The organism is Cellulomonas sp. P4_H4, from assembly GCF_056400865.1.
This window is the reverse complement of record NZ_JBFUKL010000006.1, coordinates 115,343-171,177: the sequence shown is the minus strand read 5'-3', so window position 1 is coordinate 171,177 and position 55,835 is coordinate 115,343. Positions and strand designations below refer to the sequence as shown.

Below are 55,835 nucleotides of genomic sequence, written 5' to 3'. Positions count from 1 at the left end.
GGTCCCCGCCGAGGTCGACGTCCCCTTCGCCGGGCCGCCGCGCCCCGGAGTCGCCCAGGGCGGTGAGCGCGGCACGGTCCGGCCCGACGACCTGCGGTGGACGTCGTTGCGCCGTCCCGCCGGCGAGTTCGCGGTGGCGCGCGGGGACGGGTGGGACCTGACTGTGCGACCGAGCACCCTCAGCGACGCTGCGACGCCGACGTTCCTCGGTGTCCGTCAGCAGCACCGGGACGTCGACGTGCGGGCCGTCGTCCGCGCCGCCCTGCAACCGGGGGAGGACGTCGGCGTCACGGTTCGCCAGTCGGAGAGCGACCACGTGCGCCTGTTCGTCACCCGCGCGGGCGACGGGCCCGAGCGGACGGTGGTCGCCGTGCACCGGCGGGGAGGCGTCGAGTCCGTCCTGGGTCGGCACTCGCTGGCGTCGACCGACGGTCCGGTGGCCCTGACGGTGCGCGCGCGTGGCCAGGAGTACTCCTTGCTCGCCGCGGACGGTGACCAGGCGCCTGTCACGGTCGCGGTGGCCGATGGCCGCTTGCTGGACTCCGTCGCGACCGGAGGGTTCCTGGGCCTGTGGATCGGCGTGTACGCCACCAGCAACGGGCGCCCGTCTGCGACGATCGTGCAGGTGGAGCGGCTGGAGTACCTTCCGGCGCTCTGACCGCGGAGGTACGCGGAGGGGCACTGCAGACGGTTTTGCCGACGCCACCGCCCGATCTCGGCTCCTGAAGCCCAGAACCGCGCGTGTCAAACGTTATCGATAACGTTTTAGTTGCAGTACGCTCGCCGCATGGGTCAACGGGTGACGATCACAGATGTCGCACGAAGGGCGGGGGTCTCGACCGCGACCGTCTCGAAGGTGATCAACGAGCGCTACGGGGTGGCGAGCGGCACGACGTCGCACGTGCAGGCCGTGATCGAGGAGCTCGGGTACGAGTCGAGTCTCGTCGCGCGCAGCCTGCGATCGCACAAGACCAACGTGATCGGCATCCTCGTCGCCGAGTTCGAGCCGTTCAGCGCCGAGATCCTCAAGGGTGCGTCGATCGGGCTGGGTGACTCCGGGTACGCACTCCTCGCCTACACCGGCGGCCAGCTGACCGGTGGCGTCGGCTGGGAGCGGCGCTATCTCTCCCGGCTCAGCGGAACCCTGATCGACGGTGCCGTTCTCGTCACCCCGACCGTCCTGGAGACCGACGCCAGCATCCCCGTCGTCGCGATCGACCCGCACGCAGGGCCGTCCGGGCTCCCGACCGTGGACTCCGACAACTTCACCGGCGCGGTCCAGGCCGTCGAGCACCTCCTGGGTCTCGGCCACCGCCGGATCGGCTTCATCGGCGGCCGCTCCGACCTCGAGTCCTCGCGTCTGCGCGAGGCCGGGTACTGCAAGGCGCTCACCGACGCCGGGATCGCGGTGGACCCGGGCCTCATGCGAGAGGGCGACTACCGCAAGGACTCGACCCACGAGCCGGCGCGCGAGCTCTTGACGCTGCCGGAACGGCCGACCGCGGTGTTCGCCGCCAACGACCTCTCGGCCATCGGCACGCTCGAGATCGCGCAGGAGCTGGGTCTGGACGTCCCGTCCGAGCTGTCGATCATCGGGTTCGACGACATCCCCGAGTCCGCACTGACCACCCCAGCGCTCAGCACCGTGCACCAGCCGATCCAGCAGATGGGTGCCGCAGCGATCGCTCTGCTCATCCGGCTCATGGCCGGGCAGCCTGTCGAGCAGACCCACATCCAGCTCGTGACGTCCCTCGTCGAGCGAGGATCGACCGCTCCTCCTCGCTGACGTGTCCTCGGTGCGTGGCCCGGTCGTCCGCAGGGTGACCCTCGAGCGGCGCGTTCGAAGGGCAGTCATACACTCGCGTGCATGACCGTGACGTCGGACAACGCTCCCTCCTCAGCTGCACCTCCAGTCGACATCAAGCCCCGCTCGCGCACCGTCACCGACGGTCTCGAGGCGACGGCCGCACGCGGCATGCTCCGCGCGGTCGGGCTCGGTGACGACGACTTCGCGAAGCCGCAGATCGGCGTCGCGAGCTCGTGGAACGAGATCACGCCCTGCAACCTGTCGCTCCAGCGGCTCGCGCAGGCCGTCAAGAGCGGCGTGCACGCGGGTGGCGGCTACCCGCTGGAGTTCGGCACGATCTCGGTCTCGGACGGCATCTCGATGGGCCACGAGGGCATGCACTTCTCCCTGGTGAGCCGCGACATCATCGCCGACTCCGTGGAGACGGTCATGATGGCCGAGCGCCTCGACGGCTCCGTCCTGCTGGCCGGGTGCGACAAGTCGCTGCCGGGCATGCTCATGGCGGCCGCGCGCCTCGACCTCTCGAGCGTGTTCCTCTACGCCGGGTCGATCGCGCCGGGCTGGGTCAAGCTCTCGGACGGCACCGAGAAGGACGTCACGATCATCGACGCCTTCGAGGCCGTCGGCGCCTGCGCGCGTGGGCTCATGAGCCGCGAGGACGTGGACCGCATCGAGCGTGCCATCTGTCCCGGCGAGGGTGCCTGTGGCGGCATGTACACCGCCAACACCATGGCGTCGGTGGCCGAGGCCATGGGCATGTCGCTGCCCGGCTCGGCCGCTCCGCCGAGCGCCGACCGTCGCCGTGACGCGTACGCGCACAAGTCCGGCGAGGCCGTCGTCGAGCTGCTGCGGCGGGGGATCACGGCCCGGCAGATCATGACCAAGGAGGCGTTCGAGAACGCGATCGCCGTGGTCATGGCGTTCGGCGGCTCGACCAACGCGGTCCTGCACCTGCTCGCGATCGCGCACGAGGCCGAGGTCGACCTCACGCTCGCGGACTTCTCGCGCGTCGCCGCCAAGGTGCCGCACCTGGGCGACCTCAAGCCGTTCGGCCGTTACGTCATGAACGACATCGACCGCATCGGCGGCGTCCCCGTCGTCATGAAGGCGCTGCTCGACGCGGGCCTGCTGCACGGTGACTGCCTGACCGTGACCGGCAAGACCGTCGCCGAGAACCTGGCCGACGTGAACCCGCCGGACCCGGACGGCAAGATCCTGCGCGCGCTGAGCAACCCGATCCACAAGACCGGTGGCATCACGATCCTGCACGGCTCGCTGGCGCCCGAGGGTGCTGTCGTGAAGTCGGCCGGCTTCGACTCGGACGTGTTCGAGGGCACCGCCCGCGTGTTCGAGCGCGAGCGCGCAGCGCTGGATGCGCTCGAGGACGGCACGATCGTCGCCGGTGACGTCGTCGTGATCCGCTACGAGGGCCCCAAGGGCGGCCCGGGCATGCGCGAGATGCTCGCCATCACGGGCGCGATCAAGGGCGCGGGCCTGGGCAAGGACGTGCTCCTGCTGACCGACGGCCGCTTCTCGGGCGGCACCACCGGCCTGTGCGTCGGCCACGTGGCCCCCGAGGCTGTCGACGGTGGCCCCATCGCGTTCGTCAAGGACGGCGACCGCATCCGTCTCGACATGTCCAACGAGCTGCTCGAGGTGCTCGTCTCCGACGAGGAGCTCGAGGCGCGCAAGGTCGGCTGGGCCCCGCTGCCCGCCAAGTACACGCGTGGGGTCCTGGCCAAGTACGCCAAGCTCGTGCAGTCCGCGTCGACGGGCGCAGTCCTGATCTGAGTCGTTCTGCGAGCGGCCCGTACCTCGACAGGGGTGCGGGCCGTTCGCGTCGACACCACCAAGAGCAGTTGCGCACGACGTCCACATGCGCTGCCACCTGCACCGGTAGCGTCGCTCCCGGCCGGTGCACCACCGGCGGACCGATCCGCCTGGGAGTGCCGTGACCACCGACACCGCGCCGCCGACCGCGATCTCGACCCGCGGGCTGCGCAAGACCTACCGCCGGCTCAACGGCCAGCGCGCTGTCGCCGTGGGAGGACTCGACCTCGACGTCCCGATCGGCGGCGTGCACGGGTTCCTCGGCCCGAACGGCGCCGGCAAGACGACGACGATCCGGATGCTGCTCGGGCTGATCCGCCCGGACGCGGGCACCATGACGCTGTTCGGTGAGCCGGTCCCCGAGCGCCTGCCGCACGTCGTGGGACGTGTCGGTGCGATCGTCGAGCAGCCCAAGTTCTTCCCCAGCTTCTCCGGCCGCAAGAACCTCACGCTGCTCGCCCGTGCGATCGACGCGCCCGTGAGCCTGGTCGACGGCGTGCTCGAGGAGGTCGGGCTCTCCGACCGCGCGAAGGACCGGTACAAGGGCTACTCGCTCGGCATGAAGCAGCGGCTCGCCATCGCGGCGACCCTGCTGAAGGATCCCGACCTGCTGATCTTCGACGAGCCGACCAACGGCCTCGACCCGGCGGGCATCCGCGAGATCCGCGGCACGATGCGCGGGCTCGCCGACCGCGGCAAGACCGTGCTCGTCTCGAGCCACATCCTGGCCGAGGTCGAGCAGGTGGCCGACACCGTCTCGATCATCGCGCGCGGTGAGCTGATCGCGAGCGGGCGGGTCGCCGACCTGATCGGGGCCGGCGCGGCAGCGACGACCGTCCGCGTGGGCATCGCCGACCCGGACCGCGCCACGCACGTCCTCCAGGCACAGGGCTGGCAGGTCGCGCGCGACGGCGCCCACCTCGTCGTGAGCGGCTCCGTCCCGCCCGCGCACATCACGCAGGCGCTCGCCGCGCACGGCCAGTACCTCGACGAGCTGGTGCCGGTGCGTGCCGACCTCGAGTCGGTGTTCCTCGAGCTCACCGCCGGCCGAGGTCCCGGCACGCACGCCGCCGAGGAGGTGGTGGCCCCGTGACCCGGCTGCTCGGCATCGAGATCGACCGGTTCTCGTCGCGGCTGCTCATCCGCCTCGGAGTCGTCGGACTGCTGATCCTGACCTCGCTGACGCTGATCGGCGCCTACCAGACCGCACAACCGCCGTCCGCGGCCCAGCTGGCCGAGGCACAGCAGTGGTACGACGACGCGGCCGCCGAGTGGGAGCGCAGCGGTGCGGACCAGGTCGCCTCCTGCAAGGCCCAGGAGCAGAGCGAGCGCGAGAGCGTTGAGGCGAACGGCGGCGATCCCGACTCGGTCTCGTACATGTGCGACGAGATGGAGCCCAAGCTCGAGAACTACCTCGGCAGCACCCCGTCGTTCGCGCCGGACACGACGAGCCTGCTGAGCACCCTGTCCTCCCTCTACGTGCTGGTCCCGGTGCTGCTCGCCGTGAGCTTCGTCGCGGCGGAGTTCTCGACGGGGGCGATCGGCAACTGGCTCACGTTCGCGCCGCGTCGGACCCGGGTCCTGGTCAGCAAGCTGCTCGCCGCAGGAGTGGCGACGATCCCGTACGCGGCCGTCGGGCTGGCGATCGTGATCGGCGGCTCCTGGCTGGTCTACGACCACTTCGGCGAGACCGACGGCGGGTTCGGCGACACCTGGGTCGTGGCCGGGCGGGTTCTGGCGCTCGCTGTGACGGTCTCGCTCCTCGGTGCCGCGCTCGGCACGCTGTCGCGGCACACCGCGGGCGCGCTCGGGATCATGCTCGGTTGGGTCGTGCTCGTCGAGGCCATCCTGGTCAACATCGTCGGCTCGCTGAAGCCCTGGTCGGTGATCAACAACATCACCGCGTGGGTCAACGGGGGGACGGAGTACTACGTCGACTCGTGCACCGGCTCGGCGTCCGGGCAGGTGTGCACCTCGATCGCCAAGGAGATCTCGCAGACGCACGGCGCGCTCGTCGTCGGCGGACTGACGGCCCTTCTGGTCGTCGCAGCCCTGCTCGTGTTCCGGCGACGCGACATCGGCTGACGATGCGACGGCGCGACGGGCTGCGGGGACCTGACCGCGCGGTCCGCGGCGGTCCGGGCCACGATGGGCGTGTGGGCTGGAGTGTGGAGGATGCGCCGTGGTGGACCCGTGCCGTCGTCTATCAGGTGTACCCGCGGTCGTTCTCGGACTCGGACGGCGACGGCATCGGGGACATCAGAGGGATCCTGCAGAGGCTGGACCACCTGGTCGAGCTGGGTGTCGACGTCGTCTGGCTCTCGCCGATCTACGCCTCCCCGCAGGACGACAACGGCTACGACATCAGCGACTACCAGGCCGTCGACCCCGTGTTCGGGACGCTCGACGACTTCGACGAGCTGGTGGCCGCCCTGCACGAGCGCGGCATGAAGCTGCTGATGGACCTCGTCGTCAACCACACGTCGGACGAGCACCCCTGGTTCGTCGAGTCGCGTGACCCGACGAGCCCCAAGCGCGACTGGTACTGGTGGCGGCCGCCGCGCCCCGGGTTTGCCGCTGGTGCGCGCGGTGCGGAGCCGACCAACTGGGGCTCGTTCTTCTCCGGCCCGGTCTGGGAGCTCGACGAGGTCAGCGGTGAGTACTACCTGCACCTCTTCAGCCGCAAGCAGCCGGACCTCAACTGGGAGAACGAGGACGTCCGGCAGGCGATCTACTCGATGATGCGCTGGTGGCTGGACCGCGGCGTCGACGGCTTCCGGATGGACGTCATCAACGCGATCTCGAAGGACGCCGCGCTGCCCGACGGCCCGGTGCACGACGGTCTCTGGGCGGACGGCTCGGCCTCCTACCTGTGCGGGCCGCGCATCCACGAGTTCATGGCCGAGATGCACGCTGCGGTGTTCGCCGGCCGTGCCGAGCAGCTGCTGGTGGTAGGGGAGATGCCGGGCGTGACCGTCGACCAGGCCCGGGACTTCACCGACCCCGCACGCGCGGAGGTGGACATGGTGTTCCAGTTCGAGCACGTCGGCCTCGACCACGGCCCGGGCGGCAAGTTCGACGCCCGCCCGTTGCGGCTCACCGACCTCAAGACGTCGCTCGGACGCTGGCAGACTGGTCTCGCCGAGGTCGGCTGGAACAGCCTGTACTGGGACAACCACGACCAGCCACGGATCGTCTCCCGGTTCGGCGACGACGGACACTTCCGTCGCGAGTCGGCGACCATGCTGGCGACCGTCCTGCACCTGCACCGGGGAACGCCGTACGTCTACCAGGGCGAGGAGCTCGGGATGACGAACGCGCACTTCACGCGGCTCGAGCAGTACCGGGACATCGAGACGCTGCGCCACGTGGCGGACTCCGGCAGCCTGGCGGGCGTCGCCGAGATGGGCCGCGACAACGCGCGCACCCCGATGCAGTGGGACTCCTCGCCGAACGCGGGCTTCACGACGGGCGTCCCGTGGATCGACGTCAACGAGAACTTCCGCATGATCAACGCGGCCGCCGAGCGCGCCGAGCCCGAGTCCGTGTTCCACCACTACCGCCGCCTGATCGCGCTGCGGCACGACGACCCCGTGGTGGCGCTCGGCGATTTCACGATGCTGCTGCCGGACGACGAGCACGTGTACGCGTTCACACGCACGCTCGGCGACGTGACGCTCACGGTCCTGGGCAACTTCTCGGGCTCGCTGCAGGAGATCGAGCTGGCCGACGACCCGGGCGAGCTGATCCTGTCGAACTACGCCGCGCCGGCCGCGGGCCTGCGTCCGTGGGAGGCCAGGGTCCACCGACGCGTGGGTCTGCCACCCCACTGACCCGTGGGCGCGCTCCAGAGACCCGGACCGAGCGGCTCCCTAGCGTCGGAGCATGCCCTCGACGCCGCGCCGCAACCGCATCGGCTGGACCTGGATCCTGCTCTCGTCGCTCGCGATCGCCGTCTACGCGGTCACCCCGTACGTCACGACACCGCTGCACGAGCTCGCGGGTGACAAGGTCGGGCTGGCCGCCGCCTACGAGGGGCAGCCGTCGTGGGTGCACGTGGTCTTCTCTACGCACATCGTGGCCGGCGGGACCGCGCTGGTGCTCGCCCCGTTCCAGTTCTGGGCGGCGCTGCGCAACCGGGCGCGCGCCGTGCACCGGACGCTCGGGCGGACCTACCTGACCGCAGTCCTGGTCGCGGGCGTCGCGGCGCTCGCGCTGGCACCCGTGAACTCGGCCGGCATGGTCGGCTTCTTCGGGTTCGGCATGCTGGCCGTCCTGTGGCTGTGGACCGGCTGGCGTGGGTATCGCGCGATCCGCGGCGGCGACGTCCCATCGCACCAGGCGTGGATGATCCGCAACGTCGCGCTCACGTACGCGGCCGTGATGCTGCGGCTCTGGGTCGGTGTGCTGATGGGCGTCCAGGTGCCCTGGATCACCTCGGACGCGTCCGCGGACGCCGCCTTCGCCAACGCCTACGCAGCCGTGCCCTTCCTGTGCTGGCTGCCCAACCTCGTCGTCGCGGAGTGGCTGGTCCGGCGTCGCAACCTGCCGACGCTCCGCGTGACGTCACCGACGCCCTCCGGCGCGGTCCGCGCCGACGACCGGTCCCGCGACGCCGTGCGGCTCTGACCGTCAGGCGAACACTCGAAGAAGCCGCCTCAGCCGATCGATAGGCTCGACGCGAGCGGGAGGAGCTGTCGTGGGCAAGGTGCACGAGAAGATCGACGGCCGGCTGCGCGCGTTCATCGAGGCGCAGCCGATGTTCTTCGTCGCGACCGCCCCGAGCGGCCCCGACGGGCACGTCAACGTCTCGCCCAAGGGCATCGGCGGGACGTTCGTCGTGCTGGACGAGCACCGTGTCGCCTACCTCGACATCACCGCCAGCGGCTCGGAGACGATCGCGCACCTGCGCGAGAACGGCCGGATCACGATCATGTTCTGCGCGTTCCAGGGCCCGCCCAACATCGTCCGGCTGCACGGGCGCGGCACCTTCGTGACGATCTACGACGAGGGCTTCGACGAGCTGTCGGCGCTGTTCCCCCCGACGGCCGGGGCTCGCGCCGTCATCCTCGTCGACGTCGAGCGCGTCTCCGACTCCTGCGGCTACGGCGTCCCGCTGATGAGCAACGAGGGGGAGCGGGACCTGCTGCCGCCGTACATGGAGCGCAAGGGACCCGACGGCCAGGCCGAGTACCGACGGCTCAAGAACCGCACGAGCATCGACGGCCTGCCCGCGTTCGACATGGACCCGGAGCCGGCACCCGATGCGTCGACGCCGGAGTTCGTCCGCCCACTGGTCACGTGAACCACGATGTGAGACAGGAAGGGCGCGGCGTGACACGGACGAAACGTGGGCGTAGGGTCGTCCCCGTGCAGATGATCCTCGTAGTACTTCCTGAGCGCGCCGGCTGAAGCCACCCCGCACAGGCCTCGTCAGCGCGCTCGCCCCTCGTCCAGCCCGTTCCGTGGCTCGAGGGGCTTTTCTGTGTCCGGCACCAAGCACCACTCACGTAGCACCGCCTCCAGGGAGACATCGATGGTCCAGGGTCCACACCCGGCACCGCCGCGAACGCCCACGCCCGCACCGACCGCGAGCGTGACGACCCCCGTGTCCAGCCCGCGCGTACCGGTCGCCACGGCGATCGGCCCGGAGCAGGTCACCGGCGCGCAGTCGATCGTCCGCTCCCTCGAGGAGGCCGGCGCCGAGGTCGTGTTCGGCATCCCGGGCGGCGCGATCCTGCCGACGTACGACCCTCTGATGGACTCGACGCGCCTGCGGCACATCCTGGTGCGGCACGAGCAGGGCGGTGGCCACGCGGCCGCCGGCTACGCGGCCGCGACCGGTCGCGTGGGCGTCTGCATGGCGACCTCGGGCCCGGGCGCGACGAACCTCGTGACGCCCATCGCCGACGCGCACATGGACTCCGTGCCGCTCGTCGCGATCACCGGGCAGGTCGGCGCGGCGCTGATCGGCACCGATGCGTTCCAGGAGGCCGACATCGTCGGCATCACGCTGCCGGTGACCAAGCACAACTACCTGGTCACCGACCCGGACGACATCCCGCGCGTGATCGCCGAGGCGTTCCACATCGCGAGCACCGGTCGCCCCGGCCCGGTGCTCGTCGACATCGCGAAGTCCGCGATGCAGGCGCGCACCACGTTCTCGTGGCCGCAGGAGCTGAACCTTCCCGGCTACCACCCGGTGACCAAGCCGCACGCCAAGCAGATCCGCGAGGCCGCACGGCTCATCGCCACCGCGCGCAGGCCCGTCTTCTACGTGGGTGGCGGCGTGATCCGGGCGCGGGCCTCGGCCGAGCTCAAGGCGCTGACCGAGGCCGCCGGTGCTCCCGTCGTCACCACGCTCATGGCCCGCGGGGCGCTGCCCGACTCGCACCCGCAGCACCTGGGGATGCCCGGCATGCACGGCACGGTCGCCGCCGTCGCCTCGCTGCAGAAGGCCGACCTGATCGTCGCTCTCGGCGCCCGGTTCGACGACCGGGTGACGGGGCTGCTGTCGAGCTTCGCGCCCGGCGCCACGATCGTGCACGCAGACATCGACCCGGCGGAGATCGGCAAGAACCGACACGCGGACGTCCCGATCGTCGGGGACCTCAAGGAGGTCATGGCGGACCTGCTGCCCGAGCTCGCCCGCGAGCACGTCCAGCACGGCAAGCCGGACCTCGAGGGGTGGTGGCGTCAGCTCGACGAGTGGCGCTCGACGTTCCCGCTCGGGTACGACGAGCCGCAGGACGGCCACCTGTCGCCGCAGTACGTCATCTCGCGCATCGGCGAGCTGTCGGGACCCGAGTCGATCTTCGCGGCGGGCGTCGGCCAGCACCAGATGTGGGCTGCGCAGTTCATCAAGTACCAGCGTCCGAACTCGTGGCTGAACTCCGGTGGCCTGGGCACCATGGGCTACTCGGTGCCGGCCGCCATGGGCGCGAAGGTGGGGGACCCGTCGCGGACCGTCTGGGCGATCGACGGTGACGGCTGCTTCCAGATGACCAACCAGGAGCTCGCCACCTGCACGATCAACGACATCCCGATCAAGGTCGCGATCATCAACAACTCGTCGCTCGGCATGGTGCGGCAGTGGCAGACGCTCTTCTACGAGTCCCGCTACTCCCACACCGACCTGAACACCGGGCACGGCACCGTGCGGATCCCCGACTTCGTCAAGATGGCCGACGCCTACGGGTGCGCCGGCCTGCGCTGCGAGACGGCCGCCGACGTGGACGCGACCATCAAGCGTGCACTCGAGATCAACGACCAGCCCGTGGTCATCGACTTCACCGTGTCGCGCGACGCGATGGTGTGGCCGATGGTCGCGGCCGGCGTGAGCAACGACATGATCCAGTACGCGCGTGGGATCAGCCCCGCGTGGGACCGAGAGGACTGAGCCATGAGCCGCCACACGCTGTCGGTCCTCGTCGAGAACAAGCCTGGCGTGCTCACGCGCGTCGCCGGCCTGTTCGCGCGACGGTCCTTCAACATCCACTCGCTCGCGGTGGGCCCCACCGAGCACGACGAGATCTCGCGCATCACGGTCGTCGTCGACGTCGACGCCCTCCCGCTCGAGCAGGTGACCAAGCAGCTGAACAAGCTGATCAACGTGATCAAGATCGTCGAGCTCGAGGACGCGGCGTCCGTGCAGCGCGAGCTGCTGCTGGTCAAGGTCAAGGCCGACACCGCGCAGCGCACGAGCGTGCTCGAGGTCGTGCAGCTCTTCCGCGCACACGTCGTCGACGTCGTGCCGGACACCGTCGTCATCGAGGCGACCGGTGGGCCGGGCAAGCTCGACGCCCTGCTCGCAGCCCTGGAGCCCTTCGGGATCCGCGAGATCGTGCAGTCCGGCACCGTCGCGATCGGGCGCGGGTCGCGCTCCATCACCGACCGTGCCCTGGAGCGGGTCAACCGCTCCGCCTGAGCATTCCCCAGTCCGTCCGAAGATCCACACACCAAGGAGATTTCACCGTGGCCGAGCTGTTCTACGACGACGATGCCGACCTGTCGATCATCGCCAACAAGAAGGTCGCCGTCATCGGCTACGGCAGCCAGGGGCACGCGCACAGCCTCAACCTGCGCGACTCCGGCGTCGACGTGACCGTCGGCCTGCGCGAGGGCTCAGCGTCCCGCGCCAAGGCCGAGAACCAGGGCCTCAAGGTGGCCTCCGTCGCCGACGCGGTCCGCGAGGCCGACGTCGTAGTCATCCTGGCGCCCGACCAGGTCCAGCGGATCGTCTACCGCGACGAGATCGAGCCCAACCTGAAGGACGGCGCCGCGCTCGTCTTCGGCCACGGGTTCAACATCCGCTTCGGCTACATCAAGCCGTCCGCGGGCCACGACGTCCTCATGGTCGCGCCCAAGGGCCCGGGTCACCTGGTCCGCCGCGAGTACGTCGACGGTCGCGGCGTGCCCGTCATCGTCGCCGTCGAGCAGGACGCGTCCGGTGCCGCCTGGCCGCTGGCCCTGTCCTACGCCAAGGCGATCGGTGGCCTGCGCGCCGCCGGCATCAAGACGACCTTCACCGAGGAGACCGAGACCGACCTGTTCGGTGAGCAGGCCGTCCTGTGCGGTGGCGTCTCGCAGCTCATCCAGTACGGCTTCGAGACCCTGACCGAGGCGGGCTACCAGCCCGAGGTCGCGTACTTCGAGGTCCTGCACGAGCTGAAGCTGATCGTCGACCTCATCTTCGAGGGTGGCATCACCAAGCAGCGCTGGTCGGTGTCCGACACGGCCGAGTACGGCGACTACGTCTCCGGCCCCCGCGTCATCACGCCCGACGTGAAGGCCAACATGCAGGCCGTCCTGGCCGACATCCAGTCCGGCGCCTTCGCCGAGCGCTTCATCAACGACCAGGACGCCGGCGCCCCCGAGTTCAAGGCCCTGCGCGAGAAGGGCCAGAACCACCCGATCGAGCCGGTGGGCCGCGAGCTGCGCAAGCTGTTCGCCTGGGTCAAGCCGTCGGAGACCGACTACGTCGAGGGCAGCGCGGCGCGCTGACCGAAGGTAGGGGCCGCCCGAAGGGTGGCACCTGACCTTCCTCACCTCGAACGGCACCGCAGGCACCCGTCTGCGGTGCCGTTCGGCGTTGGACGCCGGAGGTGTGCGCGGGCTGCGGCCGGGGCCGTTAGGGTCGGCACAGACGTGCGCGACGATGAGCGCAGGGCCGACGGAGGGACGACGATGACCGACGAGCAGGAACTGATGCAGCCCACGGCGGGAGAGGTCGAGGACCTGCGGATCACGGCGTTCTGGCAGGCGGCTCGCGGTCACGTCGGTCTCGGCAAGATGGACTCCGTGATGGGTGGCACCCCGGACGACGTCGTCCCGCCGCCCTCCTGGTCGTACGGCGAGGGACCTGAGGCCGAGTCGCTCCTGAGCCGGGTGCTCGACGGCAGCCGGACCGGGACCGCGACGCTGCTGGCCCAGCTCGTCGCCGCGAACCTCGACGTGCCCCGGGTCGGCGACCTGTCGATCGTCACCGACGCGACCGGTGAGCCCAAGGCCGTCCTGCGGACCGCCGAGGTCGAGGTCGTCGCGTTCGACCAGGTGACCGCCGAGCACGCGGTGGCCGAGGACGGCTCCGACGCGACGCTCGACGCCTGGGTCGCCGAGCACGAGGTGTCCTTCGCCGAGGTCCTCGGGGACGCGTTCACGCCGGAGTCCGAGGTCGTGCTCGAGCGGTTCGAGATCATCTACCCGACGAGCGGTCCGACGCCCGCGGTCGACTGAGCCGCCGCCCCAACCGGATCACAGTCTGAGACAGCCGTCCCGACCGGTGGGACGGGGGTTAGGCTCGTCACATGGTCGACACCACCGCTGCCCAGCACATCAACCTCGCCGTCGTCGCCGGTGACGGCATCGGTACCGAGGTGGTCGAGCAGGGTCTCCTGGCGCTCGACACGGTGCTGAACACCGGGCCGAACGCCGGTCAGGTCACGGTGTCGACGACGGACTTCGACCTGGGTGCGCGCCGCTGGCACGCGACCGGCGAGACGCTGACCGACACGGACCTCGAGGCGATCCGCGCGCACGACGCGATCCTGCTGGGGGCGATCGGTGACCCGAGCGTCCCGTCGGGTGTGCTGGAGCGCGGGCTGCTGCTCAGGCTGCGCTTCGCGCTGGACCACTACGTCAACCTGCGCCCGAGCCGGCTGTACCCGGGCGTGGCCTCGCCGCTGGGCAACCCGGGCGAGATCGACTTCGCCGTGGTCCGCGAGGGCACCGAGGGCCCGTACGTCGGCAACGGCGGCGCGATCCGCGTCGGCACACCGCACGAGGTGGCCAACGAGGTCAGCGTGAACACGGCGTTCGGCGTGGAGCGCGTGGTGCGTGACGCGTTCGCCCGTGCCGCGGCCCGCCCGCGCAAGAAGCTGACGCTCGTTCACAAGCACAACGTGCTCGTGCACGCCGGCCACCTGTGGCGCCGCACGGTCGAGGCCGTGAACGCCGAGTTCCCGGACGTGACGGTGGACTACCTGCACGTGGACGCGGCCACGATCTTCCTGGTCACCAACCCGTCGCGGTTCGACGTCATCGTGACCGACAACCTGTTCGGCGACATCCTCACCGACCTCGCCGCGGCCATCACCGGTGGCATCGGCCTGGCGGCGTCGGCGAACATCAACCCGGACCGCACCGCCCCGAGCATGTTCGAGCCCGTGCACGGCTCGGCCCCGGACATCGCCGGCCAGGGCAAGGCGGACCCGACGGCCACGGTGCTGTCGGTCGCCCTGCTGCTCGAGCACCTCGGTCTGACCGACGCCGCCGCCTCCGTCGAGAAGGCCGTCGCCGACGACATCGAGTCGCGCGGGAACGCCGAGCGAGTACGGTCGACGGCCGAGGTGGGCAAGGACCTAGCTGCGCGCATCGCGGGCTGAGCTGTCCCCGTCTGTCCCCCGGCCGTCCTCACCGGTACCGTCGTTTCCGACTCTGGTGAAAGGCCCCCGATCATGAGCACCCTCGCGACATCCACCTCCGCAGACCTCTTCGAGATCACGCGGACAGACACACCCGTCCCCGACGCCCGGCGCGAGGCTGCGCTCGCCGCGCCGAAGTTCGGCACCGTGTTCACCGAGCACATGGCCCGCATCTCGTACTCGCAGGAGACCGGCTGGTCGAACCGGCGCGTCGAGAAGTACGGCCCTCTGCAGATGGACCCGGCGACCGCCGTGCTGCACTACGCGCAGGAGATCTTCGAGGGCCTCAAGGCGTACCGGCACCCCGACGGGTCGGTCTGGACGTTCCGCCCGCAGGCCAACGCGGCGCGATTCGCCAGGTCCGCGCACCGGCTCGCGCTGCCCCCGCTGTCGGAGGCCGACTTCCTCGGGGCGATCCAGGCCCTCGTCGCGACCGACGTGGCCTGGGTCCCGGGCGGCGAGGAGACGAGCCTGTACCTGCGGCCGTTCATGTACGCGTCCGAGACGTTCCTCGGGGTGCGTCCCTCGCTCGAGGCCGAGTTCCTCGTGATCGCCTCTCCCGTCGGCCCGTACTTCGCGGGCGGGGTGCGCCCGGTGTCCATCTGGGTCGCCGAGGACTACCACCGCGCAGGCGCGGGGGGCACCGGCGACGCCAAGTGCGGCGGCAACTACGCCGCCAGCCTGCTGCCGCAGCAGGAGGCCTACGCCAAGGGCTTCGAGCAGGTCTGCTTCCTCGACGCGTCGACCAACACGTACCTCGAGGAGCTCGGCGGCATGAACGTCTGCGTCGTGTACGCGGACGGCAGCGTGGCCACGCCTCCTGTCTCGGGCTCGATCCTCGAGGGCGTCACGCGATCGTCGATCCTGCGCCTGCTCACGGATGCGGGCCACGAGATCTCCGAGCGCCCGATCACGCTGACCGAGCTCAAGACCGGGCTGGCCGACGGATCTGTGAGCGAGGTGTTCGCGTGCGGGACTGCGGCGGTGATGACCCCGATCGGCCGGATGGCCGGCGAAGGGTTCGACCTGACGGTCGGCGACGGCACGGCCGGACCGGTCACCACCCGCATCCGGGCCGAGCTGACGGACATCCAGTACGGCCGCGCGACCGATCGGCACGGCTGGCTGCACCGGCTAGCCTGAGTCCCGCTCTCAACAGGTACACCGACGGCCGGCCACCCGAGGGGKGGCCGGCCGTCGGTGTGTGCGGACTACTCGACGACGGTGCCGGGCCGCAAGGTGCGCGAGAGCACGCCGGTCAGCAGCGACCAGATGGCGATGCCGACGAGCAGGTTCACGAAGCCTGACCAGGCTGCCGACTCGGTGGAGTCCGTCCACGTGAACGGGATGACGGCTGCGACGACGATGCCCAGGAACATGAGCCAGCCGAAGAACGCCCGCGGCTTCGGCGTGGACAGGACCAGCAGCTGCAGCAGCGCACCGGCCACCACAGCGGCCAGGACGCCGCCGACGACGTAGGCCGCGCCGACGGAGTCGGTGCCGAAGACGTCCTTCACGATGAGGTCGATCTCGAAGATCTGGTCGAGGATGATGACGCCGACGACACCGACCAGTGCCGCGACCATCGCGGTCGCGACGACACCTGCCCAGTAGCGACCGTTGTCGATGGTCGGGCCGCTGGGCTGCGGCGGGGGCGCTGCCGCAGCGGTGGGCGGGAAGATCCCCGGCGGCTGCGTCGCGGCGACCGGCACGACGACGGGCTGGACGACCGGCTGGACGACCGGTGCTGGAGTGGTCGGCGGCGGCACCTCACCGGGGTGCTGGTAGGCCGACTGCCGTTCGGGCGGCGGGTTGGGGATCGACATGCGGTCTCCTCGGGACTCGTCCCACGTGTGGCCGGGCAGCCGCACACATCCACGCTAGCGAGGACCGGGCGTGCGTGCGCACACTCGCGCAACTCGCCTGCGGACAACGTGTCCAAGGGGTGGAACGGGTGACCGCCAGACGTGACGTGTGCCACCATGCGAGTGTGAACAGCGCCACCCTCATTATCGAGTAGCGCGTCGGCCCACCCGCTGACGCGCAGACCTCCCGTACCCCGGGGGGTCTTTTTGTTGGTCGAGGCACCACCCCCGCCCCGGCTACCGTCGACTGCACCGGCACACCCCCGCCGGACGCAAGGAACGCAGCACCGCAGCATCGACGTCGTCTCTGAAGCATCACGCACCTGTTCCAGCACCGAAGAGAGCACACCGTGTCCGTCCACGCACTGCCCACCCCCTCGTTCCAGGTCTACGACACGACCCTGCGCGACGGCGCCCAGCAGGAGGGCATGAATCTCTCGGTCGCCGACAAGCTGCTGATCGCGCCGCTGCTCGACGAGCTCGGCGTCGGCTTCATCGAGGGTGGCTGGCCGGGCGCAGTGCCGAAGGACACGGAGTTCTTCAAGCGGGCCGCCAAGGAGCTGGACTTCCGCAACGCGGAGCTCGCGGCGTTCGGCAGCACCCGCAAGGCGGGCGCCCGCGCGGTCGACGACCCCCAGGTCCGGGCGCTCGTCGACTCCGAGGCACCGGTGGTCGCCATCGTCGCCAAGCACGACCTGCGGCACGCCGAGCGGGCCCTGCGCACGACGGGCGAGGAGAACATCGCGATGATCGCCGACACCGTCGCGTTCCTCGTGCGGGAGGGCCGCCGCGTCGTCGTCGACGCCGAGCACTTCTTCGACGGCTACCGGTTCGACCCGGCGTACTCGCGGGCCGCGGTCCTGGCAGGGTTCGAGGCCGGCGCCGAGGTGGTCGCGCTCTGCGACACCAACGGCGGCATGGTGCCGGCCTGGGTCGCGGAGATCGTGCACGAGATCCGTGACGCGGTGGGCCCGGAGGCGATCCTCGGGATGCACGCGCACAACGACTCGGGCTGCGCCGTAGCCAACACGCTCGCCGCCGTCGAGGCCGGGTGCACGCACGTGCAGGGCACCGTGAACGGGTACGGCGAGCGCACGGGCAACGCCGACCTGCTGGCCGTCGTCGCGAACCTCGAGCTCAAGTACGACCTGCCGGTGCTCGCGACGCAGGAGGGCCGTCCCGGCGGCCTGCGCGACCTGACGCGCATCGCGCACGCGATCAGCGAGATCACGAACATCTCGCCGTTCGCTCGTTCGCCGTACGTGGGCGCCAGTGCGTTCGCGCACAAGGCCGGTCTGCACGCGTCGGCGATCCGGGTGGACCCGGACCTGTACCAGCACACCGACCCGGCCAACGTGGGCAACGACATGAGGATGCTGATCTCGGATATGGCCGGTCGCGCGTCGATCGAGCTCAAGGGGCGCGAGCTCGGCTTCGACCTGGCCGACCGCCCGGACGTGCTCGGTCGGGTGACGGACCGCGTGAAGGACGCCGAGGCCAACGGGTACACGTACGAGGCCGCCGACGCGTCGTTCGAGCTGCTGCTGCTCGAGGAGCTCAACGGGCAGCGGACGCAGTACTTCACCGTCGAGTCGTGGCGGGCGATCGTCGAGCGTCGCGGACCCCGCGGGACGCCGGCCACCGCCGAGGCCACCGTCAAGCTGCACGCGGGCGGCGAGCGCATCGTGAGCACCGGCGAGGGCGTCGGACCGGTGAACGCCCTCGACCACGCGCTGCGCCAGGCGCTGGTGCGCGTGTACCCGGAGCTCGAGGAGTTCGAGCTGATCGACTTCAAGGTGCGCATCCTCGACTCGAACTACGGCACCGACGCGATCACACGCGTGCTGATCGAGATGAGCGACGGCAAGGACGCCTGGAGCACGGTCGGGGTGGGCCCGAACCTGCTCGAGGCGTCGTGGGAGGCGCTCACGGACTCGGCCATCTGGGGGCTGTACCACCACGGCATCTCGCCGCGCTGAAGTTCATCCCTGCAGCCGCCGCGCGCGCGGCTAATCTCGGGACCTGACGACCGCGACGGCGGTCGACGCGTCGAGAGAGGGAGCGTTGGTGTCCGGCTCCGCCCCCGCGCCGCACGATCCGGCACCCGCGGAACGGGCCCGCCCGCCTCGGGGTGGAATCGGCTGGTGGTGGCTGCTCGTGGCCGTCGGTGCGATCGCCCTCGTGACGCTCCTGGTCGCGGAGCCGTGGACGCCGGTCGAGACCGAGCCGACCCCCACGGCGACCTCCCCGCAGACCCCGACGGTCCCTCCCGTGCCGTCCGCGACACCGTCCGTCTCGGTCGCGCCGCCCGGGGCCGATGCGGTGTTCGACGCAAACACGGCTCCTGGCCTCTTCGTGACCGCAGCGGACCTCGTCGCGGACGTGCCGGCGGCCGAGCCGGGCGTCGACCCGATGATCCTCGCCGGCGAGAGCCAGTGGGGGCTGCCCGCGGGCACGACGATCGAACCGGTGTCGTGCACCCTCGCGCGCACCGTCGTCGACGCGCCACCGGCGTGGTTCGACAGCCGTAGCTGGGGCAACGACGCGCTCCACTTCCAGCAGGACGTCGTCCTGCTCGGGACTCCGGAGGAAGCGAGCGAGGCGTTCCGCGAGCTCGTCACGACCGTCGACGCCTGCCCCGAGTACCGCCAGGTCGTCGTGGACGGGGACGGACCGACCTGGACCGCGGAGCCGGCGATCGAGGGGCAGGGGGTCTACCCGTCCATCGTCCTGCAGCAGGAGCGGTCGGACGGCGTCACCGTGCCGCAGTACACCGGCCACATGCTCGTCGGGAACACGATCGTCTCGTGGACCGCGGACGCCCTGACGACGGCCGACACGGACGTCGCGCTGGCCACGCTCGGCGACCCCGAGTCGCTCTCGGCGATGGTCCAGGACCGGGCGCAGCTGGCCGTTCGCGCTCTCGGCTGACACTCCACCTAGGCTGGCCGCGTGCACGGTGAGTACAAGGTCCCCGGCGGAAAGCTCGTCGCGGTCGACCTCGAGGTGGTGGACGGGCTCCTACGGGACGTGAGCGTCAGCGGCGACTTCTTCCTCGAGCCCGACGAGGCCCTCGAGGTCATCTCGACGGCGCTCGACGGACTGCCGTACGACGCGGGCACGACGCGCCTCGCGGAGGCCGTCACGCAGGCCGTGGACCGGTTCGGGCTCCCCGTGACCATGGTCGGCTTCGACGCCCGCGCGGTGGCGACCGCGGTGCGGCGCGCGCTCGGCTGGTCGACGGTCTGGGCCGACCACACGTTCGAGCTGATCCACCCGGGTCCGCTGCCCCCGGCAGTGCACGCCGCCCTCGACCAGGTGCTCACCGAGGAGCTCGCCTCAGGGCGCCGCGGGCCGACGCTGCGGTTCTGGGAGTGGGTGGAGCCGGCCGTGATCATCGGGTCGTTCCAGTCGCTGCGCAACGAGGTCGACCTCGCAGCCGCGGAGCACTACGGCATCACGGTGGTCCGGCGGATCTCGGGCGGCGGGGCCATGTTCATGGAGGCGGGCAACTGCATCACGTTCTCGATGGTGGTGCCCGCCTCTCTGGTCGATGGCATGACGTTCGAGGAGTCCTACGCGTTCCTCAACCAGTGGGTGCTCGGCGCGCTCGCCGACGTCGGCGTGCAGGCCTCGCTGACGGGCCTCAACGACATCTCGTCCCCTGTGGGCAAGCTCGCCGGCTCGGCGCAGAAGCGCGTGGTCGGCGGCGCGGTGCTGCACCACGTGACCATGTCGTACGACATCGACGCGGACAAGATGCTGCAGGTGCTGCGCATCGGACGCGAGAAGCTCTCGGACAAGGGCACCGCGAGCGCGAACAAGCGCGTCGACCCGGTGCGCTCCCAGTCCCAGCTGCCGCGGGAGTCGGTCATCGACGCGTTCGTCGCGCACTTCCGTCGGCTCTACCCGACGGTGGACGGCGAGCTGCGGCCGGAGGAGCTCGCGCGCGCCGGCGAGCTCGTGGAGACGAAGTTCTCGCGGGCGTCCTGGACGGCCCGCGTTCCCTAGAGGCCCTTGAGCAGGACGAGCGCGAGCGCGCCGACGCCGAGCACCAGGAGCCCGCTCGCGCAGACGGCGACGAGCCGCCCGTCGAACGACGCGGTGCCCTCGGTCTGGTCGATGTTGCGGCGTCGGGAGCTGATCGCGAGCGCCGTCGCGGCGACGGCAGCGACGATCGCGACCACCCACGCGGCGGCACCCGCGTACGCCTGCAGCAGGTGTGCCGCGACGACCGCCGAGCCCGTCAGTGCGAGCGCGGTGCGTCGCCAGGCGAGGTGGGTGCGCTCGGCCGCGAGGGTCGCCTGGGGTGCGGTCATGAGATCACGAGACCGATGAGGACGAGCAGGCCGGCGAGGCACACACCGACCACCAGGAGCCCGAACGCGGACGGCGAGGGGAGCGGGGTGCCGAGCCGGACAGCACGCTCCGCCTGCGCCCACCCGATCCACGCGGTCAGCGGTGCGACGAGCCCGACGACCACGAGCACGAGGGCCGCGGAGAACCGCAGGTGCGGCTCGATCGGCAGGTTGAGCGCCTCGAGCGCGACGCCGCCCGCGAGCAGCGCCAGCGAGGTCCGGATCCAGGCGAGGAACGTGCGCTCGTTGGCCAGCGAGAACCGGGCATCGGGCTCGTCGCCGACGCGGTAGACCCAGCGCGGGAACCTCTTGTCGTCGGCCACGGGACCCATCTTCGCGTCAGGAGCCGCGGCGGAGCACCACGAACGCGCCGACGAACCCCGCGAACGGCCCGATCTCGACGTATCTGGACAGGTGCCCGCAACTCCTCCTGGCGACGAAGGAGGACACGATGACCACCGACACCACCCTCGACCGCGAGATCCGCCGCATGTGCGTGCTGCACGCGCGCGAGCTGGCGAGCGTGCGCCGACGCACGAGCAGCGCGAGGACCCGCGCGGCTGCCGTGGTCGTGCTGCGCGGAGGCGCTCGGGCGACGTCGAGACGCCGCGCCTAGCTCCTGGGACCCGCTTCAGGCCGCGGGCCGCGCCCCGAACAGCGCGCTGCCGACACGCACGATCGTCGCGCCCTCGGCGATCGCGAGCTCGAGGTCGCCGCTCATGCCCATCGACAGCTCACGGGCGTCGGCAGTGCCCGGAGACCCCGAGCCGACGACCTCGTCGCGAAGCTCCCGCAGGACCGCGTACCCCGCGCGCACCACGTGCGGGTCGAGCGAGTTCGCGCCGACCGTCATCCAGCCGGCCAGCCGGATCCCGCCGAGCGCGCCGATCGCACGGGCCAGGTCGGCGGCCTCCGACGGGGCGACGCCGTGCTTGGTCGGCTCTCCGGAGACGTTGACCTGCACGTACACGTCCAGATCGGTCGCACGTGCAGCCAGCCGCTCGGCGAGGTCCAGCGACGCGACGGACTCGATGCACGACGCCCACCGCAGCGCCGCGTTGACCTTGTTGGACTGCAGGGGCCCGATCAGGTGCGTCGTCACACCGAGGTCCCGCAGCGCCGGGCCCTTGGCAACGAGCTCCTGCACGCGGTTCTCGCCGACGAGCACCGGGTGCGGCACACCGTCGTCGGCCGCGACGGCAGCCCGGATGGTCTCGGCGTCCTGCGTCTTGGTGGCCAGCAGGAGCCGCACGGACCCGGGGGAACGGCCGGCGGCGCTCTCGGCGGCGGCGATCCGGGCCCGCAGACGTGCGAGCCTGTCGGCCACCGCGGCGGGGTCGACGGTCATGGAACGCACCATAGCGGCGAATCGTGCGGCACTCTTGACCTGTGAAGACGCTGCTCAACATCATCTGGCTCGTGTTCGCGGGTCTCTGGCTCGCCATCGGCTACGTGCTCGCAGGCATCCTCTGCTGCATCCTCATCGTCACCATCCCGTTCGGCATCGCCTCGTTCCGGATGGCGAGCTACGCGCTGTGGCCGTTCGGGCGGACCGTCGTCGACAAGCCCACGGCCGGGGTCTGGTCGGTCATCGGCAACATCATCTGGATCCTGGTGGCGGGCTGGTGGCTCGCCCTGATGCACATCGTCACCGGCATCCTCGAGGCGATCACGATCATCGGGATCCCGCTGGCGCTGGCCAACTGGAAGATGGTGCCGATCTCGTTGGTGCCGCTCGGCAAGGAGATCGTGCCGTCGGACCGGACGATGGCCGCCTACGGGCACTAGAGCCCTTCTGGGTGCTCCGCGAGCCACTGCTCGGCGAGCTGGCGGGGGGCCGCGCGCAACCACGCCTCGACGATCGCGTCGGACAGCTCCTCGACGTCGATGACCGCCAGCCGGACGAGCACCGCGGGATACCCGTTGAAGTGCGGCGTCACGAAGTACGCGTCGGGGCGCCGGGCCAGCATCTCGTCCTTGGTGACGAGGTCCCCGGTGTGCACCATCACGATCGGCCCGTCCGGGACCGCGTCGCCGAGCGCCTTGAGGTCGGCGGGCCGGAGCGGTCGCTCCTTGACGACGAGCTTGCCCCGCACCAACCACGTCAGCTGGTCCTGGGTGGTCTCGGGCAGCGCGAGGGCCACCGCCTCGACGTCCTCCCAGGTGGCCATCAGTCGCGCGCGATGTCCGCGACGGTGGCGTCCGTGAGGCGGACGAGGTCGTCGGGGGAGAGCTCGACGTCGAGTCCGCGTCGGCCCCCCGAGACGAACACCGTGTCGAAGAGCCACGCCGTCTCGTCGATCACGGTCGGGTGCGCGGCGCGCTGTCCCAGCGGGGAGATGCCGCCGACGACGTACCCGGTGGCCCGCTCGGCAGCGTTCTTGTCCGCCATCGCGGCCTTCTTCCCGCCCGCGGCGTGCGCGAGGGCTTTTAGGTCGAGCTGGCCCGTCACGGGGACGACCGCGACGGTGAGCGTCCCGTCCACGCTCGTCATGAGCGTCTTGAACACCTGCTCGGGCGGTACGCCGATCGCGGCGGCCGCCTCCAGGCCGTAGCCGAGGTCGCTCGCCGGGTCGTGCTCGTAGGCGTGCGCGGTGTGCTCGACGCCCGCCGCGGTCAGGGCGACGAGGGCCGGCGTGCCGGTCGGTGCGTGCTTGGCCACGGCCTCAGCCTATTTCTAGAGCGGTCCGACGGCGGTGACCCGCAGCTGGACCTCGCTCGTCTCGTCGGAACCTGCCAGGTCCACCACCGCGTCGATCCGCCAGTCATGGTCGCCCTCGGGGTCGTCGAGCAGCTGACGGACCGTCCACGTGCCACGACCCGGCGAGACCTGGAACAGTGCCGGTCCGCGGGCCGGCGAACCCGTGAGGATCTCGTCGTGGTCGTCGTAGAACGGGTCCAGGGCGTCGCGCCAGCGGTCGACGGTCCACGGCTCGCCGTCGGCGTCGTGGTCGCCGAGCTGTGCGAGCCCGCCGTAGTACTCACGGGCCGCCAGCTCGACGCGGCGGAACATCGCACCTCGGACGAGGGCTCGGAACACCCGCGGGTTCGCCGTGATCGGCTCGGGAGTGTCCACGTCGATACCGCTGCCACTTCCTGAGTGCGCATCCGCGCCGTGCTCGTCGAGCGGGTTGCTCAGGCGCTCCCACTCGTCCAGCAGGCTGGAGTCGGTGCGCCGGACAAGGTCGCCCAGCCACTCGATGAGCTCCCAGAGCTCCTCGGTGCGGGCGTCCTCGGGGACGGTCTGGCGCAGCGCGCGGTACGCGTCGGCGAGGTAGCGCAGCAGGACGCCCTCGGTGCGGTCCAGCTGGTAGTAGGCGACGTACTCGGCGAAGCTCATCGCGCGCTCGTGCATGTCCCGGACGACCGACTTGGGGGACAGGGCCAGGTCGGCCACCCACGGGTTGGTCTGCCGGTAGGTCACGAACATGGCCTCGAGCAGCTCCGCGAGCGGCTTGGGGTAGCTGACGTCCTCGAGCATGGCCATGCGCTGGTCGTACTCGATCCCGTCGGCCTTCATCGCGGCGACCGCCTCGCCCCGGGCCTTGTTCTCCTGTGCCGCGAGCACCTGGCGGGGGTCGTCGAGGGTCGACTCCAGCACGGAGACCACGTCGTGCGCGTAGGCCGGGTCCTGCTGGTCGAGCAGGTCCAGGGCCGCGTACGCAAACGGCGAGAGGGCCTGGTTGAGCGCGAAGTTGGGGGGCAGGTCGGTGGTGAGGTTCAGACCCCGGTGCCGATGGCCGTTGCCGTCGTCGATCCACGGTCGCTCGATCACGCCGGCCGCCTTCAGGGACCGGTAGACGGCGATGGCACGACGAACGTGCCGGCCCTGCGCGCCCGGCGGTTCATGGTTGTCGGTGAGGAGCCTGGTCATGGCGGCTACCGAGTCGACGCCGCGCTCCTGCCGGGCCAGCACGTTCAGGACCATGGCGTGCGAGACGGCGAAGCTGCTGGTCAGCGGCTCCGGTGGTGCGTCGCGCAGGCGCTCGAACGTCTTGTCCGTCCAGTTGACGTGCCCCTCGGGCGCCTTCTTGCGGACGATCTTCTTGAGCTTCTTCGGGTCGTCGCCGGCGCGCTCGAGCAGCTTGCGGTTCTCGATGACGTGCTCGGGCGCCAGGATGATGACCTCGCCGACGGTGTCGAACCCCGCCCGGCCCGCGCGCCCCGCGATCTGGTGGAACTCGCGTGCCGACAGGTGCCGCATCCGGACGCCGTCGTACTTCACCAGGCTCGTGAGCAGCACCGTGCGGATCGGCACGTTGATGCCGACGCCGAGCGTGTCGGTGCCGCAGACGACGGGCAGCAGACCCTTCTGCGTCAGCCGCTCGACCACACGCCGGTACTTGGGGAGCATCCCCGCGTGGTGCACGCCGACGCCGTGCCGCAGCAGCCGATTCAGGGTCTTCCCGAAACCCGGCCCGAACCGGAAGCCCGCGATCTCGTCACCGATGCGGTCCCGCTGCTCGCGGCTCGCCAACGGGGTCGAGAGCAGCGACTGCGCGCGCTCGACGGCCTCCTTCTGCGTGAAGTGGACGACGTAGACGGGTGCGCGCCGGGTCTTCACGAGCTCGTCCAGCAGCTCGTGCAGCGGCTCGATCGCGTACGTGAAGGTCAGCGGCACGGGCCGCTCGGCGTTCGCGATGACGGCCACGGGCTGGTGCGTCCGCCGCGTCAGGTCCTCCGCGAAGAACCCGACGTCGCCCAGGGTCGCTGACATGAGCACGAACTGGACCTTGCTGAGCTCCAGCAGCGGCACCTGCCACGCCCAGCCGCGCTGCGGGTCGGAGTAGAAGTGGAACTCGTCCATGACGACCTGACCGACGTCCGCGTCGTCCCCGTCGCGCAGCGCCACGTTGGCCAGGATCTCCGCCGTGCAGCAGATGATCGGCGCGCCCGGGTTGACGGCCGAGTCGCCCGTCATCATGCCGACGTTGGCCGATCCGAACGCGTCGACCAGGGCGAAGAACTTCTCGCTGACCAGCGCCTTGAGCGGGGCCGTGTAGTAGGTGCGACGGCCCTGGGCCAGCGCGACGAAGTGCGCGGCCACCGCGACCAGCGACTTCCCGGAGCCCGTCGGCGTCGACAGGATCACGTGCGCGCCGGTCACCAGCTCGAGGAGAGCCTCGTCCTGGTGCGGGTACAGCGCCAGGCCCTGGTCGTCGGCCCAGCCGGTGAAGGCCTCGTACAGCGCGTCGGGGTCGGTCGGATCGGCCGGGATGCGGTCGGCCAGCGTCGGGGTGCTCATCGTGCGTCGATGGTCCCACGGTCGACGTCGGGTCCGGTCAGGTCCAGCGCCACGAGGCGATCATGGCCGCGGCGGTCGGGCGCCACGTGTCGTCGTCGGTGCGGCGCGTCCACCCGAGCCGGAACGGGACAGCTCTCGTTAGGCCCAGCGTGTCACTCGACGAGCGTCGCCTCACCAGGGGTGAGCCATCGGACGTCCGCGCCGGTGGCGGCGAGCGCGGGCTCGAACACGTCCCGGTTCTCGCGGAAGTGCGACCAGCCCTCGTAGTGCACCGGGACGACGACGCGCGGCTTGAGCAGGTCCACGACTCCCACAGCCTCGGTCGTGTTGAACGTGAAACGCACCGGTCCCGAGACCGGGAACTTCACGGCGCCCAGGTGCAGGACGGCGACGTCGACGTCCATCCGGTCGATCGCCTCGCGCAGTCCGTCGTACAGCACGGTGTCCCCGGACACCCACACGGCGACCTCGTCGGAACCCTCGACCCGGATGGCGAAGCCGATCGCGTCCCCCACGATCGGGTGGCTGAACCGCGGGCCGTGCCGCGCCGGGGTCGCCGTGACGGTCAGCGTCGGTCGGCCGGAGGCCTCCAGGACGTTCGTGTCACCCGCCGCGAGCCCTACGGCGCCCGCACCGAGGCGGCCCGCACCGGAGACGGTGGTGAGCACGCGGCCGGCAGACGGCAGGAACGCGCGGCCCGAGTCGTCGAGGTTGTCGGCGTGGTGGTCGTGCGAGAGCAGGACGGCGTCGACCGTGCCGATGTCGGACGGCGGGATCGCCGGGCCGGTGACCTTGCGCGAACGCGAGCCCCAGCCGAACGAGTAGGTGCGACCGGGCGGGTCGAACGTCGGGTCGACGAGCAGGCGCCAACCCTCGAGCTCGATCAGGAGCGTCGGACCGCCGATGTGCGTGAGGGTAGGTGCTGGCATGGCCGCATCGTCGCAGGTGGACGGAGGAAACCGACAGACCCCTGGGGTCGACGTTCGCCCGAGACCTCTCCCGGTGCGCCGCCCCGTGCGCGCATCGACAGACGGCGACCTAGCATCGTGCCCTCGGACCGCGCCAGCCGCTCCGAGCCCGGGACGAGAGAGGCGGTGAGCCGGTGCTGCACAGTCTCTCGAGCCTGCGTGACCGCGCGGGCACCGAGCTGTTCCTGCGCGTCGCGGGCCCCGACGGCCTGGCCGAGCGGGACCGGATCCACCTCACGCCCGGCCCGCGCTGGTACCTGCCGGGCTCGCCGATCCGCACCGTGCACGGCGACGCCTCGATGTTCGTCGGCGGCATGCGCGCCCTGCTCCTGCAGTCGCTGCACCCCGCGGCGATGGCGGCCGTCGCTGCGCACTCGGGCTACAAGGGTGACCCGTGGGGCCGCCTGGCACGCACCAGCACGTTCCTGGCCGTCACTACCTTCGGGACGGCTGACGACGCGCAGGCGGCGATCGACCAGGTCCGCTCGGTGCACGAGCGGATCAGCGGCGTGACGCCCGACGGCATCTCGTACGCCGCGGCCGACCCGACGCTGCTGCGTTGGGTGCACGTCGCGGAGGTCGACAGCTTTCTGCGCGCGTACCGGTCGTACGGGCAGCGGCCGATGCCCCGGGTCGACGCCGACCGGTACGTCGAGCAGGCTGCGCGCGTCGCGGTCGCGCTCGGTGCCGAACGGGTGCCGACGTCGGTGACCGAGCTGGCGATCGCCCTGCGCGAGTTCCGGCCCGCACTCCGGCCGTCGCAGGCGGCCCACGAGGCCGCGGAATTCCTGCTGCACGAGCCGCCGGTGCCCTGGACCCTGCGCCCCGCGTACACGGCCCTTGCGCGCGCCGCGGTGGCGTCGCTGCCGCAGTGGGCGTGCGAGCAGCTCGACGTCCGGCACCCCGGGCCGGTCGGCCGCGCAGGCGCCCACGTCGCGGGCGGCACCGTCACGCGCCTGATCCGCTGGATGCTGGGTCCGGACGACGCGCGACGGGTCGCGGGGGCGAACCGCTAGGAGTGTCGTGCGACCGTCTGCGCGTCGTCGCAGACCTCCAGCAGTCGGACGCGCAGCGCGTTGCCCCGCTCGGCGAAGCGCTTCTGGGCTGCGGCGTACGTCGCCTTGCCGTCGGGCGTCTCGATCGCGACCGGGTCGAGCCCGTACGACGTCACGTCGTACGGCGAGGCCTGCATGTCGAGCGTCCGGATGTCCCGCGCCAGCTCGAAGCAGTCGAGCAGCATGTCGCCAGGCACCACGGGACCGAGCTTGGTGGCCCACTTGTAGACGTCCATCCCCGCGTGCAGGCAGCCGGGCTGCTCCATGTCCACCTGGTTGGCGCGCGTGGGGCGCAGCGTGTTGCGGTCGACCGCGTCGGGCGTGAAGAAGCGGTAGGCGTCGAAGTGGGTGCAGCGGATGCGGTGCGTCTCGACGACCTCGTCCGTCCCGGCGGAGCCGAGACGCAGCGGCAGAGGGTGCCGGTGCTCGTCGCCCTCGCGGTAGACCATCGCCCACTCGTGCAGGCCGAAGCAGCCCGTGAACGCCGGCCGCGAGAGGGTGTTGCCGAGCAGCCCCACGATGAACCGCAGCGACTCGCCACGCTCGGCGAGGTAGGCCTCGACGTCCAGGCTGACGGAGCCGTCGGGGTGCGTCTCGTACCAGCGCCAGTCGCCGTGCGGGACAGGTCCCGGAGCCAGGACGACGCCCGCTCCGGGGTGCCAACGGCGCAGCGCCGAGGGGGAGACCGGGTAGTACTCGAACAGGAAGTCCTCGATCGCGTGCTTCTCGTGCCGCGACCGCCGCTCCCGTCGGCCCGCCGTGAATTCGTCGGCCCGGGCGGCGTGCGCGTCCGCGAGCGACTGCCACGTCGCCAGGTCGAGGACGGTTCCTCGGCTCGGCGTTGTGGTGGTCATGCCACAAGGGTAGGCAGACTGGCCTGATGCTCATCGCTGCTGCCGTGTTCGCCGTGCTCGCCGCCCTTCTGCACGTCCTGTTCTTCGCGTACGAGTCCTTGCTGTTCGAGCGGCCCGAGGTCCACGCGCGGTTCCGCACGGCCACGCAGGACGTCCCGGCGGTGAAGCCGTGGGCGTACAACCAGGGCTTCTACAACCTGTTCCTGGCTCTGGGCACGCTGGTCGGGGTGGCGGTCCTCGCCGGGACCGAGGACGTCGGCCTGGCACTGATCCTGTTCGGCTGCGGCTCGATGCTGGCCGCGGCACTGGTCCTGGTCGCGACCGACCGACGCATGGCTCGGGCCGCGCTGACCCAAGGACTGTTCCCCGCGCTCGCGGTGCTCTTCGCGATCGTGGCACTCACCGCCTGAGACCTCACCCGCGCGGACCCCCAACGCGGGACGGCTCGACGGACGTTGTATGTGTGAGACGTCGAGAATCGTGCGAGGGGCATCGTGGCGAAGCACTGGGAGGACCTGCTCGAGCAGGTCGTGCGCGAGCGCTACCCACGGTTGCTCGCGCACGCCACGCTCGTCGCGGCCTCTCGTTCCGACGCCCAGGACCTGGTCCAGGAGTCGCTGATCGCTGCGTTCTCCGGGAAGGCCCGGTTCGGTTCCGTCGAGCAGGCGGAGGCGTACGTCCGCAAGGCCATCGTCTCGCGAGCAGTCGACGCCTCCCGGCAGCGCACACGGGAGCACCGACTGATGGAGCGGGCCGCCGGTCACGTCCCGCCGTCGGTCGTCGTCGAAGACCGTCTCCCCGGTGCTGACGTGATCAAGGCGCTCGCGGCGCTGAGCCCCAGGGAGAGGGCGTGCGTGGTGCTCCGCATGATGGAGGACCTCTCCGTCGTGGACACCGCGTCGGCGCTCGGACTGAGCGAGGGCGCGGTCAAGCGGTACACGTCGGACGGCATCGGCCGACTGAACCTGGCCCTCGGCACCACGACCTCGGCGCCGGTCGAGCGGATCCCGGTGCAGCAGAGCCCCACGGAGGTGCGCAATGAGCGATGACCTGCAGGCGCGCCTCTTCGGGGCGGCGCGCGACATCGAGGACGGCGCGGCACCGCTGGACGCCGTGTCCGTGCAGCGCGTCCGGACCATCGCGCGGCGCCACCGGGTGCAGCGGCGCACGACGCAGTCGTTCGCTGGTGTCGCTGCGGCCGCGGTCCTCGGCCTCGTCATCACGCTCGGTGCGGAGTACCGGACGGATCCGACGCCGGTGCCGCCGGCGGTCACGAAGACCACGACGCCGACCCCGAGCCCCACGGAAGCGCCGACAACGACACCGACACCCACGCCGACTCCGAGCGAGACACCGACGTCGACGCCGACCGGTCCGCCGGCACGTGCCGCCGACCTCAGCGACGACGACGTGCTCGCGCACCTGCTCGCCCCGCGCACGGGGGAGGTGTGGCAGACGCCGGTCGCCGTCCCCGAGCTCAAGGAGCAGCTCGGGGTCTTCGACAACCCGTATCGCGTGGGTACGCGTGGCGACGCCGAGATCTACATCACCGTGGCGGACCCGATGTACAGCTGGGGCCTGACCGTCACCGGCCTGTACGAGCGCGACGGCTCGGGCGTCCGGCTGATCGCGTGCCCGAGCGCCCGGGAAGGCGACCCCTGCCTGCCCGCCCAGTACGCGCTGAGCACGGTCCCGCGCGACGAGTCGACGTTCTACGACTCGCTCACGCTCCCGACGGCGGTCCCGCTGGGTGGCGGCTTCGACGTCTCGACCGCGGCGACGCGGCAGCAGATGAACCTCTACGGCGGGGTCTACGGGAGCGTGCCGGACCCGGCGCTCGACGCACCTCAGGTGGACCTGGTGCGGGAACTGGGAGCCGTCGACCTGGTGGCCGTGACCTGGCCGTCCGAGGTGTCGGGCCTGACCAACCTCTCGTACGCCTTCACGACGCCGCTGGGCACGCAGGTGCGGCTCGAGGCGCCCGACGTTCCGGCCGGGGACTTCTCCGCTCTCCGCTGGGACGACGGCGTCGCCAGGGGTGAGACGGACGAGAGCGGCAACCCGGAGGTCGGCCTGTCACCGGGTGCGTCGACCTGCTCCGCCGCGAGGTACGCGATCGACGGCTCGCACGACCCGGCCCAGTGGCGGCGAGCAGGCGCGACCGCCGACGGTCGGCCGGTCTACCTGCCGGTCGAGGTCGGGAACACCGTCTCGCGAGCGGCGCGGGCGTGGCACGAGGCGAACTCGTGGACCTACTCCGAGGCGGCGGGGTCGATGGTCTACGGCGCGGACGCGGGCTACCGGTACGCGACCGACGAGTCGTACCTGGCGGCCAACGCGCTCTACGCGGTAGAGGGACCGGCCGGTGAGTGGCTGCTCGTGCAGCGGGGGAACGCCCGACAGCTCGTCTACGAGTGCGCGTAGCTGGTCACGCCACGGGGTTCGATGCGTCGGATCGCGGCTGCGGGGCGGCCGCCATCCGGGTCGAGAGGTCGTGCAGGACGCGCTCCAGCGGACCGCGCCCGAGGAACCGTGCCCAGAGCCAGCAGGCCAGGGTCGTGATGCCGAGGAACGCCAGCCAGCTCACCACGGTCGGTTGCCAGACCACCGAGGTGCCGAGCATCGCGATGACGACGATGTGCACGGTGTAGGCAGTGAGCGCGAGGCTGCCGACGGCGGCCAGGGGTGCCAACGCCCGTGGCCACCGTTCGGCCGCGACGAGCGACGCCACGAGCACCAGGAACGCGACGCCCGTGTTCCCCATCAGCTCGAACGTGCTCGACGCGTGCGGAGCGCTGCTGGTCAGCTCGGTGGGCCACGTCGTCGCGCGGCCGGCGAGCCACGCGCCGCCGTGCCCGGCGAGCACGAGCCCGAGCCCGACGAGCACGCCGAGCTGCCGCAGTCGCGGGTCGCGCACGTCGCTGCGTCCGACCGCGAGGCCCGTGAGCAGGTACGACATCCAGATCAGGGCGGGGTAGTGCGGCCCGACGAACAGGCCGGGCAGCGTGTTCTGGTCGAACGGACCCTCGGCGCGGACGATCGCGAGCGCCACCGGCGGGCCGACCACGGCGAACGCGGCCGACGCGACCAGCAACGCACGGCGGGACCAGCCGAGGACCAGGCTGCCCGCGACGAAGAGCACCGCGTAGGTCGGCAGGATCACGACGACCGGCGTGCCCAGCAGGATCAGAGCGAGACCGAGCACGAGGACGAGGAACGCGCGCACGACGATCCGCGTCCTGGCCCGCGTCATCGCGCGTCCGGTCGCGGGGGACGTCCCGCCGGAGAGCAGTGCGAGAGAGACGCCGGCGAGCACGACGAACAGGGCCGACGGACGGCCGTCGGCGAGCTGCGCGAACCCGCCCGGAGGGACAGGACCGTGGTCGTCCGGCCCGACGTGCGCGGTCATCATCCCGAGCACGGCGAGGCCTCTGGCCACGTCGATCCCGACGATCCGTCGCATGCGTGGATCGTAGACGGGCGCACGGGCGCTGGATCTCGCATGTCGAAACGGATCGTTCCGTGTGTTGAAACTATCCGGGGTCGGATGATTAGAGTTCCATGTGAACACTCCGACGCACCCCGACGTCTACACCCACGGGCACCACGAGTCCGTGCTGCGTTCGCACCGCTGGCGCACCGCCGAGAACTCCGCGGCATACCTGCTGCCGGCGCTCGTGCCGAACGCGCGGCTCCTCGACGTGGGCTGCGGTCCGGGGTCCGTGACGATCGACCTCGCCGTGCGGCTGAGCGCTGGAGAGGTGGTCGGCGTCGACACCTCGTCGGCCGTCGTCGAGATCGCGCAGAAGGCCGCCGCGGACGCCGGGGCCGCGAATGCGACCTTCCAGGTCGCCGACGCCTACGAGCTGCCGTTCGAGGACGACTCTTTCGACGTCGTGCACGCCCACCAGGTGCTGCAGCACCTCACGGACCCGATCGCCGCGCTGCGCGAGATGCGTCGCGTCGCGCGTCCGGGCGGGATCGTCGCCGTCCGGGACGCCGACTACACGGGCATGACCTGGTACCCGCCGTCCGCGGGCCTGGACGAGTGGCTCGCGCTCTACCACGAGGTCACGCAGGCCAACGGTGCTGAGGCCAACGCGGGTCGCCGGCTGCTGTCGTGGGTGCGGGAGGCGGGCTTCGACCCCGCGGGAATCGTGCCCAGCGCGGGCGTCTGGTGCTACGCGACCCCCGAGGACCGCACGTGGTGGGCCAGCCTGTGGGCCGACCGGTCGGTCGCGTCGAACTTCGCCGCGCAGGCCATCGAGCACGGTCTCGCCGACGAGGTCGGCCTCGAGCTGTTGGCCGACTCCTGGCGTGAGTGGGGAGAGCAGCCAGAGGGGTGGTTCGCGGTCCTGCACGGTGAGATCCTGGCGCGAGCCTAGGAGGTCGCGTATGGCCGGACACCGCATCTTCGCCATGAGCTTTGCCAGCATCTACCCGCTCTACGTCAAGAAGGTCGAGCGGAAGGACCACTCCGCCGCCGAGGTGGACCAGGTGATCACCTGGCTCACGGGTTACGACGACGACGGGCTCGACAAGGCGATCGCCGACGAGATCGACATGGAGACGTTCTTCGCCCAGGCGCCGCACATGAATCCTGATGCCTCGCTCATCACAGGCATCATCTGCGGTATCCGCGTGGAGGAGATCGACGACCCGTTGATGCAGCAGATCCGCTACATGGACAAGCTCGTCGACGAGGTGGCGCGGGGAAAGAAGATGACGTCGATCCTGCGCGGCTCCACCGCGTAGACCCTGGACGCTCGCACGGGCGACGCATCGACGACTCCACGTAGGCTGCTCCGGTGCGCATCGCGAGATTCACCACCGGGGGAGACCCCCGCTACGCCCTGGTCGACGGTCCTGCCGGAGCCGAGGAGCTCGTGGTCATCACGGGTGACCCGCTCTATACGCCGGTGCAGCCCACCGGCGAGCAGATCCGGCTCGACGACGACAGCGTCCGCCTGCTGGCCCCGGTCATCCCGCGCTCCAAGATCGTCGGCGTCGGCCGCAACTACGCCGAGCACGCCGCCGAGATGGGCAACGAGATCCCGCCGGCGCCACTGCTGTTCCTCAAGCCCAACACCTCGGTGATCGGCCCCGACGACCCGATCGTCCTGCCGGACTGGACCGAGCACGTCGAGCACGAGGCCGAGCTGGCCATCGTCATCGGCAAGGTCACCAAGGACGTCCCCGCCGACCGCGCCCTGGACTACGTGTTCGGGTACACGGTGGCCAACGACGTCACCGCGCGCGACGTCCAGCGCGCCGACAGCCAGTGGACCCGTGGCAAGGGCTTCGACGGCTCCTGCCCGATCGGCCCCTGGATCGTGCCGGGCCTCGACGTCGACGACCTCTACGTCCGCGCGCGCGTCAACGGCGAGCTGAAGCAGGACGGCCGGACGTCGCAGATGGTGTTCGACGCGGCGTACCTGGTCTCGTACGTGTCGGAGGTCTTCACGCTCCTGCCCGGCGACATCATCCTGACGGGCACCCCCGCGGGCGTCGGCCCGATCGTGGACCGCGACATCGTCGAGGTCGAGGTGGAGGAGATCGGCAGACTGCGCAACCCGGTGCTGCGCCGCCACTGACGACCACCGCGGAAGGTCGCGGAAGGACGAGCACGCTGCGCAACCCGGTGCTGCGCCGCCACTGACCCCGAAAACACCCCTCGCGAAGTGGCGCATGCCCTAGCCTCGTCCTCGACGAGACGGCGCGAGCGGCGGGAGCCGACGTGGACTTGCAGGTCGGCATCGACTGGTTGACCAACGCGCTCTACTCCTACTGGCTGATCTATGTGCTCGTCGGAGCCGGCCTGTGGTTCACCATCCGCACGAGGTTCGTGCAGGTCCGGCTGTTCGGGCTGATGGTGCGGACCATCGTGGGCTCGCGTGAGGGATCCCAGGGCGGCATCTCCTCGTTCCAGGCGTTCGCGGTGGGTCTCGCCTCTCGCGTCGGCACCGGCAACATCGCGGGTGTCGCGATCGCGCTGACCCTCGGCGGACCTGGCGCCATCTTCTGGATGTGGGTCGTCGCCGCGGTCGGAATGGCGACCGCCCTCGTCGAGGCGACGCTCGCCCAGATGTTCAAGGTGCGCGGAGACGACGGGGCGTACCGCGGCGGGCCTGCCTACTACCTCGAACGTGGGCTCGGCACGCGGCGTTGGGGCGTCGTGTTCGCGGTTCTCCTGATCTTCGCGTTCGGGTTCGCCTTCAACATGGTCCAGGCGAACACGATCTCGGACACCCTGGCGGTCGCGCATGGCGTGTCGCCCGGACTGTCGGCCGTGGTGCTCATGGTGCTGGCCGCGCCCGTGCTGTACGGCGGTGTGCGGCGGGTCGCGCGGGTCGCCGAGGCCGTGCTGCCGCCCATGGCGGGCCTGTACATCCTGCTTGCGCTGGTCGTCGTCCTGCTGAACCTCGACCAGCTCCCGCAGGTTCTCTCGGACATCTTCCGCGGTGCGTTCGGGCTGGACCCGGCGCTCGCCGGCGTCGCGGGCGGCGTGACCGCGGCGATCCTCAACGGCACGAAGCGCGGACTGTTCTCCAACGAGGCGGGGATGGGGTCGGCGCCGAACGCCGCGGCGACCGCGACGGTGTCCCACCCCGTCAAGCAGGGGCTCGTGCAGTCGCTCGGCGTCTTCGTCGACACGATGCTCGTCTGTTCCTCGACCGCCTTCGTCATCCTCGTCGCCGGCCCCGAGGTGTACTCGCCGGGCGAGACGTCGGCCGCGTCGGGCGCGGTGCTCACGGGCCAGGCACTGTCCAGCACGCTGGGCGCCTGGACGATCTGGCCGATGACGGTGCTCATCTTCGTCTTCGCGTTCAGCTCCGTGATCGGCAACTACTCCTACGCGGAGGTCAACCTCACCTTCCTGGGCGTGCACGGCAGAGGGCTGACCGCGCTGCGTACGCTCGTGCTCGCGGCCGTCGGCATCGGGGCCCTGCTCGCGCTGGACACGGTGTGGGCGGTCGCCGACATCGCGATGGCGCTCATGGCGACGGTGAACCTCGTCGCGATCCTGCTGCTCGGGCGGTGGGCCTTCGCCGCGCTCGCGGACTTCACCGCGATGCGCGCCGCCGGCCGTGACGACCGGTTCGTGGGGGTGGGCAACCCCCTGCTCCCGGGCGACCTGCCGGGCGACATCTGGGCGGCCGAGACGAGCGACGAGGTGCCCGCGCACGTCCCGTAGCGCGACGGCGGAGCACGGTCGTCCGCTCGGTAGGCTGAGGCGGTGAACTCGCCCGGTGCTGTCCGCGTCCGCTTCTGTCCCTCGCCCACCGGAACGCCGCACGTCGGCCTGATCCGCACGGCTCTGTTCAACTGGGCGTACGCGCGCCACACGGGCGGCACGTTCGTCTTCCGCATCGAGGACACCGATGCCGCGCGCGACTCGCAGGAGTCCTACCTGCAGCTGCTCGACGCGCTGCGCTGGCTCGGTCTCGACTGGGACGAGGGCGTCGAGGTCGGCGGACCGCACGAGCCGTACCGGCAGTCGCAGCGTTCGGACCTGTACCAGGACGTGGTGCGTCGCCTGGTCGAGGGTGGGTACGCGTACGAGTCGTTCTCGACGCCGGAGGAGATCGAGGCACGTCACAGGGCCGCCGGTCGCGACCCCAAGCTCGGCTACGACGGCGCCGACCGCGACCTCACCGACGAGCAGAAGGCGTCCTTCCGCTCGGAGGGGCGCGAGCCCACGCTGCGCCTGCGGATGCCCGACGACGACATCACCTTCACCGACCTGGTCCGCGGCGAGATCACGTTCCAGCCGGGCTCTGTCCCGGACTTCGTCATCGTGCGTGCCAACGGTCAGCCGCTCTACACGCTGGTCAACCCGGTCGACGACGCTCTCATGGGCATCACGCACGTCCTGCGCGGCGAGGACCTGCTCTCGTCGACCCCGCGCCAGATCGCGCTGTACCGCGCTCTCCTCGAGCTGGGCGTCGCCACGGTCATGCCCACGTTCGGGCACCTGCCGTCCGTGCTGGGTGAGGGCAACAAGAAGCTGTCGAAGCGCGAGCCGGAGGCGAACCTCTTCCTGCACCGCGACCGGGGCTTCACGCCCGAAGGGCTGCTCAACTACCTGGCGCTGCTCGGCTGGTCGATCGGCCCGGACCGCGACATCTTCACGATGGCGGAGATGACCGCGGCGTTCGACGTGGCGGACGTCAACCCGAACCCGGCGCGCTTCGACCAGAAGAAGGCCGAGGCCATCAACTCGGCACACGTCCGGCTGCTGGCGCCCGACGACTTCCGCGACCGGCTGGTGCCGTACCTGCACCGCGCGGGGATCGTCCCGGCGGACTCGTACGCGGACCTCGAGCCCGCGCACCGCGCTCTGCTCGACGCGGGCGCCCCGCTCATCCAGGAGCGCATCACGCTGCTCGGCGAGGCCGTGGGCATGCTGGGCTTCCTGTTCGTCGCGGACGACGCGCTCGAGATCGCCGACGACGCGCGCGCGGCCCTGCGGGAGGAGACCCCGGCGGTCCTGGACGCGTCCATCGCGGCGCTCGAGGCGGTCCCCGCGGACGCGTTCACGACGGAGGCCACGCAGGCCGCCCTGCAGGCCGCGCTGGTCGACGAGGGTGGCCTGGCGCTCAAGCCGCGGTTCGCGTTCACGCCGCTGCGCGTCGCACTGAGCGGACGACGCATCTCGCCGCCGCTGTTCGAGTCGATGCAGATCCTCGGCCGCGACTCGACGCTGGCGCGCCTGGCGGCTCTGCGCGCCGTCGTCTGAGCCGGCCGTGAGCCTGCGACCCACCGACCGGATCGACGCCGTCCTCTTCGACATCGACGACACCCTGGTGGACACCAAGGGGGCGTTCGGCACCGCGCTGGCGACGATCGCCCGGCGCTACCTGCCCGACGTCACGCCCGACCAGGACGTCGACGTGGTCACGTTCTGGCGCGCCGACGCGAACGAGCACTTCGCGCGGTACACGCGCGGCGAGGTCGGTCACGTCGAGCAGCGGATGGCCCGGGCCAACGAGCTGCACGAGCAGTTCGGCGGGCCCGCCCTGGACGATGCCGGCTTCGCCGCCTGGGACGACGTGTTCGACGCCAGCTTCCGCGCCGCCTGGTCCGCGCACGAGGACGTCGACGCCGTGCTGGAGCGCCTGCTCGACGCGGGCCTGCACCTCGGCGCCCTGACGAACGCGGCGCGCGCGTACCAGACCGACAAGCTCGAGCGCACGGGCCTGGCCGACCGCGTCCCGCTGCTGGTCGGCGTCGACACCCTCGGCTTCGGCAAGCCCGACCCGCGCGTCTTCGTCGAGGCGTGTCGCCGACTGGGCACCGCACCCGAGACCACCGCCTACGTCGGCGACGAGCTGGACGTCGACGCGCGGGCGGCGTCCGGCGCGGGCCTCGTCGGCATCTGGCTGGACCGGCCGGGGGCCAGACGCCTGCCTGTGAGCGAGGCCGACATCGCGGCGGCCGGGGTGCACGTCATCTCGTCGCTCGCCGAGCTGCCCGGGCTGCTCGGGGTCTAGCGGCCGTCGGCGGGCAGTGCTACCGCAGGCGCGCCCGGTAGCACTCCGTGCGGTACGGCACGTCGATCACGTCGCGCCCGCGCAGGTCGGGATGGGTCGCGACGAGCTCGTCGATCTCGCTGAGCAGCGCCTCGCGTTCGTCGTCGGGAAGCAGCAGGAGGTGGCTGCGGCTGTTGGCCAGCAGGCGCAGATCGGCCGGGCGCATCGGCTGTGCCCAGTGGAACGTCGCGTGCTCCACCTCGGTGAACAGCTCGCCGAGGACCGGGTCCCCGTACTTGAGCGCGGGGCCGAGCGCGTCGCCGCGGTGCACGACGTCCGTCCAGCGGCCGACCCAGTCGACCGTGCTGTCGCGGATGTTCCAGATCGGGGCGACCTGTCCGCCGGGCCGCAGCACGCGACCGATCTCGGCGGCGGCTGCGGGCTCGTCGACCCAGTGCCAGGCCTGCGCGATCGTCACGGCGTCGACGCAGCTGTCGGGCAGGTCCATGTCCTCCGCGGTCCCGGCGTGCGCGTCCACCCCCGGCAGGAGGCCGACCAGCTCCGCGCGCATCGCGTCGGACGGTTCGACGGCGACCACGGCGTACCCGAGCGCGACGAGGCGCTCGGTGAGCTTGCCGGTGCCGGCGGCCAGGTCGAGCACGTCGCGCGCACCGGGCGGGACGGACCATCGCACTGCCTCGTCGGGATAGCTCGGCCGCGTCGCGCGGTAGACCGCCGCGCCGGACTCGAAGGACGAGGCGCGGGCGCTGCGGTCGTCGGTGCTCACACGCTCAAGCCTGGGGCAACGGGTCCAGCACGTCGAGCGCTGCCTGGTGCAGCCGGCCGTTGGACACCAGCGCGGAGCCGCCGAACGGTCCCGGAACGCCTCGGATCGAGGTGAACGTACCGCCCGCCTCGGTGACGATCGGGACCAGGGCGGCCATGTCGTGCAACGCCAGCTCCGGCTCGGCGGACAGGTCCACGGCCCCCTCCGCGACGAGCACGTGCGACCAGAAGTCGCCGTACGCACGGGTGCGCCAGGTGCGACGCGTGAGGTCGAGGAACGGGTTCAACAGCCCGCGCTCCTCCCACCCGGAGAGGCTCGAGTAGGACAGCGACGCGTCGGAGAGCCGGTCCACCGCCGACACCTGGAGGCGGCTCGCGGCGGCGAGGGACTTGCCCGTCCAGGCGCCCGAGCCCTGCGCTGCCCACCAGCGGCGACCCAGTGCCGGCGCGCTGACCAGGCCCAGGACCACCTGGTCGCCGTCGAGCAGCCCGATGAGCGTGGCCCACACGGGGACCCCGCGGACGAAGTTCTTGGTGCCGTCGATCGGGTCGACCACCCATCGGCGCGGCCCGTGGCCGGTGTCGCCCATCTCCTCGCCGTGCACCGCGTCGCGCGGGCGCGCACGGGAGAGCTGCCCGCGGATGACCTCCTCGGCCGTCTTGTCCGCGTCCGAGACCGGGGTCAGGTCGGGCTTCGTCTCGACGTGCAGGTCGAGAGCCTTGAACCGGGACATCGTGACCGAGTCCACCTGGTCCGCGATGACGTGAGCGAGGCGCAGGTCGTCGTCGTACCCGGGGCGAATACTCATGGCCGACACGCTATCCGCTCGGCCATCCGCGCACGTCAGGGGCGCGCGGTCTCCCGCTGCTCGGGTTCAGCGGAGCCCAGTCGGCTGGCGAGCAGGCGCCGGAACGACTCGACGCGGGCGGCCCGTGCGGTCTGCGTGACCTCGTCCGGCGCGCCCTGCACCCACTCGTCGAGCGCACAGTCGGGCGCGTCGTCCGCGTGCGTGCAGCCGCGCGGACACTCCTGCGCGACCTCGGCCAGGTCGGCGAACGCGCCGAGCAGGTGCTGCGGGTCCACGTGCGCGAGCCCGAAGGAGCGCACACCGGGAGTGTCGATGACCCACGTGGGTTCGCGCGTCCCGGGCACCCGGAGCGCGACCGCGGAGCTGGACGTGTGCCGCCCACGACCGGTGACGTCGTTGACGACGCCGACCGCCCGTCCGGTGCCCGGCACCAGGGCGTTGACCAGCGTCGACTTGCCGACTCCCGAGTGGCCGACGAGCACGGACGTCCGCCCGTCGAGCGCCTCGCGGACCGCGTCGAGCCCGTCGATCACGCGGCCGTCCCCGCGGCTGCTGACGACCACCTGGACCCCGATCGGCGCATACATGTCGACGAGCGTCGCGGGGTCGGCCAGGTCCGCCTTGGTGAGCGCGAGCAGCGCGTCCATGCGGGCGTCGTACGCGGCGGCGACGCAGCGGTCGATCATGCGGGTGCGTGGCTCCGGGTCCGCCAGGGCGGTCACGATCACGAGCTGGTCGGCGTTGGCGACGATGATCCGCTCGACGGGGTCGGTGTCGTCGGCCGTGCGGCGCAGCACCGTCCGGCGCTCACCGATCCGCACGATCCGGGACAGCGACCCCTCGGCGCCGGACGTGTCGCCGACGATGTCGACCCGGTCGCCCGGCACGACGCGGTCCCGGCCCAGCTCACGGGCCTTCATCGCGATCGCGACGCGCTCGTCGGGACCGTCGGGGTCGACGAGGATCGCGTACCGCCCGCGGTCGACGGCGGTGACGAGGGCGACCTCGGCGTCCGCATGCTCGGGGCGCTGCTTGGTGCGTGGTCGCGAACCCTTGCCCGGACGGATGCGGACGTCCCGCTCGTCGTAGCGTCGTGTCCGCGGTTGATCCATCAGACCGGCGCCCGGGTCCCCAGGAGCATGTCCGACCAGAGTCCGACGAAGTCGGGGATCGTCTTGGCGGTCGTCGCGACGTCCTCGACCTCGATGCCCGGGACCCGCAGCCCGATCAGGGCGCCCGCCGTGGCCATCCGGTGGTCCTCGTACGTGCGCCACACGGTGCCGGACAGCGGCCGCGGCGTGATGACGAGACCGTCCGACGTCTGCTCGGCCTGCCCGCCCACGCGCGTGATCTCGGCCGCCAGAGCCGCGAGCCGGTCGGTCTCGTGGCCGCGCAGGTGCGCGATGCCGCGCAGTCGGGTGGGGGAGTCGGCCAGCGCGGCGAGCGCGGCGATGGTCGGGGCGATCTCGCCCGCGGCGTGCAGGTCGAGATCGACGCCGTGGATCGCGCCGGTCCCGCGGACGGTGAGCACGTCGCCGTCCAGGCTCGTCGTGGCGCCCATGCGCTCGAGGATCCCCGGCAGCAGACCGCCGGGCTGCGTGGTGTGCGTCGGCCAGCCGGGGACGCTCACCGAGCCGCCGGACACGAGCGCCGCGCACAGGAACGGGGCCGCGTTCGACAGGTCCGGCTCGACGCGCACGTCGCGGCCCCCGACCGGACCCGGCGCGATCTGCCAGATGGCGGGCCGCGAGTCGTCGACCGTGACCCCGGCCTCGCGCAGCAGGGCGACGGTCATCTCGATGTGCGGCAGGCTCGGCAGCGTTCGGCCGACGTGCCGGAGCGTCAGGCCGCGCTCGAACCGTGCGGCCGCGAGCAGCAACCCGGACACGAACTGGCTGGACTCCGACGCGTCGATGTCGACCTGGCCCCCGGCGAGCCGGCCGCGGCCGTGCACCGTGAACGGCAGGTGACCCGGCTCGCCGTGCTCCTCGACGCGGACGCCCAGGGCTGTCAGGGCGGTCAGCACCGGGCCCATCGGCCGGGCCAGCGCCGCGGTGTCACCCTCGAACCGGACCGGCCCGTCGGCGAGCGCGGCCACCGCCGGCAGGAACCGCATGACCGTCCCGGCCAGGCCGCAGTGGATCGTCGTACCACCGGTCAGCGCGCCGGGCGTGACCACCCAGTCGCTGCCGTCCTCGTCGACACGCGTGCCCACCGCGCCCAGCGCCGCCGCCATGAGCTTCGTGTCCCTCGACCGCAGCGCACCACGCAGGCGTCCGGGGGAGTCCGCGAGGGCCGCGAGCACGAGGTAGCGGTTGGTCAGGGACTTCGATCCGGGAACCTCGACCAGCGCGTCGAGAGGTCCGGCCGTGACCGGCGCAGACCAGAGGTCTGCGGAGGAGGGTGCGGAAGTCATGGCCTCAGGTTACTGGCCCTCCGACCGCTCCAGACGCGCTCGCTGCACCCTCCAGGCGATGCCCGGCCGCCCCTCGTAGTCGGCCGCCGCCAGCACGGCTCCCGCCGTGAACGCGAGCGCACGGACGAACCGCTCGCGCCGTGCGGCCCTCTCGGTCTTGCTCTCCGTGCCCCGCTTGCGGGGCAGGTTCACGAGGACCAGCGGCGCCGTGAGCGCGGCCAGCGCCAGGGCGGCCGTGCGGGGGGCCTTGTTGAGGGCGAGCAGGATGCCCGCCCCCGCGAGCGCTGCGCCGTGCACCTGGACCACGGTGGTCAGCTGGCGGTCGGTGAGCTCGTACCCGATCACCTCGCCTGCCGGCCCCTGGCGGACCGAGGAGGGCAGGCGACCGAGCAGCGTGGTCAGGGCGCCGCGAGCCTCGTCGGCGTGCGCGGACGGATGCCGCACGACGTCGAGGCCCTCGGAGATGAACCACGAGGCGAACAGCGGACGGGCGGCACGGCGCAGCAGCACGGGGGACTCCTTAGACAGCGCCGCCGGCGGCGGCCGGTGCGTCGGCGGACTCGCCGCCGTCACCGATCTGCTCACGGGCGACGTAGTTCTCGAGGTCGAACAGGTTGTCGCCGGCACGCGTGGCGACGGTCAGCAGCGTGGTCGCCGACGCGACCTCCTCCACCTGCTCCTTGAGGAACCAGAGCAGGAACTGCTCGCCCAGCGCATCGTTCTCGGCGCGGGCGGCCCGGAAGATCGCCTCGATCTGGGAGGTCACCTGCTGCTCCTGCGCGAGCGCCAGGGCGATCGGCTCGGTCACCTTGTCGAACGCGTTGCGCACGGCACTGCCGGCCGGGATCTCGACAGCGAGGTCTCGGTCGAGGAGGTAGCGCACGATCATCAGCGCGTGGTTGCGCTCCTCGAGGGCCTGTCGGTAGTAGTGCCTGGCCAGCTGCGGCAGGTCCTGGCCGTCGAACCAGACCGCGATCGCGACGTACTGCTGGTGGGCGTCGAACTCGTGGCCGATCTGCTCGCGCAGCAGCCGCAGGTAGGTGGAGTCGTCCGAGATGCTCGTCATGCCGCCACGCTAGTGCCGCTCACGCTCCTTGGCGACGTGTTCGCAGCACAGGACCGCAGGTGGGAGGGGTGGGGAATGACGCGCCGGCCTGGGCCGTTGTGCCTCGCATGACCTGCGCCACCCTCGAGACGCGTCCTGCCACGGCGACCCCGACCGGCTGGAACGTCGAGACCCCTCAGACGGCCCCTGTGGCGTGGCCCACGCCGGTCGGTGTGCCGACCCTCGCGGGGCTAGGCTCGACCGCGATGAGCGAGGACACCAATCGCGCCCCAGAGGCCGAGGACGACGCGGCCCGCACCGAGCGGTTCGAGGCCGAAGCGCTGGTCTACCTGGACCAGCTGTACGGCGCTGCCCTGCGCATGACGCGCAACCCGGCGGATGCCGAGGACCTCGTGCAGGAGACGTTCGCCAAGGCGTTCGCCGCGTTCCACCAGTACCGCCCGGGCACCAACCTCAAGGCGTGGCTGTACCGGATCCTGACCAACACGTACATCAACTCGTACCGCAAGAAGCAGCGCGAGCCGCAGCAGTCCCGCTCGGAGGAGATCGAGGACTGGCAGCTGGCGCGTGCCGAGTCGCACACGTCGGCGGGGCTGCGTTCCGCCGAGGCGGAGGCGCTCGACCACCTGCCGGACTCCGACGTGAAGGACGCGCTGCAGCGCATCCCCGAGGAGTTCCGCATCGCCGTGTACCTGGCGGACGTCGAGGGCTTTGCGTACAAGGAGATCGCGGAGATCATGGGAACGCCGATCGGGACCGTGATGTCCCGGCTGCACCGTGGGCGAGCCCAGCTCCGCGAGATGCTGTCGGACTACGCGCGTGGGCGCGGCCTCGTGGCCGCGGCCCCTACCACGCCGGAGGGTGGACGATGAGCGAGTGGGAAGAGCCGGCGACGCTGCCGGCCTCTGCACAGTCGGGCGCGTGCGGGAACAACTGCAACGACGCGCTCGACAGGCTGTGGGAGTACCTGGACGCCGAGCTGGAAGCCCCCGACTCCGAGGTCGTGCGTGCGCACCTCGCAGAGTGCCAAGGCTGCCTCGAGGAGTACGACGTCGAGGTCGTCGTGAAGAACCTCGTGCGCCGCGGCTGCCAGGAGATCGCGCCGGACACGCTGCGCGTACGGATCCACGAGCAGCTGACGGTCATGCGGGTGACGAGCACGCTCGACTGACCCGAACACAGAAAAGGCCCGGTGCGTCGCACCGGGCCTTTCATGTGTGAACCGTCAGGCGTTCGGACGGTTGCCGTGGTTCGCGGCGCTGCCCTTGCGGGAACGGCGCTTGCGGCCTCGCTTGCTCATGGGATCTTCCTTCGTCGAAAAGAATGCTGGGTGTCGGCGAGGTGGTACGTAGAGCGTGCTGCACGCCGGACTCGCTCCATGATCCCACATGTCGTGCACGAGCTCGTACGGTGGACGCCGGATCCTCAAGTCCGAGGACGACTCGGCCGATATCTCCCGGGTGAGCCAGCCGACACAGTCCGTGATCCCGTTCCTGCACGCCCTTGCGAGCACGGGCGGATCCGACCTGCACTGCAAGGTCGGCTCCGCGCCCCGCGTCCGCGTGGACGGCCGACTGCGCAAGCTGCAGGTCCCTGACCTGAAGCCGGCAGACACCGAGCGCATGCTCGAGGAGGTCATCCCCGACGACCTGGTGGACCACTTCCGCACGAACCACGAGGCGGACTTCGCGTACTCGATCCCCGGCGTCGGCCGGTTCCGGGTCAACGCGTACCAGGCCCGTGGCACGTACGGCATGGTGTTCCGACGCGTCGCCGTCGGCGCTCAGTCGCTCGGCGACCTGGCGCTCCCCGAGGTCGTCGGTCAGCTGGCCCTCGAGCCCCGCGGTCTGGTGCTCGTGACGGGACCCACCGGTTCGGGCAAGACGACGACGCTCGCGTCGATGGTCGACCTCATCAACACCTACAAAGAGGTCAACATCGTCACGATCGAGGACCCGATCGAGATCCTGCACCAGGACAAGAAGGCGATCGTCTCCCAGCGTGAGGTCCGCCAGGACACCGCCGACTTCACCGTGGCGCTGCGTGCCGCGATGCGGCAGGACCCCGACGTCATCCTCGTCGGTGAGATGCGTGACGTGGAGACCGTCCGTGCGGCCCTGTCCGCCGCCGAGACCGGTCACCTCGTCCTCTCGACGCTGCACACCATCGACGCCGCCGAGACGATCAACCGCATCATCGACTTCTTCCCGCCGCACGAGCAGAAGCAGGTCCGCATCGCTCTCGCGCAGTCTCTGCGCGGGATCGTCTCGCAGCGTCTGGTGCGACTGGCCGACGGTGCCGGGCGCCGCCCCGCCATCGAGGTCATGGTCAACACCGGGCGCACCAAGGAAGCGATCCTCGACCCGTCCGAGGCGCCCCCGCTCATCGACCTCATCCGCGACGGCGACTTCTACAAGATGCAGACGTTCGACCAGCACCTGTTCCAGCTGGTCCGCGACAACGTCATCACCCTCGAAGAGGCCATGGGCGCGTCGACCAGCCCGCACGACCTCACGGTCGAGCTGCGCCAGGCCGGCCTGGTCAGCTGACCGTCTGACTTCCAGGAGGAGCCCGGGACCCTATCGGTCCCGGGCTCCTTCCGTGAGCCCGGGATGCTTCCGCTTGCCAGACGACCAGACGCGATATAACGTGTTTCTCAGAACGAGATATATCGCGAATGGAGAGGCATCATGGCAACAGAGTCCTGGGTCGTCGCCGGGCCGCAGATCATCGAGATCGAGGCCATCACCAAGCTGCAGGTCCAGCTCGTCGGCGGGCGAGTGGACGTCGTCGCGCACGACGGACCGGGTGCACGCGTCGAGGTGCACGCGGTCGACGGGCGACCGCTCGAGATCACGCTGTCGGACGGGGAGCTGCGTGTCGGCTACCAGTTCACGCTCGGCGGATGGGAGGGCTTCATCGAGAAGTTCCGCAACTTCGGCGGCAAGGACAAGGCCGACGTGCACATCGCCGTCCCGCGCGAGGTGCGGGCCAGGCTGGGCACGGTGAGCGCCGACGGTCTGCTCGCGGGTGTCGTGGAAGACGCCTCGGTGTCGACCGTGTCCGGCACGCTCATCACCGACGGCACCAGCGGCCGCCTGGGTGCCAAGACGGTGTCGGGCGAGATCGTCGTCCGGGACCACCGCGGCGACCTCAAGCTGAACTCGGTCTCGGGGGAGCTCGCCGCCTCCGGTGAGCTGAGCCTCGTGCAGGCCAACTCCGTGTCCGGCGCCGTGACGCTGGACATCCACTCCGGCACGTCGAGCGTCACCGCGTCGACCGTCTCGGGCGACGTGACCGTCCGGCTGCCGCAGGGCAAGGGTGTGCAGGTCAAGGCGCAGTCGGTGTCCGGGCGCTTCGTCGTCGACGGCGAGGAGTACAAGGGCTCGTCACCGGGTCAGCGCAGGGTCGACCTGCGCAACGGGGACGGCGCCTGCTTCGTCTCGGCCACCACCGTGTCCGGCCACGTGACCGTGCTGCGCGGCTCGGGCGTCGCGGACGGGGTCTCCTGATGATGGCGCCGGTGTTCGCTCACGGTCAGCTGCGGCTGTACCTGCTGTCGCTGCTCGAGTCCGGCCCCAAGCACGGCTACGAGCTGATCACCGATCTGTCCGACCGGTTCGGGGGCACCTACCGGCCGAGCCCCGGCACGGTCTACCCGCGTCTGGCCCGGTTGGAGGAGGAGGGCCTCGTCGTGCGTGTCGACGAGGAGCGTAAGAGCACGTACGCGCTCACCGACGCCGGCCGCGCGGAGCTCGAGGCGCGCCGGGGGGACCTGGCCTCGCTCGAGGAGGGCATCGCCGAGTCGGTCCGTGAGCGGGCTGCGCAGGTGCGCGACGACGTCAGCGGCTCGATGCGTGGGCTGCGTGCGGACCTTGCGGCGGCCGCCCAGCGCGCCCGCGCCGAGGCGGTCCCGCACACGGGTCCCGTGCCGACCGACAACCGCACGGCGTCCCACGTCCGGTGGGCCGACGCCGAGGTGCTGGTGCAGCGGTTCCGCGACGAGGTCCGCACCGAGCTCCGCAAGGCGGACGCGCTGGGCAAGGTCGAGCAGCTCACCGTCGACACTCTGCGGACCGTGCTCGACACCGCCCTGACGGCGGTCCGGGGGACGCTGCGGTGAGCCTCTGGGACCGCTGGTGGTCAGGCGTTGTCGTCCGGCAGTCCCAGCCAGGAGTGCCACCCGGTGTGCAGCACCAGCCACGCCATGAGTCCGTAGCCGGCCTGCCCGGGCAGCGTCCCGTCGCCGGCGGCCAGGTCGCCGAGCCACTGGTCGTGCGCGGCGAGCGGGGTGAACGTGTCGACGAACGGCACGCGTCGTCGGGTGGCGACGTCGGCGAAAGCCGCTGACAGGTCGCCGAGCTTCTCGCCGTCGGCCGTGCTGCCGGGCGGCGGGCCGACGACGAACGCCGGGATCCGGCGCTGGTCGGCCACGTCGAGGATGTTCGCGAGGTTGAGCCGGCTCCGCGCGAGCGAGAGTCCCGCGGCGACGTCGGCCCGCCCGAGCGCGATGACGAGGCGGTTGTCGGCCTCGGGGGAGAAGCGGCGCGTGACCTCGTCGTCCCACCGGGCGCCGAGGGCGGTGGAGGTCTCGCCGGGAACCGCGAGGGCCATGGTGATCATCGGGTCGGCGGTCGGTGTGCGAGCGGCGACCCTGCCCAGCCAGCCGAGCCCCTTCGGGTCGCCTGCGCCGGCCACCAGCTCGTCGCCGACCACCGCCAACCTCAGCGGCAGCTCGCCCACGTGTGTCACCTCTCGTCGCCCGACCGGTCGCGCGACCGTCGCCGACGACCGCGTCCCCAGTGTCTCAGGGGACCGCGACGAGGCCCGGTTCATCGCCGGGCCTGTCGCGGGTGAGCGGTGAGCCGACCTCGGTGACTGGTGGCAGTCAGTGCGAGGCGGAGAACGGGTGGCTGGGCAGGCCGGACGAGGCGTCTGCCCAGTCGGCGTGCGACGACGGCGGCGGGTTGGTCCCGATGCCGTCGCGTCGGAGCGTGACGACGAGACGGCTGACCAGCCAGGCTGCGGCGATGAGTGCGAGGACGATCCAGAAGGTGGTCATGGCAGAAAGTCTCCGCCCGGGTACTTCGTGCCACGAGTGGCAGAAGTGCCTCACATCGTTGACTTTCTGCCACAGCTTTCGGATGCTGGTGACATGCTCCGATCCGTCGCCGCCATCGTCCTGCCGAACGTCGCCCCCTTCGAGCTCGGGGTCGCCTGCGAGGTCTTCGGGATCGACCGCTCGGACACCGGCGGCCCGACGTTCGACTTCGTGGTGTGCGGCGTGGAGCCCGGCACGGTCTCGACCAAGGGGGGCCAGTACTCCATCACGGTCGACCACGGCCTGGAGGCCACCGCAGACGTCGACCTCGTGATCGTGCCGGCGTACGGGGACGACCGTCCCGTGCCCGAACCTGTGCTCGAGGCCCTGCGCGCCGCGCACGCCCGGGGTGCGTGGGTGCTGAGCATCTGCAGCGGCGCGTTCGCGCTCGGTGAGGCAGGGCTGCTGGACGGCCGCCGGTGCACCACGCACTGGATGCACAGCGCGAACCTCACGCGGCACTTCCCGGCTGCTCGGGTCGACCCGTCGGTGCTCTACGTCGACGACGACCGCGTGATCACCAGCGCGGGAACGGCCGCCGGGATCGACGCGTGCCTGCACCTCGTGCGTCGCGAGCTCGGCGCCGCGGCCGCCTCGGCGGTCGCCCGACGGATGGTCGTCCCGCCGCACCGCGACGGCGGGCAGGCGCAGTTCGTCGACACGCCCCTGCCGTGCGACGCCGACACCCTCGCACCGCTGCTGGCCTGGATGATGGACAACCTCGAGACGGAGCTGGCGGTGCCGGACCTGGCCGCGCGGGCGTTCGTCTCGGAACGCACGTTCGCCCGCCGGTTCCGCGCGGAGACGGGCACGACGCCCGCCGCGTGGGTCACGCGGCAGCGCGTGGTCCGTGCGCAGGAGATGCTCGAGCGCTCGGACGCGAGCATCGAGGAGATCGCCCGGCTGTGCGGCTTCGGGACCGCCGCCGTGCTCCGGCACCACTTCGCCCGCACGCTGGGCACGAGCCCGCAGGCCTACCGGCGCACCTTCGCGCTCAGCCCGGTCGGCTGAAGACGCGAGAACGGCCGCACCCGTCGGGTGCGGCCGTTCACATCGTGCGTCAGCGCTGGAAGGCGGCCTCGACGAGCGCGGCCTGCTGCGCCTGGTGCTTCTTGGCGGACCCGGCGGCCGGCGACGCCGACTCCTTGCGCGAGATGACGCGCAGGGTCCTGCCGAGCAGCTGCGGCAGGTGCATCGACAGGAACGTCCACGGGCCCTGGTTGCCCGGCTCGTCCTGCACCCAGACCAGCTCGGCGTTCTCGTACGGCGCGATCGCCGCGCGGGCGGCCGCACCGTCGAGCGGGTAGAGCTGCTCGAGCCGGACGATCGCGGTGCTCTCGTCGCCCGACTTCACGCGCTCGGCGAGCAGGTCCCAGTAGACCTTGCCCGAGCAGAACAGCACCCGGTCGACCTGCCCGGCCTTCGCGGCGGCGAGGTCGTCGCCGATCACGGTGCGGAACGTGCCCGAGGTGAAGTCCTCGATCGCCGACGACGCGGCCTTGAGGCGCAGCATCGACTTCGGGGTGAACACCACGAGCGGCTTGCGCGGGCGGTCGTAGGCCTGGCGACGCAGCAGGTGGAAGTGCGACGCCGGGGTCGACGGCTGCGCGATGACCATGTTGTCCTCGGCCGCGAGCTGCAGGAACCGCTCGATGCGGGCCGACGAGTGGTCGGGTCCCTGGCCCTCGTAGCCGTGCGGGAGGAGCAGGACGACCGACGAGCTCTGTGCCCACTTCTGCTCGGCGGACGAGATGAACTCGTCGGTGATCGTCTGGGCGCCGTTGACGAAGTCGCCGAACTGGGCCTCCCAGATGACCAGCGCGTCGGGGCGCTCGACCGAGTAGCCGTACTCGAAGCCGAGGCACGCGTACTCGGACAGCGAGGAGTCGTAGACCCAGAACTTCGCCTGGTCGGCGGACAGGTAGAGCAGGGGCGTCCACTCGGCACCGGTCTCGCGGTCGTGCATCACCGCGTGGCGCTGCACGAACGTCCCGCGACGCGAGTCCTGGCCGGCCAGCCGGACGGGGGTGCCCTCGAGCAGCAGCGAACCGAAGGCGAGCAGCTCGCCGTAGCCCCAGTCGATGCCACCGTCGCGCGTCATCTGCTCGCGCTTGGCCAGCAGCTGCGCGAGCTTCGGGTGGACGGTGAAGCCCTCCGGCGGACGCGTGTGCGCCCGCCCGATGCGCTCCAGGGTGCGGGCGTCGACGGCGGTCTTCCAACCGACCATGACGCCGGCGTCCTCGAGCTGCGACTCCGGACGCTCGAGGCCCTTGACGGCCTCGGCAGGCGGCGCGTAGCCGTCGTCCCGCGTCTCGGCGAACACCCGCTCGAGCTGGTTCTGGTAGTCCTGCAGCGCCTGCTCGGCGTCGGCGATCGTGAGGTCACCGCGTGCGACGAGGGTCTCGGTGTAGAGCTTGCGCACCGAGCGCTTGGCCTCGATCAGGTTGTACATGAGCGGCTGCGTCATCGACGGGTCGTCGCCCTCGTTGTGACCGCGTCGGCGGTAGCAGACCATGTCGATGATGACGTCGCGGTCGAACTGCTCGCGGTACTCGAACGCGAGCTCGGCCACCCGGACGCACGCCTCGGGGTCGTCGCCGTTCACGTGGAAGATCGGCACCTGCAGGCCCTTGGCCACGTCGGTCGCGTACTGCGAGGAGCGCGACGACGACGGACCGGTGGTGAAGCCGACCTGGTTGTTGATGATCACGTGGATCGTGCCGCCGGTGCGGTACCCGCGCAGCTGCGCGAGGTTGAGCGTCTCGAACACGACGCCCTGGCCCGCGAACGCCGCGTCACCGTGGATGAGGATCGGCAGCACGGAGAAGCCGTCGCCACCCAGGTCGATGCGGTCCTGCTTGGCGCGCACGATGCCCTCGAGCACCGGGTTCACGGCCTCGAGGTGCGACGGATTCGCGGCGAGGTACACCGACGTGGTCGCGCCGGACTCCGCAGTGAACGTGCCCTCGGTGCCCAGGTGGTACTTCACGTCGCCCGAGCCCTGGACCGACTTGGGGTCCTGGTTGCCCTCGAACTCGCGGAAGATCTGCGCGTAGGACTTGCCGGCGATGTTGGCCAGGATGTTCAGACGGCCGCGGTGCGCCATGCCGATGCCGACCTCGTCGAGACCGTTGTCGGCCGCCTTCGACAGGATCGCGTCGAGCAGCGCGATGACGGACTCGCCACCCTCGAGCGAGAACCGCTTCTGACCGACGTACTTGGTCTGCAGGAACGTCTCGAACGCCTCGGCCGCGTTGAGGCGGCGCAGGATGCGCAGCTGGTCCTCACGGGGCGTGCGCGTGTACCCGGACTCCAGGCGCTCCTGCAGCCAGCGGCGCTGCCGCGGGTCCTGCAGGTGCATGTACTCGCTGCCGACCGTGCGGCAGTAGGAGTCGCGCAGCAGACCGAGGACCTCGCGCAGCTTGGCGCGGGGCTTGCCGCCGAAGCCGCCGACGGGGAACGTGCGGTCCAGGTCCCACAGCGTCAGGCCGTGAGTCTGCACGTCCAGGTCGGGGTGCTTGCGCTGGCGGTAGGCCAGCGGGTCGGTGTCGGCCATGAGGTGGCCGCGCGACCGGTAGGAGTGGATGAGCTCGGCGATGCGGGCCGGCTTGATGGCCTCGGCGTCCGCGTCGGCGGACTCGCGCACCCAGCGCACGGGCTCGTACGGCACGCGGATCGCCGCGAACACGCGGTCGTAGAACCCGTCCTCGCCGAGCAGCTTGCGGCCGATGATGCGCAGGAAGTCGCCCGACTGGGCGCCCTGGATGATCCGGTGGTCGTACGTCGAGGTGAGCGTCAGCACCTTGGAGACGCCCATCTTGTTCAGCGCCTCCTCGGAGGTGCCCGCGAACTCCGCCGGGTAGTCCATGGCACCGACGCCGACGATCGTGCCCTGCCCCTGCATCAGGCGGGGGACCGAGTGCACGGTGCCGATGGTGCCCGGGTTCGTCAGCGAGATCGTCGTGCCCGCGAAGTCGTCGACCGCGAGCTTGTTGCCGCGCGCACGGCGCACGACGTCCTCGTACGCGGCCCAGAAGCCGGCGAAGTCGAGCGTCTCGCACTTCTTGATCGCCGGGACCAGCAGCTGACGCGTGCCGTCCGGCTTGGCCAGGTCGATCGCGATGCCGACGTTGACGTGCGCCGGGGTCAGGATGCCGGGCTTGTCACCGTCGATCTGCGTGTAGGAGGCGTTCATCGCCGGCATCTCGGCCAGCGCCTCGACCATCGCGTAGCCGATCAGGTGCGTGAACGAGATCTTGCCGCCGCGCCCGCGGGCGAGGTGGTTGTTGATGACGATCCGGTTGTCGACCATCAGCTTCGCCGGCACCGCGCGGACCGAGGTTGCCGTCGGCACCTCGAGCGAGGCCTCCATGTTGGTGACGACGCGGGCGGCCGGGCCGCGGAGCTTCTGGATGTCGTCGGTCGCCTCGGCTGCGTCGTCCTCGGAGTGCGCGCGCCGAGCGACCTGCGCGTACGGCGCGGTCGACGGCTGGGCCGTCGCGATCGGGGAGGTCGTGGCGGGGGGCTCGACGAACGACACGGGCGCCGCAGACGCGGCGGGGGCCGCGGGCGCCGGGCTGGCCGGTGCAGCGTGCGCGCCCTGCGGTCGGGCCGGCGGGATCTGCGCAGGTGCGACGAGCGGGTTGGGCCGGGTCGTCATGGGCCGCGCGGCGGGTGCAGCTGTGCCGTTGGTCGGTGCCGGCTGCTGGGCCTGCGGCCGGCCGTTGGTGGGCGGGGTCGCGCCGTTCGTGGCGGTCTCGTCAGGCTTGTAGCCCTCGAAGAAGTCCCACCACGCGGGGTCCACCGCGTTCTTGTCCTGCAGGTACTGCTCGTACAGCTCGTCGACGAGCCACTCGTTCGCACCGAAGACGGCGCGCGCCGAGTCCGGATCGGCCTTCTGGGTCACGCTGGGATCGCCCACTTCCGCTGCGGTCCGAGACCGCGACTTTGCTGGTTCAGATGCTCATTCTGTCGATAACAACACTACGGCCTGCACGCCTCGCGACCTGCTTCAGGAGGCCCTTCTGGACCGGATCCGCAGCTGTCTTCACCTCGCCGACACAGCCGGGTCAACGTGGGGCAACGGGGCAGTTCGGGGGACCTCAAGGCGAGGTTGTCGGCGGCCCTGCGAGGTCATGGTTGTGCTGGTCCGCACGAAGGACGCGAACCGGGACGGATCACCCCTGCTTGCCGGGCAGCGTGACCCGCATCGTGCAGCCGACGTCGGAGTCGGCGACCTCGATGCGCCCGCCGTGCAGGTCGACCGCCCAGCGCACGATCGCGAGGCCCAGCCCGGTCCCGCCCGTAGACCCCTGACCGGTCAGGGCAGGGCTGTTCCCACGCACGAACCGCTCGAACACGTGGGCCCGCTGGTCCCGTGCGATGCCCGGGCCATGGTCGATCACGTCGATCCTGACGTCGCCCCCGACCAGCGAGGCCTCGAGACGGACCTCGGCGTTCTCGGGGGAGTGGCGGACCGCGTTGTGCAGCAGGTTCGCGACGACCTGGTGCAGCCGGTCCGGGTCGGCGGGGACCCGCAGGTCGTCCGGTACGACGACGACCGGGAACCGCAGGTGCTTGGCCGCGCCGACGAGCATGGCGCCCTCGGCGGCCTCCTCGAGGAACTCGCGCAGGGGCAGGTCGGTGATCTCCAGCGTCACGTCGCCGGCCTCGAGCCGCGAGAGGTCGAGCAGGTACGTCACGAGCCGGCCGAGGCGCTCGGTCTGGGCGAGCGCGGCCTGCATCGTCACCGGGTCCGCCTCGCTGACGCCGTCGACGATGTTCTCCAGCTGCGCCTGCAGCGCCGTCACCGGGGTGCGCAGCTCGTGCGAGACGTTGGCGACGAGCTCGCGACGGAACGTGTCCGCCTGCTCCAGGTCGTCGGCCATCGTGTTGAAGGCGTTCGCGAGCTGGCCGACCTCGTCCATGCTCGTCGCCTGCACGCGCTGGCTGTAGTCGCCCGAGGCCATCCTCCGCGTCGCGTACGTCATCTCCCGCAGCGGCGAGGTCATCCCGCGAGCCAGGAACTGCGTCACGACGAGAGAGACGATGATCGCCAGAGGCAGGGTGCGCGACGGGCCGAGCGCGAAGTAGGTCAGGCCGATCCAGGTCACGAACGCGGCCAGCGCGACCGTGGCCGCGACGAGGATCCCGAGCTTGATCTTGATCGAGCGGAACCGGTCGAGCGGTCGGACGTCGGGGATCCGCGAGCGACTGAGCTCGCCCCGCACGTGCCGCGGTGCGCTCACGCGCCCTGGGTCGCGGGGCCGGTGTCGCTGGAGCCCTGCTCGATCGGCTCGAACGCGTACCCGACGCCGTGCACGGTGCGGATCAGGTCCGGGCCGAGCTTGCGGCGCAGCGCCTTGATGTGCGAGTCGACGGTGCGGGTGCCGCTCGCGTCCACCCAGTCCCAGACCTCGGCGAGCAGGCGCTCGCGGGTCAGGACCGTGCGCGGCGAGGCGGCGAGCGCGAGCAGCAGGTCGAACTCGGTAGGCGTCAGGTGCACCTCGGTGTCGCCGCGCGTGACGCGTCGCTGGGCACGGTCGACGGTGACGTCGCCGAACTCCAGCGGGGGCTCGGGCTGGTCGGCAGCGGCCATCTCGACGGCGCGTGCGGCGCGCTCGGTCCGTCGCAGCAGCGCCTTCGTCCGCGCCACCAGCTCGCGCATGGAGAACGGCTTCGTCATGTAGTCGTCGGCGCCGACGCCCAGCCCGATCAGCATGTCGGTCTCGTCGTCGCGGGCCGTGAGCATGAGGACGGGCACCGGCCGCTCCGCCTGGATCCGCCGGCAGACCTCGAGCCCGTCGATGCCGGGCAGCATCACGTCGAGGACGACGACGTCGGGTCGGAGGCGCGACGCGGCCGCGACTCCCGCGAGCCCGTCACCGGCCGACTCGACCGTCCAGCCCTCGGCAGAGAGTCGGTGCACGATCGCCTGGGCGATCGCCGGTTCGTCCTCGACGACGAGGACGGTCGTCCCGCCACCAGCACCGGGCGCCGTCGTCGGCCCACCGCTCAGGTTCACCATGTCGCCAGCGTGGCACAGGGTGGCAGGAAAAACCTGCGCGACCTGCACGACCTGCGCTCCCGGCCCTGCGTGACCCGAGAGTGCCCCCGTATGATGTGGCGCACCATGAGCAGCTCAAGTAGCTGCCGGCGTCTCCATCGGCTCAGACCCGTCGAAGACCATGCCGGCCACCTCTCCCGTCTTCCCCCCTGTCATCCCAACGCCGACCTGCGGGTCGGCGTTGCCCGTACTCCACGGACCGCCGCGTGATCGG

58 protein-coding genes (2 of these 58 running past the window's edge) are annotated in these 55,835 nt (G+C 71.2%); 36 read left to right on the top strand and 22 right to left on the bottom strand.

Annotated elements, in window-relative coordinates:
* From AC1DPN_RS17050 to AC1DPN_RS16985, 14 genes are all read left to right on the top strand, one after another.
* Positions 1-658: the 3' end of a glycoside hydrolase family 43 protein gene (locus tag AC1DPN_RS17050; protein ID WP_477085963.1), read on the top strand. The gene continues 905 nt to the left of window position 1, outside the view; the window shows 658 of its 1,563 coding nt (coding positions 906-1,563); the start codon falls outside the window, past its left edge; it ends in the stop codon at positions 656-658.
* 129 nt (positions 659-787) lie between these two features.
* Positions 788-1,786, top strand: a complete 999-nt coding sequence (locus AC1DPN_RS17045; RefSeq protein ID WP_477085962.1) for a LacI family DNA-binding transcriptional regulator — start codon at positions 788-790, stop codon at positions 1,784-1,786.
* A gap of 81 nt (positions 1,787-1,867) precedes the next feature.
* Positions 1,868-3,598 (top strand): dihydroxy-acid dehydratase, encoded by a 1,731-nt coding sequence (ilvD, locus tag AC1DPN_RS17040; RefSeq protein WP_477085961.1) that lies wholly within the window; start codon positions 1,868-1,870, stop codon positions 3,596-3,598.
* Positions 3,599-3,758: 160 nt separating this feature from the next.
* Positions 3,759-4,730, top strand: a complete 972-nt coding sequence (locus AC1DPN_RS17035; protein ID WP_477085960.1) for an ABC transporter ATP-binding protein — start codon at positions 3,759-3,761, stop codon at positions 4,728-4,730.
* Positions 4,727-5,722: an ABC transporter permease gene (locus tag AC1DPN_RS17030; RefSeq protein ID WP_477085959.1), complete on the top strand. Its 996-nt coding sequence runs from the start codon at positions 4,727-4,729 to the stop codon at positions 5,720-5,722. The genes AC1DPN_RS17035 and AC1DPN_RS17030 overlap by 4 nt, the downstream gene beginning before the upstream one ends.
* A gap of 71 nt (positions 5,723-5,793) precedes the next feature.
* Positions 5,794-7,470 (top strand): glycoside hydrolase family 13 protein, encoded by a 1,677-nt coding sequence (locus tag AC1DPN_RS17025; protein WP_477085958.1) that lies wholly within the window; start codon positions 5,794-5,796, stop codon positions 7,468-7,470.
* 52 nt (positions 7,471-7,522) lie between these two features.
* On the top strand, positions 7,523-8,266 hold the full coding sequence (locus tag AC1DPN_RS17020) for a DUF2306 domain-containing protein (RefSeq protein WP_477085957.1): 744 nt from the start codon (positions 7,523-7,525) through the stop codon (positions 8,264-8,266).
* Positions 8,267-8,336: 70 nt separating this feature from the next.
* On the top strand, positions 8,337-8,942 hold the full coding sequence (locus AC1DPN_RS17015; protein ID WP_477085956.1) for a pyridoxamine 5'-phosphate oxidase family protein: 606 nt from the start codon (positions 8,337-8,339) through the stop codon (positions 8,940-8,942).
* Between the two features lie 231 nt (positions 8,943-9,173).
* Positions 9,174-11,036: an acetolactate synthase large subunit gene (locus AC1DPN_RS17010; RefSeq protein WP_477085955.1), complete on the top strand. Its 1,863-nt coding sequence runs from the start codon at positions 9,174-9,176 to the stop codon at positions 11,034-11,036.
* 3 nt (positions 11,037-11,039) lie between these two features.
* On the top strand, positions 11,040-11,564 hold the full coding sequence (gene ilvN, locus AC1DPN_RS17005; RefSeq protein WP_028047697.1) for an acetolactate synthase small subunit: 525 nt from the start codon (positions 11,040-11,042) through the stop codon (positions 11,562-11,564).
* A 47-nt stretch (positions 11,565-11,611) separates the two neighbouring features.
* Positions 11,612-12,640: a ketol-acid reductoisomerase gene (gene ilvC / locus AC1DPN_RS17000; protein WP_477085954.1), complete on the top strand. Its 1,029-nt coding sequence runs from the start codon at positions 11,612-11,614 to the stop codon at positions 12,638-12,640.
* Between the two features lie 183 nt (positions 12,641-12,823).
* Positions 12,824-13,372, top strand: a complete 549-nt coding sequence (locus AC1DPN_RS16995) for an ASCH domain-containing protein (RefSeq protein WP_477085953.1) — start codon at positions 12,824-12,826, stop codon at positions 13,370-13,372.
* Positions 13,373-13,443: 71 nt separating this feature from the next.
* Positions 13,444-14,520: a 3-isopropylmalate dehydrogenase gene (locus tag AC1DPN_RS16990; RefSeq protein ID WP_477085952.1), complete on the top strand. Its 1,077-nt coding sequence runs from the start codon at positions 13,444-13,446 to the stop codon at positions 14,518-14,520.
* 72 nt (positions 14,521-14,592) lie between these two features.
* Positions 14,593-15,702 carry a branched-chain amino acid aminotransferase gene (locus AC1DPN_RS16985; RefSeq protein WP_477085951.1) on the top strand — a complete coding sequence of 370 codons (1,110 nt, stop codon included), beginning with the start codon at positions 14,593-14,595 and terminating at the stop codon, positions 15,700-15,702.
* A gap of 68 nt (positions 15,703-15,770) precedes the next feature.
* Here the strand turns inward: AC1DPN_RS16985 and AC1DPN_RS16980 are convergent, their stop codons facing one another.
* Positions 15,771-16,385 carry a DUF6069 family protein gene (locus AC1DPN_RS16980; protein WP_477085950.1) on the bottom strand — a complete coding sequence of 205 codons (615 nt, stop codon included), beginning with the start codon at positions 16,383-16,385 and terminating at the stop codon, positions 15,771-15,773.
* Positions 16,386-16,774: 389 nt separating this feature from the next.
* Between AC1DPN_RS16980 and cimA the strand changes: the two genes are divergently transcribed.
* The 3 genes from cimA to AC1DPN_RS16965 all read left to right on the top strand — a co-directional run bounded on the left by cimA (position 16,775) and on the right by AC1DPN_RS16965 (position 20,435).
* Positions 16,775-18,403, top strand: a complete 1,629-nt coding sequence (gene cimA, locus AC1DPN_RS16975; RefSeq protein ID WP_477085949.1) for a citramalate synthase — start codon at positions 16,775-16,777, stop codon at positions 18,401-18,403.
* Positions 18,404-18,491: 88 nt separating this feature from the next.
* Positions 18,492-19,355 carry a hypothetical protein gene (locus AC1DPN_RS16970; RefSeq protein ID WP_477085948.1) on the top strand — a complete coding sequence of 288 codons (864 nt, stop codon included), beginning with the start codon at positions 18,492-18,494 and terminating at the stop codon, positions 19,353-19,355.
* Between the two features lie 21 nt (positions 19,356-19,376).
* Complete coding sequence (locus AC1DPN_RS16965) at positions 19,377-20,435, top strand: lipoate--protein ligase family protein (RefSeq protein WP_477085947.1); 1,059 nt, start codon at positions 19,377-19,379, stop codon at positions 20,433-20,435.
* On the opposite strand, the gene AC1DPN_RS16960 is transcribed toward AC1DPN_RS16965, so the two are convergent.
* The gene (locus tag AC1DPN_RS16960; RefSeq protein ID WP_477085946.1) at positions 20,432-20,743 is read right to left on the bottom strand and encodes a DUF202 domain-containing protein; all 312 of its coding nucleotides are present in this window, start codon (positions 20,741-20,743) and stop codon (positions 20,432-20,434) included. The two genes, AC1DPN_RS16965 and AC1DPN_RS16960, sit on opposite strands and share 4 nt — an antisense overlap.
* Positions 20,740-21,114, bottom strand: a complete 375-nt coding sequence (locus AC1DPN_RS16955; protein WP_477085945.1) for a YidH family protein — start codon at positions 21,112-21,114, stop codon at positions 20,740-20,742. The genes AC1DPN_RS16960 and AC1DPN_RS16955 overlap by 4 nt, the downstream gene beginning before the upstream one ends.
* A 119-nt stretch (positions 21,115-21,233) precedes the next feature.
* Between AC1DPN_RS16955 and AC1DPN_RS16950 the strand changes: the two genes are divergently transcribed.
* Positions 21,234-21,398, top strand: coding sequence for a hypothetical protein (locus tag AC1DPN_RS16950; RefSeq protein WP_477085944.1), 165 nt, complete (start codon positions 21,234-21,236; stop codon positions 21,396-21,398).
* Between the two features lie 15 nt (positions 21,399-21,413).
* On the opposite strand, the gene AC1DPN_RS16945 is transcribed toward AC1DPN_RS16950, so the two are convergent.
* Positions 21,414-22,130 carry a YggS family pyridoxal phosphate-dependent enzyme gene (locus AC1DPN_RS16945; protein WP_477085943.1) on the bottom strand — a complete coding sequence of 239 codons (717 nt, stop codon included), beginning with the start codon at positions 22,128-22,130 and terminating at the stop codon, positions 21,414-21,416.
* A 41-nt stretch (positions 22,131-22,171) separates the two neighbouring features.
* Between AC1DPN_RS16945 and AC1DPN_RS16940 the strand changes: the two genes are divergently transcribed.
* Positions 22,172-22,570: a YccF domain-containing protein gene (locus AC1DPN_RS16940; RefSeq protein ID WP_477085942.1), complete on the top strand. Its 399-nt coding sequence runs from the start codon at positions 22,172-22,174 to the stop codon at positions 22,568-22,570.
* Here AC1DPN_RS16940 and AC1DPN_RS16935 read toward each other — a convergent pair.
* The 4 genes from AC1DPN_RS16935 to AC1DPN_RS16920 form a co-directional block, all read right to left on the bottom strand.
* Positions 22,567-22,953 carry an MmcQ/YjbR family DNA-binding protein gene (locus AC1DPN_RS16935; RefSeq protein ID WP_477085941.1) on the bottom strand — a complete coding sequence of 129 codons (387 nt, stop codon included), beginning with the start codon at positions 22,951-22,953 and terminating at the stop codon, positions 22,567-22,569. The genes AC1DPN_RS16940 and AC1DPN_RS16935 overlap by 4 nt on opposite strands.
* On the bottom strand, positions 22,953-23,444 hold the full coding sequence (ybaK, locus tag AC1DPN_RS16930) for a Cys-tRNA(Pro) deacylase (RefSeq protein ID WP_477085940.1): 492 nt from the start codon (positions 23,442-23,444) through the stop codon (positions 22,953-22,955). Before ybaK ends, AC1DPN_RS16935 begins: the two co-directional genes overlap by 1 nt.
* A gap of 15 nt (positions 23,445-23,459) precedes the next feature.
* On the bottom strand, positions 23,460-26,027 hold the full coding sequence (locus AC1DPN_RS16925; RefSeq protein WP_477085939.1) for a DEAD/DEAH box helicase: 2,568 nt from the start codon (positions 26,025-26,027) through the stop codon (positions 23,460-23,462).
* A 152-nt stretch (positions 26,028-26,179) separates the two neighbouring features.
* Complete coding sequence (locus tag AC1DPN_RS16920) at positions 26,180-26,956, bottom strand: MBL fold metallo-hydrolase (protein WP_477085938.1); 777 nt, start codon at positions 26,954-26,956, stop codon at positions 26,180-26,182.
* A 173-nt stretch (positions 26,957-27,129) separates the two neighbouring features.
* Here AC1DPN_RS16920 and AC1DPN_RS16915 point away from each other — a divergent pair, with 173 nt between their 5' ends.
* Positions 27,130-28,011, top strand: coding sequence for an oxygenase MpaB family protein (locus AC1DPN_RS16915; protein WP_477085937.1), 882 nt, complete (start codon positions 27,130-27,132; stop codon positions 28,009-28,011).
* On the opposite strand, the gene AC1DPN_RS16910 is transcribed toward AC1DPN_RS16915, so the two are convergent.
* Positions 28,008-28,904 (bottom strand): 3-methyladenine DNA glycosylase, encoded by an 897-nt coding sequence (locus tag AC1DPN_RS16910; RefSeq protein ID WP_477085936.1) that lies wholly within the window; start codon positions 28,902-28,904, stop codon positions 28,008-28,010. The two genes, AC1DPN_RS16915 and AC1DPN_RS16910, sit on opposite strands and share 4 nt — an antisense overlap.
* 26 nt (positions 28,905-28,930) lie before the next feature.
* Between AC1DPN_RS16910 and AC1DPN_RS16905 the strand changes: the two genes are divergently transcribed.
* The 3 genes from AC1DPN_RS16905 (at position 28,931) to AC1DPN_RS16895 (ending at position 31,328) form a co-directional block, all read left to right on the top strand.
* A complete protein-coding gene (locus AC1DPN_RS16905; RefSeq protein WP_477085935.1) occupies positions 28,931-29,314 on the top strand; it encodes a DUF1304 domain-containing protein in 384 nt (127 codons plus the stop codon).
* An 84-nt stretch (positions 29,315-29,398) separates the two neighbouring features.
* A complete protein-coding gene (locus tag AC1DPN_RS16900; RefSeq protein WP_477085934.1) occupies positions 29,399-29,953 on the top strand; it encodes an RNA polymerase sigma factor in 555 nt (184 codons plus the stop codon).
* Positions 29,943-31,328: a hypothetical protein gene (locus tag AC1DPN_RS16895; protein ID WP_477085933.1), complete on the top strand. Its 1,386-nt coding sequence runs from the start codon at positions 29,943-29,945 to the stop codon at positions 31,326-31,328. The genes AC1DPN_RS16900 and AC1DPN_RS16895 overlap by 11 nt, the downstream gene beginning before the upstream one ends.
* Positions 31,329-31,332: 4 nt before the next feature.
* Here AC1DPN_RS16895 and AC1DPN_RS16890 read toward each other — a convergent pair whose 3' ends face one another.
* On the bottom strand, positions 31,333-32,367 hold the full coding sequence (locus AC1DPN_RS16890) for a DUF418 domain-containing protein (RefSeq protein ID WP_477085932.1): 1,035 nt from the start codon (positions 32,365-32,367) through the stop codon (positions 31,333-31,335).
* Positions 32,368-32,467: 100 nt separating this feature from the next.
* Here AC1DPN_RS16890 and AC1DPN_RS16885 point away from each other — a divergent pair, with 100 nt between their 5' ends.
* The 6 genes from AC1DPN_RS16885 to AC1DPN_RS16860 all read left to right on the top strand — a co-directional run bounded on the left by AC1DPN_RS16885 (position 32,468) and on the right by AC1DPN_RS16860 (position 38,398).
* On the top strand, positions 32,468-33,289 hold the full coding sequence (locus AC1DPN_RS16885; protein WP_477085931.1) for a class I SAM-dependent methyltransferase: 822 nt from the start codon (positions 32,468-32,470) through the stop codon (positions 33,287-33,289).
* A gap of 10 nt (positions 33,290-33,299) precedes the next feature.
* Positions 33,300-33,659, top strand: a complete 360-nt coding sequence (locus tag AC1DPN_RS16880) for a DUF2200 domain-containing protein (protein ID WP_477085930.1) — start codon at positions 33,300-33,302, stop codon at positions 33,657-33,659.
* A gap of 53 nt (positions 33,660-33,712) precedes the next feature.
* Positions 33,713-34,498, top strand: coding sequence for a fumarylacetoacetate hydrolase family protein (locus AC1DPN_RS16875; RefSeq protein ID WP_477085929.1), 786 nt, complete (start codon positions 33,713-33,715; stop codon positions 34,496-34,498).
* A 143-nt stretch (positions 34,499-34,641) separates the two neighbouring features.
* Complete coding sequence (locus tag AC1DPN_RS16870; RefSeq protein ID WP_477085928.1) at positions 34,642-36,099, top strand: alanine/glycine:cation symporter family protein; 1,458 nt, start codon at positions 34,642-34,644, stop codon at positions 36,097-36,099.
* Positions 36,100-36,141: 42 nt separating this feature from the next.
* Positions 36,142-37,644: a glutamate--tRNA ligase gene (gltX, locus tag AC1DPN_RS16865; protein ID WP_477085927.1), complete on the top strand. Its 1,503-nt coding sequence runs from the start codon at positions 36,142-36,144 to the stop codon at positions 37,642-37,644.
* Positions 37,645-37,651: 7 nt separating this feature from the next.
* Positions 37,652-38,398: an HAD family hydrolase gene (locus tag AC1DPN_RS16860; RefSeq protein ID WP_477085926.1), complete on the top strand. Its 747-nt coding sequence runs from the start codon at positions 37,652-37,654 to the stop codon at positions 38,396-38,398.
* A gap of 19 nt (positions 38,399-38,417) precedes the next feature.
* On the opposite strand, the gene AC1DPN_RS16855 is transcribed toward AC1DPN_RS16860, so the two are convergent.
* From AC1DPN_RS16855 to AC1DPN_RS16830, 6 genes are read right to left on the bottom strand one after another with little or no spacing between them, the layout of a single operon-like run.
* Positions 38,418-39,164 (bottom strand): class I SAM-dependent methyltransferase, encoded by a 747-nt coding sequence (locus AC1DPN_RS16855; protein WP_477085925.1) that lies wholly within the window; start codon positions 39,162-39,164, stop codon positions 38,418-38,420.
* A 4-nt stretch (positions 39,165-39,168) separates the two neighbouring features.
* Positions 39,169-39,972 carry a histidinol-phosphatase gene (hisN, locus tag AC1DPN_RS16850; RefSeq protein ID WP_477085924.1) on the bottom strand — a complete coding sequence of 268 codons (804 nt, stop codon included), beginning with the start codon at positions 39,970-39,972 and terminating at the stop codon, positions 39,169-39,171.
* Positions 39,973-40,007: 35 nt separating this feature from the next.
* The gene (gene rsgA / locus AC1DPN_RS16845; RefSeq protein ID WP_477085923.1) at positions 40,008-41,084 is read right to left on the bottom strand and encodes a ribosome small subunit-dependent GTPase A; all 1,077 of its coding nucleotides are present in this window, start codon (positions 41,082-41,084) and stop codon (positions 40,008-40,010) included.
* Complete coding sequence (gene aroA / locus AC1DPN_RS16840) at positions 41,084-42,388, bottom strand: 3-phosphoshikimate 1-carboxyvinyltransferase (protein WP_477085922.1); 1,305 nt, start codon at positions 42,386-42,388, stop codon at positions 41,084-41,086. The genes rsgA and aroA overlap by 1 nt, the downstream gene beginning before the upstream one ends.
* A 9-nt stretch (positions 42,389-42,397) precedes the next feature.
* A complete protein-coding gene (locus AC1DPN_RS16835) occupies positions 42,398-42,898 on the bottom strand; it encodes a DoxX family protein (RefSeq protein WP_477085921.1) in 501 nt (166 codons plus the stop codon).
* A 10-nt stretch (positions 42,899-42,908) separates the two neighbouring features.
* Positions 42,909-43,454, bottom strand: a complete 546-nt coding sequence (locus AC1DPN_RS16830; protein ID WP_477085920.1) for a ferritin — start codon at positions 43,452-43,454, stop codon at positions 42,909-42,911.
* Between the two features lie 107 nt (positions 43,455-43,561).
* Between AC1DPN_RS16830 and AC1DPN_RS16825 the strand changes: the two genes are divergently transcribed.
* Complete coding sequence (locus AC1DPN_RS16825) at positions 43,562-44,326, top strand: sigma-70 family RNA polymerase sigma factor (protein ID WP_477085919.1); 765 nt, start codon at positions 43,562-43,564, stop codon at positions 44,324-44,326.
* Positions 44,323-44,625: a mycothiol system anti-sigma-R factor gene (rsrA, locus tag AC1DPN_RS16820; protein ID WP_477085918.1), complete on the top strand. Its 303-nt coding sequence runs from the start codon at positions 44,323-44,325 to the stop codon at positions 44,623-44,625. Before AC1DPN_RS16825 ends, rsrA begins: the two co-directional genes overlap by 4 nt.
* Before the next feature lie 54 nt (positions 44,626-44,679).
* Here the strand turns inward: rsrA and AC1DPN_RS16815 are convergent, their stop codons facing one another.
* Positions 44,680-44,754 carry a 50S ribosomal protein bL37 gene (locus tag AC1DPN_RS16815; protein WP_155859599.1) on the bottom strand — a complete coding sequence of 25 codons (75 nt, stop codon included), beginning with the start codon at positions 44,752-44,754 and terminating at the stop codon, positions 44,680-44,682.
* 88 nt (positions 44,755-44,842) lie between these two features.
* On the opposite strand from AC1DPN_RS16815, the gene AC1DPN_RS16810 reads away from it, so the two are divergent.
* From AC1DPN_RS16810 to AC1DPN_RS16800, 3 genes are all read left to right on the top strand, one after another.
* Positions 44,843-46,003 (top strand): type IV pilus twitching motility protein PilT, encoded by a 1,161-nt coding sequence (locus tag AC1DPN_RS16810; protein WP_477085917.1) that lies wholly within the window; start codon positions 44,843-44,845, stop codon positions 46,001-46,003.
* A 141-nt stretch (positions 46,004-46,144) separates the two neighbouring features.
* On the top strand, positions 46,145-46,966 hold the full coding sequence (locus AC1DPN_RS16805; protein WP_477085916.1) for a DUF4097 family beta strand repeat-containing protein: 822 nt from the start codon (positions 46,145-46,147) through the stop codon (positions 46,964-46,966).
* A gap of 2 nt (positions 46,967-46,968) precedes the next feature.
* Positions 46,969-47,577: a PadR family transcriptional regulator gene (locus AC1DPN_RS16800; RefSeq protein WP_477086004.1), complete on the top strand. Its 609-nt coding sequence runs from the start codon at positions 46,969-46,971 to the stop codon at positions 47,575-47,577.
* 20 nt (positions 47,578-47,597) lie between these two features.
* Here the strand turns inward: AC1DPN_RS16800 and AC1DPN_RS16795 are convergent, their stop codons facing one another.
* Both AC1DPN_RS16795 and AC1DPN_RS16790 read right to left on the bottom strand, forming a co-directional pair.
* Positions 47,598-48,197 (bottom strand): GDSL-type esterase/lipase family protein, encoded by a 600-nt coding sequence (locus tag AC1DPN_RS16795; RefSeq protein WP_477085915.1) that lies wholly within the window; start codon positions 48,195-48,197, stop codon positions 47,598-47,600.
* Between the two features lie 145 nt (positions 48,198-48,342).
* Positions 48,343-48,516 (bottom strand): hypothetical protein, encoded by a 174-nt coding sequence (locus AC1DPN_RS16790; RefSeq protein ID WP_477085914.1) that lies wholly within the window; start codon positions 48,514-48,516, stop codon positions 48,343-48,345.
* A 93-nt stretch (positions 48,517-48,609) separates the two neighbouring features.
* Between AC1DPN_RS16790 and AC1DPN_RS16785 the strand changes: the two genes are divergently transcribed.
* Positions 48,610-49,566: a GlxA family transcriptional regulator gene (locus AC1DPN_RS16785; RefSeq protein ID WP_477085913.1), complete on the top strand. Its 957-nt coding sequence runs from the start codon at positions 48,610-48,612 to the stop codon at positions 49,564-49,566.
* A 49-nt stretch (positions 49,567-49,615) separates the two neighbouring features.
* Here the strand turns inward: AC1DPN_RS16785 and AC1DPN_RS16780 are convergent, their stop codons facing one another.
* The 3 genes from AC1DPN_RS16780 to AC1DPN_RS16770 all read right to left on the bottom strand — a co-directional run bounded on the left by AC1DPN_RS16780 (position 49,616) and on the right by AC1DPN_RS16770 (position 55,582).
* Positions 49,616-53,461, bottom strand: a complete 3,846-nt coding sequence (locus AC1DPN_RS16780) for a multifunctional oxoglutarate decarboxylase/oxoglutarate dehydrogenase thiamine pyrophosphate-binding subunit/dihydrolipoyllysine-residue succinyltransferase subunit (protein WP_477085912.1) — start codon at positions 53,459-53,461, stop codon at positions 49,616-49,618.
* Between the two features lie 271 nt (positions 53,462-53,732).
* Entirely contained in the window at positions 53,733-54,803 is a 1,071-nt protein-coding gene (locus tag AC1DPN_RS16775) for a HAMP domain-containing sensor histidine kinase (RefSeq protein WP_477085911.1), read from the bottom strand.
* Positions 54,800-55,582 carry a response regulator transcription factor gene (locus AC1DPN_RS16770; RefSeq protein ID WP_477085910.1) on the bottom strand — a complete coding sequence of 261 codons (783 nt, stop codon included), beginning with the start codon at positions 55,580-55,582 and terminating at the stop codon, positions 54,800-54,802. Before AC1DPN_RS16770 ends, AC1DPN_RS16775 begins: the two co-directional genes overlap by 4 nt.
* Positions 55,583-55,827: 245 nt before the next feature.
* Here AC1DPN_RS16770 and AC1DPN_RS16765 point away from each other — a divergent pair, with 245 nt between their 5' ends.
* A protein-coding gene (locus AC1DPN_RS16765; protein ID WP_477085909.1) for a hemolysin family protein crosses the window boundary here: on the top strand, positions 55,828-55,835 show its 5' end (the start). Its footprint extends 1,318 nt past the window's final position; the window shows 8 of its 1,326 coding nt (coding positions 1-8); it begins with the start codon at positions 55,828-55,830; its stop codon lies off the right edge, out of view.

Bases quoted from the DNA above. Each gene is read 5' to 3' on its own strand.
- AC1DPN_RS16950 (WP_477085944.1), top strand. From the start codon at position 21,234: ATGACCACCGACACCACCCTCGACCGCGAGATCCGCCGCATGTGCGTG.
- AC1DPN_RS16880 (WP_477085930.1), top strand. From the start codon at position 33,300: ATGGCCGGACACCGCATCTTCGCCATGAGCTTTGCCAGCATCTACCCG.
- AC1DPN_RS16770 (WP_477085910.1), bottom strand. From the start codon at position 55,582: ATGGTGAACCTGAGCGGTGGGCCGACGACGGCGCCCGGTGCTGGTGGC.
- AC1DPN_RS16935 (WP_477085941.1), bottom strand. From the start codon at position 22,953: ATGGCCACCTGGGAGGACGTCGAGGCGGTGGCCCTCGCGCTGCCCGAG.
- AC1DPN_RS17020 (WP_477085957.1), top strand. From the start codon at position 7,523: ATGCCCTCGACGCCGCGCCGCAACCGCATCGGCTGGACCTGGATCCTG.
- AC1DPN_RS16920 (WP_477085938.1), bottom strand. From the start codon at position 26,956: ATGCCAGCACCTACCCTCACGCACATCGGCGGTCCGACGCTCCTGATC.
- AC1DPN_RS16790 (WP_477085914.1), bottom strand. From the start codon at position 48,516: ATGACCACCTTCTGGATCGTCCTCGCACTCATCGCCGCAGCCTGGCTG.
- AC1DPN_RS16895 (WP_477085933.1), top strand. From the start codon at position 29,943: ATGAGCGATGACCTGCAGGCGCGCCTCTTCGGGGCGGCGCGCGACATC.
- AC1DPN_RS17045 (WP_477085962.1), top strand. From the start codon at position 788: ATGGGTCAACGGGTGACGATCACAGATGTCGCACGAAGGGCGGGGGTC.
- AC1DPN_RS16985 (WP_477085951.1), top strand. From the start codon at position 14,593: ATGAGCACCCTCGCGACATCCACCTCCGCAGACCTCTTCGAGATCACG.
- AC1DPN_RS16810 (WP_477085917.1), top strand. From the start codon at position 44,843: ATGTCGTGCACGAGCTCGTACGGTGGACGCCGGATCCTCAAGTCCGAG.
- AC1DPN_RS16995 (WP_477085953.1), top strand. From the start codon at position 12,824: ATGACCGACGAGCAGGAACTGATGCAGCCCACGGCGGGAGAGGTCGAG.
- AC1DPN_RS16925 (WP_477085939.1), bottom strand. From the start codon at position 26,027: ATGAGCACCCCGACGCTGGCCGACCGCATCCCGGCCGATCCGACCGAC.
- AC1DPN_RS16890 (WP_477085932.1), bottom strand. From the start codon at position 32,367: ATGCGACGGATCGTCGGGATCGACGTGGCCAGAGGCCTCGCCGTGCTC.
- AC1DPN_RS16990 (WP_477085952.1), top strand. From the start codon at position 13,444: ATGGTCGACACCACCGCTGCCCAGCACATCAACCTCGCCGTCGTCGCC.
- AC1DPN_RS16905 (WP_477085935.1), top strand. From the start codon at position 28,931: ATGCTCATCGCTGCTGCCGTGTTCGCCGTGCTCGCCGCCCTTCTGCAC.
- AC1DPN_RS16830 (WP_477085920.1), bottom strand. From the start codon at position 43,454: ATGACGAGCATCTCGGACGACTCCACCTACCTGCGGCTGCTGCGCGAG.
- AC1DPN_RS16955 (WP_477085945.1), bottom strand. From the start codon at position 21,114: ATGGGTCCCGTGGCCGACGACAAGAGGTTCCCGCGCTGGGTCTACCGC.
- AC1DPN_RS16945 (WP_477085943.1), bottom strand. From the start codon at position 22,130: ATGACCGTCGACCCCGCCGCGGTGGCCGACAGGCTCGCACGTCTGCGG.
- AC1DPN_RS16910 (WP_477085936.1), bottom strand. From the start codon at position 28,904: ATGACCACCACAACGCCGAGCCGAGGAACCGTCCTCGACCTGGCGACG.
- AC1DPN_RS17010 (WP_477085955.1), top strand. From the start codon at position 9,174: ATGGTCCAGGGTCCACACCCGGCACCGCCGCGAACGCCCACGCCCGCA.
- AC1DPN_RS16805 (WP_477085916.1), top strand. From the start codon at position 46,145: ATGGCAACAGAGTCCTGGGTCGTCGCCGGGCCGCAGATCATCGAGATC.
- ilvN (WP_028047697.1), top strand. From the start codon at position 11,040: ATGAGCCGCCACACGCTGTCGGTCCTCGTCGAGAACAAGCCTGGCGTG.
- ilvD (WP_477085961.1), top strand. From the start codon at position 1,868: ATGACCGTGACGTCGGACAACGCTCCCTCCTCAGCTGCACCTCCAGTC.
- aroA (WP_477085922.1), bottom strand. From the start codon at position 42,388: ATGACTTCCGCACCCTCCTCCGCAGACCTCTGGTCTGCGCCGGTCACG.
- AC1DPN_RS16980 (WP_477085950.1), bottom strand. From the start codon at position 16,385: ATGTCGATCCCCAACCCGCCGCCCGAACGGCAGTCGGCCTACCAGCAC.
- AC1DPN_RS16800 (WP_477086004.1), top strand. From the start codon at position 46,969: ATGGCGCCGGTGTTCGCTCACGGTCAGCTGCGGCTGTACCTGCTGTCG.
- rsrA (WP_477085918.1), top strand. From the start codon at position 44,323: ATGAGCGAGTGGGAAGAGCCGGCGACGCTGCCGGCCTCTGCACAGTCG.
- rsgA (WP_477085923.1), bottom strand. From the start codon at position 41,084: ATGGATCAACCGCGGACACGACGCTACGACGAGCGGGACGTCCGCATC.
- AC1DPN_RS16785 (WP_477085913.1), top strand. From the start codon at position 48,610: ATGCTCCGATCCGTCGCCGCCATCGTCCTGCCGAACGTCGCCCCCTTC.
- AC1DPN_RS16825 (WP_477085919.1), top strand. From the start codon at position 43,562: ATGACCTGCGCCACCCTCGAGACGCGTCCTGCCACGGCGACCCCGACC.
- hisN (WP_477085924.1), bottom strand. From the start codon at position 39,972: ATGAGTATTCGCCCCGGGTACGACGACGACCTGCGCCTCGCTCACGTC.
- AC1DPN_RS16960 (WP_477085946.1), bottom strand. From the start codon at position 20,743: ATGACCGCACCCCAGGCGACCCTCGCGGCCGAGCGCACCCACCTCGCC.